43 protein-coding genes, 1 tRNA gene and 1 pseudogene (1 of these 45 cut by a window edge) are annotated in these 57,671 nt (G+C 69.1%); 20 read left to right on the top strand and 25 right to left on the bottom strand.

The features are described 5' to 3' along the window. The first annotated feature begins 109 nt into the window (after positions 1-109). Entirely contained in the window at positions 110-1,015 is a 906-nt protein-coding gene (locus ABNX08_RS27975) for a hypothetical protein (protein WP_022538954.1), read from the top strand. 108 nt (positions 1,016-1,123) lie between these two features. Here the strand turns inward: ABNX08_RS27975 and ABNX08_RS27970 are convergent. Further along, positions 1,124-1,200 (bottom strand) — tRNA-Arg (locus tag ABNX08_RS27970). 91 nt (positions 1,201-1,291) lie between these two features. After that, positions 1,292-2,989 (bottom strand): MBL fold metallo-hydrolase, encoded by a 1,698-nt coding sequence (locus tag ABNX08_RS27965; protein ID WP_022538953.1) that lies wholly within the window; start codon positions 2,987-2,989, stop codon positions 1,292-1,294. 215 nt (positions 2,990-3,204) lie between these two features. On the opposite strand from ABNX08_RS27965, the gene ABNX08_RS27960 reads away from it, so the two are divergent. The 3 genes from ABNX08_RS27960 (at position 3,205) to ABNX08_RS27950 (ending at position 5,612) form a co-directional block, all read left to right on the top strand. After that, positions 3,205-3,582, top strand: coding sequence for a hypothetical protein (locus tag ABNX08_RS27960; protein WP_022538952.1), 378 nt, complete (start codon positions 3,205-3,207; stop codon positions 3,580-3,582). Between the two features lie 15 nt (positions 3,583-3,597). Further along, a complete protein-coding gene (locus tag ABNX08_RS27955; protein ID WP_022538951.1) occupies positions 3,598-3,894 on the top strand; it encodes a YciI family protein in 297 nt (98 codons plus the stop codon). Positions 3,895-4,193: 299 nt separating this feature from the next. After that, positions 4,194-5,612 carry a DUF1254 domain-containing protein gene (locus ABNX08_RS27950; RefSeq protein ID WP_022538950.1) on the top strand — a complete coding sequence of 473 codons (1,419 nt, stop codon included), beginning with the start codon at positions 4,194-4,196 and terminating at the stop codon, positions 5,610-5,612. A gap of 86 nt (positions 5,613-5,698) precedes the next feature. On the opposite strand, the gene ABNX08_RS27945 is transcribed toward ABNX08_RS27950, so the two are convergent. Beyond that, entirely contained in the window at positions 5,699-7,792 is a 2,094-nt protein-coding gene (locus ABNX08_RS27945) for a TonB-dependent receptor (RefSeq protein ID WP_022538949.1), read from the bottom strand. 175 nt (positions 7,793-7,967) lie between these two features. Next, positions 7,968-10,340, bottom strand: a complete 2,373-nt coding sequence (gene metE / locus ABNX08_RS27940; RefSeq protein ID WP_022538948.1) for a 5-methyltetrahydropteroyltriglutamate--homocysteine S-methyltransferase — start codon at positions 10,338-10,340, stop codon at positions 7,968-7,970. A 131-nt stretch (positions 10,341-10,471) separates the two neighbouring features. Here metE and ABNX08_RS27935 point away from each other — a divergent pair, with 131 nt between their 5' ends. Then, positions 10,472-11,395, top strand: coding sequence for a LysR family transcriptional regulator (locus ABNX08_RS27935; protein WP_022538947.1), 924 nt, complete (start codon positions 10,472-10,474; stop codon positions 11,393-11,395). A gap of 7 nt (positions 11,396-11,402) precedes the next feature. Here ABNX08_RS27935 and ABNX08_RS27930 read toward each other — a convergent pair whose 3' ends face one another. Continuing rightward, positions 11,403-11,744 carry a hypothetical protein gene (locus ABNX08_RS27930; RefSeq protein WP_022538946.1) on the bottom strand — a complete coding sequence of 114 codons (342 nt, stop codon included), beginning with the start codon at positions 11,742-11,744 and terminating at the stop codon, positions 11,403-11,405. A 152-nt stretch (positions 11,745-11,896) separates the two neighbouring features. On the opposite strand from ABNX08_RS27930, the gene ABNX08_RS27925 reads away from it, so the two are divergent. After that, on the top strand, positions 11,897-12,367 hold the full coding sequence (locus ABNX08_RS27925) for an Lrp/AsnC family transcriptional regulator (RefSeq protein WP_022538945.1): 471 nt from the start codon (positions 11,897-11,899) through the stop codon (positions 12,365-12,367). A gap of 21 nt (positions 12,368-12,388) precedes the next feature. On the opposite strand, the gene ABNX08_RS27920 is transcribed toward ABNX08_RS27925, so the two are convergent. Next, complete coding sequence (locus tag ABNX08_RS27920; protein WP_022538944.1) at positions 12,389-12,922, bottom strand: hypothetical protein; 534 nt, start codon at positions 12,920-12,922, stop codon at positions 12,389-12,391. A gap of 267 nt (positions 12,923-13,189) precedes the next feature. Here ABNX08_RS27920 and ribA point away from each other — a divergent pair, with 267 nt between their 5' ends. Further along, the gene (gene ribA / locus ABNX08_RS27915; protein WP_022538943.1) at positions 13,190-13,786 is read left to right on the top strand and encodes a GTP cyclohydrolase II; all 597 of its coding nucleotides are present in this window, start codon (positions 13,190-13,192) and stop codon (positions 13,784-13,786) included. Positions 13,787-13,937: 151 nt separating this feature from the next. After that, a pseudogene (locus tag ABNX08_RS27910) lies at positions 13,938-14,072 on the top strand (6-aminohexanoate hydrolase); the annotation flags it as partial. Between the two features lie 50 nt (positions 14,073-14,122). On the opposite strand, the gene ABNX08_RS27905 reads toward ABNX08_RS27910, so the two are convergent. Further along, entirely contained in the window at positions 14,123-14,461 is a 339-nt protein-coding gene (locus ABNX08_RS27905) for a HigA family addiction module antitoxin (RefSeq protein WP_022538942.1), read from the bottom strand. Between the two features lie 10 nt (positions 14,462-14,471). Beyond that, positions 14,472-14,741 (bottom strand): type II toxin-antitoxin system RelE/ParE family toxin, encoded by a 270-nt coding sequence (locus ABNX08_RS27900; RefSeq protein ID WP_041681812.1) that lies wholly within the window; start codon positions 14,739-14,741, stop codon positions 14,472-14,474. A 323-nt stretch (positions 14,742-15,064) separates the two neighbouring features. Here ABNX08_RS27900 and uvrA point away from each other — a divergent pair, with 323 nt between their 5' ends. The 4 genes from uvrA (at position 15,065) to ABNX08_RS27880 (ending at position 23,190) form a co-directional block, all read left to right on the top strand. Continuing rightward, a complete protein-coding gene (gene uvrA / locus ABNX08_RS27895) occupies positions 15,065-20,944 on the top strand; it encodes an excinuclease ABC subunit UvrA (protein ID WP_022538940.1) in 5,880 nt (1,959 codons plus the stop codon). Between the two features lie 87 nt (positions 20,945-21,031). Then, the gene (locus ABNX08_RS27890; protein ID WP_022538939.1) at positions 21,032-21,385 is read left to right on the top strand and encodes a hypothetical protein; all 354 of its coding nucleotides are present in this window, start codon (positions 21,032-21,034) and stop codon (positions 21,383-21,385) included. A gap of 144 nt (positions 21,386-21,529) precedes the next feature. Then, the gene (locus ABNX08_RS27885) at positions 21,530-22,435 is read left to right on the top strand and encodes an endonuclease/exonuclease/phosphatase family protein (RefSeq protein WP_374063689.1); all 906 of its coding nucleotides are present in this window, start codon (positions 21,530-21,532) and stop codon (positions 22,433-22,435) included. Then, on the top strand, positions 22,432-23,190 hold the full coding sequence (locus ABNX08_RS27880) for a BON domain-containing protein (RefSeq protein ID WP_022538937.1): 759 nt from the start codon (positions 22,432-22,434) through the stop codon (positions 23,188-23,190). Before ABNX08_RS27885 ends, ABNX08_RS27880 begins: the two co-directional genes overlap by 4 nt. A gap of 89 nt (positions 23,191-23,279) precedes the next feature. Here ABNX08_RS27880 and ABNX08_RS27875 read toward each other — a convergent pair whose 3' ends face one another. From ABNX08_RS27875 to ABNX08_RS27865, 3 genes are read right to left on the bottom strand one after another with little or no spacing between them, the layout of a single operon-like run. Further along, complete coding sequence (locus tag ABNX08_RS27875) at positions 23,280-23,681, bottom strand: hypothetical protein (RefSeq protein WP_022538936.1); 402 nt, start codon at positions 23,679-23,681, stop codon at positions 23,280-23,282. 30 nt (positions 23,682-23,711) lie between these two features. Further along, positions 23,712-23,942: a hypothetical protein gene (locus ABNX08_RS27870; RefSeq protein WP_022538935.1), complete on the bottom strand. Its 231-nt coding sequence runs from the start codon at positions 23,940-23,942 to the stop codon at positions 23,712-23,714. 48 nt (positions 23,943-23,990) lie between these two features. Continuing rightward, positions 23,991-24,362, bottom strand: coding sequence for a BON domain-containing protein (locus tag ABNX08_RS27865; protein ID WP_022538934.1), 372 nt, complete (start codon positions 24,360-24,362; stop codon positions 23,991-23,993). Between the two features lie 575 nt (positions 24,363-24,937). Between ABNX08_RS27865 and ABNX08_RS27860 the strand changes: the two genes are divergently transcribed. Continuing rightward, entirely contained in the window at positions 24,938-25,606 is a 669-nt protein-coding gene (locus ABNX08_RS27860; RefSeq protein ID WP_022538933.1) for a hypothetical protein, read from the top strand. A gap of 15 nt (positions 25,607-25,621) precedes the next feature. Here the strand turns inward: ABNX08_RS27860 and treY are convergent, their stop codons facing one another. From treY to ABNX08_RS27820, 8 genes are all read right to left on the bottom strand, one after another. Continuing rightward, positions 25,622-28,315, bottom strand: a complete 2,694-nt coding sequence (treY, locus tag ABNX08_RS27855) for a malto-oligosyltrehalose synthase (RefSeq protein ID WP_041682127.1) — start codon at positions 28,313-28,315, stop codon at positions 25,622-25,624. Further along, the gene (gene treZ, locus ABNX08_RS27850) at positions 28,315-30,291 is read right to left on the bottom strand and encodes a malto-oligosyltrehalose trehalohydrolase (RefSeq protein WP_022538931.1); all 1,977 of its coding nucleotides are present in this window, start codon (positions 30,289-30,291) and stop codon (positions 28,315-28,317) included. Before treZ ends, treY begins: the two co-directional genes overlap by 1 nt. A 306-nt stretch (positions 30,292-30,597) precedes the next feature. Then, positions 30,598-33,132 carry a glycogen/starch/alpha-glucan phosphorylase gene (locus tag ABNX08_RS27845; protein ID WP_022538930.1) on the bottom strand — a complete coding sequence of 845 codons (2,535 nt, stop codon included), beginning with the start codon at positions 33,130-33,132 and terminating at the stop codon, positions 30,598-30,600. Positions 33,133-33,268: 136 nt separating this feature from the next. Further along, on the bottom strand, positions 33,269-35,539 hold the full coding sequence (malQ, locus tag ABNX08_RS27840) for a 4-alpha-glucanotransferase (protein ID WP_022538929.1): 2,271 nt from the start codon (positions 35,537-35,539) through the stop codon (positions 33,269-33,271). Then, entirely contained in the window at positions 35,536-37,776 is a 2,241-nt protein-coding gene (gene glgX, locus ABNX08_RS27835) for a glycogen debranching protein GlgX (RefSeq protein WP_022538928.1), read from the bottom strand. The genes malQ and glgX overlap by 4 nt, the downstream gene beginning before the upstream one ends. Continuing rightward, the gene (gene glgB, locus ABNX08_RS27830; RefSeq protein WP_022538927.1) at positions 37,773-40,055 is read right to left on the bottom strand and encodes a 1,4-alpha-glucan branching protein GlgB; all 2,283 of its coding nucleotides are present in this window, start codon (positions 40,053-40,055) and stop codon (positions 37,773-37,775) included. The genes glgX and glgB overlap by 4 nt, the downstream gene beginning before the upstream one ends. Beyond that, the gene (gene treS / locus ABNX08_RS27825; RefSeq protein WP_022538926.1) at positions 40,052-43,408 is read right to left on the bottom strand and encodes a maltose alpha-D-glucosyltransferase; all 3,357 of its coding nucleotides are present in this window, start codon (positions 43,406-43,408) and stop codon (positions 40,052-40,054) included. Before treS ends, glgB begins: the two co-directional genes overlap by 4 nt. A gap of 21 nt (positions 43,409-43,429) precedes the next feature. Continuing rightward, entirely contained in the window at positions 43,430-46,837 is a 3,408-nt protein-coding gene (locus ABNX08_RS27820) for an alpha-1,4-glucan--maltose-1-phosphate maltosyltransferase (RefSeq protein ID WP_022538925.1), read from the bottom strand. Between the two features lie 362 nt (positions 46,838-47,199). Here ABNX08_RS27820 and ABNX08_RS27815 point away from each other — a divergent pair, with 362 nt between their 5' ends. From ABNX08_RS27815 to ABNX08_RS27800, 4 genes are all read left to right on the top strand, one after another. Continuing rightward, a complete protein-coding gene (locus ABNX08_RS27815) occupies positions 47,200-47,514 on the top strand; it encodes a hypothetical protein (protein WP_022538924.1) in 315 nt (104 codons plus the stop codon). Positions 47,515-47,632: 118 nt separating this feature from the next. Beyond that, positions 47,633-48,079: a PA2169 family four-helix-bundle protein gene (locus ABNX08_RS27810; RefSeq protein WP_022538923.1), complete on the top strand. Its 447-nt coding sequence runs from the start codon at positions 47,633-47,635 to the stop codon at positions 48,077-48,079. A gap of 679 nt (positions 48,080-48,758) precedes the next feature. Continuing rightward, positions 48,759-49,307 (top strand): BON domain-containing protein, encoded by a 549-nt coding sequence (locus tag ABNX08_RS27805; RefSeq protein ID WP_022538921.1) that lies wholly within the window; start codon positions 48,759-48,761, stop codon positions 49,305-49,307. A gap of 12 nt (positions 49,308-49,319) precedes the next feature. Next, positions 49,320-49,598, top strand: coding sequence for a BON domain-containing protein (locus ABNX08_RS27800; RefSeq protein ID WP_022538920.1), 279 nt, complete (start codon positions 49,320-49,322; stop codon positions 49,596-49,598). A gap of 82 nt (positions 49,599-49,680) precedes the next feature. Here the strand turns inward: ABNX08_RS27800 and ABNX08_RS27795 are convergent, their stop codons facing one another. Next, positions 49,681-49,902, bottom strand: coding sequence for a DUF2188 domain-containing protein (locus ABNX08_RS27795; RefSeq protein ID WP_022538919.1), 222 nt, complete (start codon positions 49,900-49,902; stop codon positions 49,681-49,683). A gap of 186 nt (positions 49,903-50,088) precedes the next feature. Here ABNX08_RS27795 and ABNX08_RS27790 point away from each other — a divergent pair, with 186 nt between their 5' ends. Then, positions 50,089-50,397 carry a hypothetical protein gene (locus ABNX08_RS27790; protein WP_022538918.1) on the top strand — a complete coding sequence of 103 codons (309 nt, stop codon included), beginning with the start codon at positions 50,089-50,091 and terminating at the stop codon, positions 50,395-50,397. Between the two features lie 57 nt (positions 50,398-50,454). Here the strand turns inward: ABNX08_RS27790 and ABNX08_RS27785 are convergent, their stop codons facing one another. The 4 genes from ABNX08_RS27785 to ABNX08_RS27770 form a co-directional block, all read right to left on the bottom strand. Continuing rightward, complete coding sequence (locus tag ABNX08_RS27785; RefSeq protein WP_022538917.1) at positions 50,455-51,801, bottom strand: MFS transporter; 1,347 nt, start codon at positions 51,799-51,801, stop codon at positions 50,455-50,457. Between the two features lie 141 nt (positions 51,802-51,942). Beyond that, positions 51,943-52,167, bottom strand: a complete 225-nt coding sequence (locus tag ABNX08_RS27780) for a DUF2783 domain-containing protein (protein WP_022538916.1) — start codon at positions 52,165-52,167, stop codon at positions 51,943-51,945. A gap of 33 nt (positions 52,168-52,200) precedes the next feature. Further along, complete coding sequence (locus ABNX08_RS27775; protein ID WP_041681810.1) at positions 52,201-53,928, bottom strand: FAD-dependent oxidoreductase; 1,728 nt, start codon at positions 53,926-53,928, stop codon at positions 52,201-52,203. 47 nt (positions 53,929-53,975) lie between these two features. After that, a complete protein-coding gene (locus ABNX08_RS27770) occupies positions 53,976-54,935 on the bottom strand; it encodes an MBL fold metallo-hydrolase (RefSeq protein ID WP_022538914.1) in 960 nt (319 codons plus the stop codon). A 303-nt stretch (positions 54,936-55,238) separates the two neighbouring features. Between ABNX08_RS27770 and ABNX08_RS27765 the strand changes: the two genes are divergently transcribed. Together ABNX08_RS27765 and ABNX08_RS27760 are read left to right on the top strand one after the other, a co-directional pair. Continuing rightward, positions 55,239-56,048, top strand: a complete 810-nt coding sequence (locus tag ABNX08_RS27765; RefSeq protein WP_041682125.1) for a helix-turn-helix domain-containing protein — start codon at positions 55,239-55,241, stop codon at positions 56,046-56,048. Continuing rightward, complete coding sequence (locus ABNX08_RS27760; protein WP_022538912.1) at positions 56,045-56,899, top strand: IclR family transcriptional regulator; 855 nt, start codon at positions 56,045-56,047, stop codon at positions 56,897-56,899. Before ABNX08_RS27765 ends, ABNX08_RS27760 begins: the two co-directional genes overlap by 4 nt. A 7-nt stretch (positions 56,900-56,906) precedes the next feature. Here ABNX08_RS27760 and ABNX08_RS27755 read toward each other — a convergent pair whose 3' ends face one another. After that, positions 56,907-57,671 carry the 3' portion of a tripartite tricarboxylate transporter substrate binding protein gene (locus tag ABNX08_RS27755; protein WP_022538911.1) on the bottom strand. Its footprint extends 225 nt past the window's final position, so only the last 765 of its 990 coding nucleotides appear in the window; the start codon falls outside the window, past its right edge; its stop codon occupies positions 56,907-56,909.

The following is a 57,671-nucleotide window of genomic DNA, read 5'->3' as shown; positions in this document are numbered from 1 at the left end:
GCCGCCGCGGCGCGCGCGTCCGCACATTCGACGCTAACGCTCGCAGGGCATTTGACCTATGCTCAAGCTCATCGGGCAGGCTGCATATAACGTCCCGAAGGTGGTTGCCATGATGCGCTTGTCATCGTCGAGTGAGAGGGAGGCGGGGACTTGCCCCGGTTGGCACCCATGTGCCGCGCACCCGGGACACGGCCTGCATCACCTGCAGTGCTGCTGCATCCTTGCCATGCTGATGTGTGCGCTGGCCCGTGCGGATGACGCGGTGCCCGAGAGCCACGGCCAGGGAGTATCGGGCTGGGGCTGGGATCTTCCCCCGCCGGTGCAACAGGCACCGGCCGATGTGCCTGACCTGCTGGTGGCCGGCACCAATTCGCCGGACGCGCCGGCCCGGCTTGCCGAACCCGTCACCGTCGAGTATGCGGCGCTACCGCCGCCTTCCCCATCATCGTCATTGCCGCTTGCCGTCGGCCCCGGGCCGGACGACGATGCCCCGGGTCTTGCCGCCTTCGATCGCGAAACCGTCGCGATGTCAGAGCGCCCGCGCCGCATATTGCTGCACCTCGACGACACCACCACCGCTGGCGGGTTTGCCGATAGCCGCGTGCGTACCATGGCGCTGGCCATGGATGCGGTCGTGCCGCGCGCGGGCGGCCTGACGATCCAGCCGCGCGTGCAACTGGCCTACCAGCCCGGCATGCCCGCGGTCAGTGGCGGCACGCCGCCGCAGGCCATGCCCGGCGATTCCAGCGCCACCGGCGTCGGCGTGCGTCTGTACGGCGCCCAGCCCACGCGGCTCGCCGGCATCTATCCGTTCGTCGAAGCAGACTGGTGGCAGGAGAGCCGCAAGCAGACCATCAACATCAACGGCACCAAGATCGATACCGACCTGCTGCGCGGATTGTTCTCGTTCAATATCGGCGCGCACGGCAATACCTCGACCGGCGTGAAGCTGTGGTTCAAGGTGAGGGCGGGGCGCAATCCGGGCGGGACGGTCGGGGCGCGGTATCGCTGGTAGCGGTGCAGGCGGAGCGCCTGAAGGAGAAGGCGCGAACCGAGGCTGCAAAGTGAGCGGGCAAAGAAAAAGGGCTTCCGTTTCCGGAAGCCCTTTCCCGTTCTGCATAGGTGGCGCGGCTGGCAGGATTCGAACCCACGACCCCTTGGTTCGTAGCCAAGTACTCTATCCAACTGAGCTACAGCCGCACACGAGAGGCGCTATTGTAGCGCGGTTTTCAGTTTGCGCAAGCGTTTGGCGAAAAAACTTTTGCCGGCCTTTGCCCGTGCGCCGGCATCGCTATGCCGCCACCTCCGACCAGACCCCGTCAGCCTCGCATGCCTTGCCGTCGTCGCGCAGCTTGATCAGATGCGCCAGCAGCGAGCGCTGCGCAACGGGGTGCATGCGTGGCGGCACGTCGTCATAGACGCGCACGACCAGCTCGCCGATCGATGCGGGCCCCAGTTCGCGCAGCGCGCCGGCCACCTTGGCTTCGCGCTGCAGCCGGTGCCGGATCAGGATGCGGATGGCGTCCTGCGGGCGCCCGATCAGGAAGCCGTGTCCCGGAGCCAGCCATTCCAGGTCCTCATCCTGCAATGCGGCCAGGGAATCGAGGTAGGCGCGCATATCGCCATCTGGCGGGCCGATGACCACGGTCGAGCCCTGCATCACGTGGTCGCCGGTGAAGAGGGTCTTCTCTTGCTCGAGCAGGTAGCACAGGTGGTTCGACGCATGGCCCGGCGTATGGCACACGCGCAAGATGCAGTCGTCGGCGATCGCAATGCGCTCGCCATGCGCAAGCTCGCGCTGCGGCGTGAAGTTCGCGTCCTGCCACTGGCCCGCGGGCGCGGCGCGGCCCAGCACGGTGGCGCCGGTGGCGGCCTGAAGCGCGGCGGCGGCGGGCGAATGGTCCAGGTGCGTGTGCGTGGCCAGGATCCAGCGGATCGGGCCGGGCGCGGCTTCCAGGATGGCGCGCACGTGCTCGCGATCGTCGGGGCCGGGATCGATCACTGCCCACTCGTTGCTTGCGCCGCCGCCGACCAGGTAGGTGTTGGTGCCGGGCCCGGTCATCACGCTGCCGTTGTTGGCGGTCACGCGCCAGACGCGCCCGGAGAGCCGCACCGGCACGCCGGGCGCCAGCTCGTAGCGGCCGTGCACCTTGCCGTCCGGATCGATGCGGCCGATCTCGGCATAGCACGGCTCGTTGGGCATCACCGGTCGGACGCCGGCCGCACCGGTGGCCAGCCGCGGCATGATGCAGGCGATGCCGCGCAGCTGCGAGAAGTAGGCAAAGCAGGCTTCGGCGCTGTCGAACTGCGCGATCGCGCTCAGCGTGCGGCGCGTGACGTGCATCAGCGGCAGGCCGCTGGCCGGGTCGGCGGCCTCGGCAGGCCGGACCCAGCGGTGCTCCACGATCTCGCTGCCATCGGGCACGACTTCCTGCCCTTCCGGCGCGATGGCGACGAAGAAGCGGGTATCGAAGCGCTTGGGCAAGCCGGGCGGCGTCAGCCAGTAGCTGTGATAGGCGAGCCGGTCAGCCGCGAGCCGCAGCCCCAGTTGCTCGCATGCATGCACGAGGCCGGGGCCGCCGCGCTGCACCGCCTCGCGCAGCAGCGCCTGCGCGGCCGCGCCGAGTTCATGCGGCGACTGCAGCCGGCCGTCGCTGCCATAGGCGAACAGCAGGCCGGCTTCCTCAAAACATTCGCGCACGGCGGCCACGTAGAAGTCCAGGCCGCCGGCGGGCAGGCCCAGCCGCTCGCTGGCGCTCGCGTCGTCCAGGCCATGGGCATGCGCGTGCAGCCCCTTGTCCTGCACGTCGAGCGTGCCGCCGGGGAATACGTAGGCGCCGCTGCTGCGGTCGTTGGCACGCTCGACGCGGCGTACGATCAGCACTTCCATGCCGCCCGGCGCGTCGCGCACGACGAGCAGGCTGGCGGCATTGCGCAGCAGCGGAGTGGGGGTGGCAGGGCGGTTGTCGTTTGTCTCTGTGGTTGTCATTGTGTCGGCATCTTGGGTGTGCTTTGCGGCGCGCCGGGAGCCCATAGTGTAGCCGCGTTGAAAGATTCGCCATCCCCGGGGATTTCCGGGCGTTCGGGGTGGGAGGCGGCGAGCACCGGCTTTGGCTTTTCCCGCCAGACGCAGTAATCTGATAGCTCCGCTTCACTTTTTGGGGCCGCGAATTGCCTTGGCGCAGCCCCCGCAGGAGGTCCCGCGTGATCCGAGCATTGACCCTGTGCCTGCCGCTGGCGTGCCTGCTGGCCGCCTGCGAAACGCCGCCGCAAATGGCGCCGCGCCCGGTGCCGCCCCCGGCCACCCGCATCACGGTCGCGCCGCAGGCCGACAACCGGGCCGCTTCGGCCGCCTGCGAGCCCGCGGTGGCCGAAGCGCTCAAGCGCCGCTACCCGCAGCCCGGCAGCGTCATGCTGATGGCCGACCGCGAGCAGTACTACCATCGGCCCAATTCGCAGACCTCGGTCAACGGCGAGGGCGTGTTCGAGCCGGATGACAGTTCGTCGTCGATCGGATTCCACTATGCGTGTTTGTACAACGCGCGCACCGGGAAGGTCGATGATGTGCAGATGCGCTATTGAGAGAGGGGATAACACATGCCGTACCTGATCGAAACCGTCGACAAGCCCGCCCACCAGCATGTGCGCCAGGCCACCCGCGCCAGCCACCTGGAATACCTTGAAGCCAACAAGGCGCTGCTTCTGGCCTGCGGCGCCAAGCTCAACGACGATGGCTCGGACGCCGGCGGCGGCATCTATATCGTCGATGTCGAGACCCGCGAGGCGGCACAGCAGTTCATCGATGCCGATCCGTTCGCCGAGGCCGGCCTGTTTGCCGAGGTTCGTATCGTGCGCTGGCGCAAGGCCTATCTCGGCGGCGTCCGGTTTATCTGACCGGCGTCGCGCGTACCCGACGCCATGCCGCAGGCGAGGTAGCGGCCGCCGACTTTTATCGGATGTCGGATGTGCTTTATCATGCGCGTTTTCGTTGCGTCCTTTGTATCGATACCACGCCCCGCCGCGCCCATATAGCGCTCGGTGCGCTTGCCCGCGCTGCCCGACCTCGGAGGAATTGACAGACGCCAGCCTGCGGGACAAGATGCGGACGGAACTAGATGCGCCTCCGGAGCGACATGTCGGCAGTCATAGCCGCACCGCCCGGACAAGCCGCAAGAACATAGGGAAACGGGGTCATGAAGCCTTCCTTTCGTCAAATGGCGAGCGCGGTCGCGCTCGCCATCATGCTGTCCGGCTGCGCTTCCGCGCCTGACAATGTCGCCAGCCCGGCCGTCGCCGCCGAGCAGCCGCCGTCCGACCAGGCCATGAAGGCCTTGTCCGCCGAGGTCTTCACCTACGCCTATCCGATGGTGCTGATGGACGTGACGCGCGAGCTGATGACCGCGCGCACGCCGGTCAACACCTTCAGCCACAAGCGCACCTTCCCGGACGCGAGCTTCACCGACGTGGTCAGCCCCAATGCCGACACGCTGTACTCGTCGGCATGGCTCGACCTGTCGAAGGAGCCGGTGATCCTGTCCGTGCCCGACACCAATGGCCGCTATTACCTGATGCCGCTGATGGATGCGTGGACCAATGTGTTCGCGTCGCCGGGCAAGCGCACCACGGGTACCCGCCGCGGCAATTTCGCCATTACCGGGCCTGACTGGCGCGGCACGCTGCCCAAGGGCATGCAGGAGATCCGCTCGCCCACGTCGATGGTCTGGCTGATCGGCCGCACGCAGGCCAATGGCAAGCAGGACTTCCCGGCGGTGCACCGGCTGCAGGACCAGTACCGGCTGACGCCGCTGTCGGCCTGGGGCGGCGGTCGGCGCGTGCCGGACAAGACCGCGCCGCGCGCGACCACGGTCGACACGCAAAGCTCGCCGGTCGAACAGGTGGCGGCGATGGACGCGCAGGCGTTCTTCACGCGCTTTGCCTCGCTGCTTCCGGCCAACCCGCCGGCACCGGCCGACAGCGCCATGGTCGACAAGATCCACCGCATGGGCATCATCCCCGGCGTGCCGTTCAAGACCACGGTGATGGAGCCGTCCACCGCGCGCGCGGTGCAGGAAGGCGCCACTGCGGCGCTGGCTGTGATCGTCCAGGGCGCGCGCAAGGGCAATGCCGATGCCGGCAACGGCTGGGTCATGCATCGCGACCTGGGCTCGTACGGCACCAACTACGGCCGCCGCGCGGTGATCGCGTGGGTGGGGCTGGGCGCCAACCTGCCCGAGGATGCGATCTACGCCTCTGCCCGCACCGATGCCAACGGCAAGCCGCTGCAGGGCGGGGCGCGCTACGTGCTGCATTTCGACAAGGGGCAACTGCCACCGGCGCGTGCGTTCTGGTCGCTGACGCTGTACAACGACGGCCAGGCCTTCATTCCCAACCCGATCAACCGCTTCGCCATCGGCAGCCGCGACCGCCTGCGCTACAACCGCGACGGCTCGCTCGATATCTACATCCAGCACGAGCGCCCGAGCGCATCCAAGGTATCTAACTGGCTGCCGGCACCGCCCGACGGCCTCAACATGATGCTGCGCGCGTACTGGCCGGAGCAGGCGCTGCTCGACGGCAACTGGATGCCGCCGGCCGTGATGCGCGTGAACTGACGCCCGTCGCGGCGCCACCGGCAAGAAGGGCCGCATGCCTGCGAGGACATGCGGCCTTTTTGCTTTCATGGCAGCCGGCGCAGCGCTCAGAAGTTGTAGCGCACGCCCGCGTAGAAAGCGCGTCCCGTGCCCGGATAAAACACCGCGGTATTGGCGGTGCGCGCATCCGCCACGGTGCTGAAGTCGCTGACGTAGCGCTTGTTGGCGAGGTTGCGCACATCGAGGAACAGCGTGACGCCGCGCGCGAAGGCATAGCTGGCCTGCACGCCGAACAGCACGTAGGCCGGTACCCTCAGGGTATTGGCGTAGTCGACGTAGGCGCCGGTCGGCACCCAGTCGATGGTGCCTGCCACGCGCAGCCCGGAGGCGCGGCTGTAGGCGATGGTGGTGCGCAGCACGTGCTCCGGCACGCCGGCGATGCGGTTGTTGCCGTACTGCGGATCGTTGTCGAAGCGGAAATCGCTGTAGTTCCATAGCTGCGACAGCGTCAGCCTGTCGCCCGGGCCGGCCAGGTTCTGCAGCAGGTCGGCCGTGATGCCCAGCTCGACGCCTTGCAGCGTGGTGCGGTTGGCATTGAAGGTGGCGGCCGGCACGTTGGGATCGACGGTGAACTGCAGCAGCTGGTCGCGCACCAGGGAGCGGTACAGCGTCACGTCCCAGCCCAGCCGTTCGGTGCGCCCGCGCGTGCCCAGCTCCAGCGTCCAGCCGTGCTGCGCCGCCAGCGGCACGAAGCGGGTGGTGGTGCCGATGGTCTGGTTCAGGTCGGTGAAGTCAGGCACGTCGGCGCTGCGGGTGATGTCGGCAAAGGCCTGGATATCCTGCGCCGGTTCCCACAGCACGCCGAACTTCGGATTGACGCCGCTGTAGTGGGTATCGTCCGACTTCGGCGTCGGGTTGACGGCGAGCCCGCCGTAGTCCTGGTAGCGGCGCTGGCTGTAGTATGCCTTGGCCCCGGCCATCAGCGCGACCGTGGGCGTGATCCATAGGCGGTCTTCCAGGTAGGCCTCGTAGTTGTAGGCGTCCTGGCGCGAGTTCAGCGTCTGCGCGCCGCGCGCACCGGACACGTTGACATACTGGCGCGCGTCATTGTTGCCGCCGAAAAAGCGCGCCCCGGCGATCAGCTGGTTGCGCAGGCCCGCGACCGTCTGCGTGCCGGTATAGCGCGGCGCGATGCCATAGGTCCAGCTGTCCTGGTCGATCACCTGGAAGATCGGGTGGTACAGGTCCTTGTGGATGGCCCAGCTGGCGATATCGAGCTGGCCGCTGGCGAGCTTCATCGTGGTGACGTTGGCCAGGCGCACGGTGCGTGTATTGCGCGCCTGGTCGCCGGCGAGCGCGCTGGCCGATGCCTTGGTCGGGTCGTTCAGCGCATCCTGCAGCGACAGCGCTCCCGGCAGCAGCTGGTCGACCACGTAGGCGCCGAGGTAGAAGCGCGTCTCCAGCTGGGGCGTGAGGCGGTAGCCGAAGTTTGCATTGAGCTGCTCGTACTGGCCGCGCGAGTGGTCGCGCCAGCCCTCGGAATGATTGACACTCAGGTTGGCCAGGAAGTCGAACTGGCCGATCTGGCGCGACACCTGCCCGCTGGCGCGCACGGTGCCGAAGCTGCCACCGTCGAGCCGCAGCAGGTTGGGCGAGTCGGCGGTGAAGGCGGTCGGCGTGGTGAAGTTGATGGCGCCGCCCAGCGTGGTGCTGCCGTAGGCCAGGCCGTTGCCGCCCTTGTAGACCTCGGCCGCCGACAGCCCGAGGGGATCGATCTGGTAGAAGTCGCCGCTGCCGTCGGCAAAATTGGTCGGCACGCCGTCCTGCAGGATTTCCAGGCCGCGCGTATGGAAGCCGCGTGCCACGCCGGAGCCGCGCACGGACAGGCGCAATTCCTGCCCATAGCGTTCCTCGACATAGACACCTGGCGAGTCCTTGAGCACGTCGCGCAGGTTGCTGGCGTAAGTGTTGGCGTAGCTGGCAGCATCGACAAAGCCCACGGAGCCCGCCGATTCGAACAAGGCCGAGCGCTGCGCGGCGATGCCGGGCGCGGTCAGCGATCCGGGCGCCGGGGCGGTGGCGGTAACGGTGGGGAGGGTGGGTGGCTCTGCGGTGTCAGGCGCGGCCTGCGCCAGCGCGACGCCGGTGAATGCAGCGGCCGGCAGCACGGCTGCGCGGCCCCAGTGGCAGGCTCGTTTCATCGATATCCCTATGCCGGCACATCGGCGCCCCTTGCTGGATGCTCGCCTCTCCCAAGGCGGGGCGCCGGTGCTCTGAGTGTAAGGCAGAGAGCCGGCAAGGATACGTAGACAATGGCAGCGCTACGCTGCGACACAGCGCTGCATGCGGCGCATGCCGCACCGGCGCTGCACCGGGTCAGTGCGCGTGCGTGGCGCAGCCCACGCAGGCGCCGCTGGCGTGTTGCGCCACGGCTGTGGGAGCGGTCGTCTTGCTGACCCGCTTCCATGCGGTCGCCGGCGCCGACCACTGCTCGCGCAGTGCGCGGGCCGCGCTCACCATATTGGCCAGGGCCGCTTCGGTTTCATCCCAGCCGCGCGTCTTCAGGCCGCAGTCCGGGTTGACCCACAGGCGCTGCGGCGGTACCACCTCGCAGGCGCGGGTGAGCAGCCGCTCCATCGCCTGCACCGACGGCACGCGCGGCGAATGGATGTCGTAGACGCCCGGCCCGATCTCGTTCGGGTAGTCGAAGTCGCCGAAGCCTTCCAGCAGTTCCATCGCCGAGCGCGAGGTCTCGATGGTGATCACGTCCGCGTCCATCGCGGCAATCGACGGCAGGATGTCGTTGAACTCCGCATAGCACATATGGGTGTGGATCTGGGTCTGGTCCTGCACGCCGCTGGCCGAGAGGCGGAAGGCGGTGACGGCCCAGTCCAGGTAGGCGTCCCAGTCGGCGCGGCGCAGCGGCAGGCCTTCGCGCAGCGCCGGTTCGTCGATCTGGATCACGCGGATGCCGGCCTGTTCCAGGTCGCACACCTCGTCGCGGATCGCCAGTGCCAGCTGGCGCGCGGTGGTGGCGCGTGGCTGGTCGTCGCGCACGAAGGACCATTGCAGCATGGTGACGGGGCCGGTCAGCATGCCCTTCATCGGCCGCTCGGTCAGCGACTGGGCATAGCGCGCGGTCTCGACCGTCATCGGCTCGGGACGGTACACGTCGCCATAGATCACCGGCGGCTTGACGCAGCGCGAGCCGTAGCTCTGCACCCAGCCGTTCTCGGTAAAGCCGTAGCCGCACAGCTGCTCGCCGAAGTACTCGACCATGTCGTTGCGCTCGGCCTCGCCATGCACCAGCACGTCCAGCCCGAGTTCTTCCTGCTTGCGCACGGCCAGCGAGATCTCGGCGCGGATCCGCTCCAGGTATTCCAGGGCGCCGATCTCGCCGCGCTTGTAGGCCGCGCGAGTCTGGCGGATGGCGGCGGTCTGCGGGAACGAGCCGATGGTGGTCGTCGGCAGCAGCGGGAGTTGCAGCGCCTGGCGCTGGCGTTCGATGCGCTCCGCAAAGGGGCTGGCGCGTCGGGCCATGTCGGCGGTCACGTCTGCCAGGCGCTGCTGCACGCGCGGGTTGACCACGCGGCGCGACTGGCGGCGCGAGGCCTGTGCGGCGTCGGAAGCGGTCAGCGCCTCGGCGACCGCTGCGTCACCCTGGTTCAGCGCGCGTGCCAGCACCGACAGTTCGTCGAGCTTTTCCGTGGCAAAGGCCAGCCATGACTTGAGCTCGGCATCGAGGCGCGCTTCATGTGCAAGCGATACCGGCACATGCAGCAGCGAGCACGACGGTGCCAGCCACAGGCGCTCGCCCAGCGCGGCTTGCAGCGGGCGCAGCGTGTCCAGCACGCGGCGCAGGTCAGTGCGCCAGATATTGCGGCCGTCGATCACGCCGGCCGACAGCACGGCATGCGCGGGCAGCGCGGCCTGCCATGCGGCCAGTTGCGCCGGTGCGCGCACCAGGTCGATATGGAAACCGTCGACGGGCAGGGCGGCGGCGCGTTGTGCGTGGTCGGCGGCGCTGTCGAAATACGTGGCCAGCAGCAGCTTGGGGCCCGCATCGCGCAGGCCTACATAGGCCGTGTCGAATGCGTCGATCCAGGCCGGTTCCAGGTCCAGGCACAGCGCCGGCTCGTCGATCTGCACCCACTCGATGCCGCGTGCCTTGAGCTGGCCGAGGATGCGGCGATAGGCCTGCACCAGCTTCGGCAGCAGCGTCAGGCGGTCAAAGCCGGCCACATGGCTCTTGGACAGCCACAGGTAGGTCACCGGCCCGATCAGCGTCGGGCGGGCGCGCAGGCCTTGCGCCAGCGCTTCATCGGTTTCCTCGAAGAACCACGCCGGGCCGCCGTCGAACGTCGTGTCGGCGTCCAGTTCCGGGACCAGGTAGTGGTAGTTGGTGTCGAACCACTTGGTCATCTCCATCGCCGGCTGTTCGCGGTTGCCGCGCGCCAGTTCGAAGTACTGCGTCAGCGTGAGCTGCGCCGCGTCGAAGCCGAAGCGGCGCGGCAGCGCGCCCAGCAGCGCGGTCAGGCTCAGCATCTGGTCGTAGTAGGCAAAGTCGCCGGTGGCGACGGTGTCCAGGCCGCGCTCGGCCTGCAGTTGCCAGTGGCGGCGGCGCAGTTGCGCGGCCGTGTCGCGCAGCGCGGCTTCGGTGCTGTCGCCGCGCCAGAAGGCCTCCTGTGCGAATTTCAGTTCGCGGCGCTCGCCGATGCGGGGAAAGCCGAGGATATGGGTGCGTGCCATTTGTTCTTGCTCCGGAAGATGTCTGGCGCACAGTGTCGAATTGCCCGTAAAATGAATCAAGCGACAAGTTTTAAACAACATATGAATAGATTTCATACGAGGGTGCGTCCGCCGGGCGACGAGGACGGCGCATGATCGAAGTCCGACATTTCCGATCGCTGGTGGCCATCGCCGAGTCCGGCAAGCTCGCCACCGCCGCCGAGCGCGTGCATGTCAGCCAGTCGGCGCTCTCCCACCAGATCAAGGCGATCGAGGCGCATTACGGCCTGCCGCTGTTCGACCGCACCCGGCAGGGGCTGCGCTTCACGCCCGCGGGCGAGCGTCTGCTGGCGCTGGCGCGCGAGGTGCTGGCGTCGGTCAGCGCGGCCGACCGCGATATCGAACGGCTCAAGGGCGATACCCGTGGCGAGCTGCGCGTGGTGCTGGAATGCCATACCTGCTTTGACTGGCTGATGCCGGTGATGGACGAGTTCCGCCGCCGCTGGCCCGAGGTGGAGGTGGACCTGGTGGCCGGCTTCCACGCCGACCCGATCGCGTTGCTCGGCGAGGACCGCGCCGACATGGTGATCGGCTCGCAGCCGGCGGTGCGGCGGGGGCTGGAGGTGGCGCCGCTGTTCCGCTTCGAGATCCTGGCGGTCATCGCCAATGAGCACCGGCTGCGCAACAAGCGCCGCCTCGAAGCCGCCGACCTGGCCGGCGAAACGCTGATCACCTATCCGGTGCCGGAGCAGCGCATTGACCTGATCCGCGAAGTGCTGGAGCCCGCCGGCATCCGGCTCGAGCGGCGCACCGCCGAACTTACCGTGGCCGTGCTGCAGCTTGTGGCCAGCCGCCGCGGCGTGGCGGCGCTGCCGAACTGGGGCGTGAAGAACTACGTCGACCACGACTATGTGTTGGCCAAGCGCATCGGGGTCCGGGGCCTGTGGAGCGAGCTCTATGCCACTGTGCCGGTGGCGATGGCCGGGCGGCCGTATGTGGCGGACTTCGTCTCGATCGTGCGCGATACCTGCGCGGCGCAGCTCGACGGTATCGAGCTGCTGCCGCAGGCGGCATAAGGCGAGTTCAGGCGGGCAGGGCGAGCGCCGCCTCGCTGGCGGCGCGGCGCGTGACGGCAAGCGGGGCCGGATCTGCCGGGGCATCGCCGTCCGGATCATCCACGTCCGCGAACAGCAATTCCACATCAAAGCCGTTGTCCAGCCGGCGCAGGAACAGCCACAACAGGTTGGCATCGCCAGCGGTCAGCGTGGCGTGCAGCACGGGCTGGTGGTTGGCGTCGAAGCTGAACTGCGCGGGCGCCAGCCCGGTGCGGCGGGCATTGGCAAGCACCCATTCCATGGCGCCAAACAGGTCGGCGGTGTCGAGTCGCAGCGAAAGGCGCAGGGTAGGGAGGGTAGTGGCGGGCATGTGGCGTTTCCGGCAGGTATGTCGATGAAGTAAATTTACCAGCCGGTCCGCAAAATTGGCTTCTTAAATTTCTGCTGCGCTGTGATAAATCGAGAATAAACATCCATGTATGACAGAATACGTGGATATTTCTTCTTTTCGAGATCGCCGCCATGGCCCCGCCGCCCAAACTCGACGAAACGGACCGCCGCATCCTGCGCGAACTGCGGCGCGACGGTCGCCTGTCCAATGCCCGCCTGGCCGAGCAGGTCGGCCTGTCCGCCACACCATGCTGGAACCGCGTGCGGGCGCTGGAGGAAAGCGGGGTGATCGAAGGGTACGCCGCGCTGCTGAACCAGAAGGCGCTGGGGTTGCCGGATACCGTGCTGATCGAGGTCACGCTGGAACGTCACGACGACGATATGCTGTACCGCTTCGGCAAGGCGCTGGCCGAACTTCCGGAAGTGATGGAGGCCTACCTGCTGACCGGCGACTATGACTACCTGATCAAGGTCGCCGTGGCAGGCACGCAAGGCTATGAGGAATTCCTGCGTCACAAGCTGTACAAGCTGCCCGGCCTGCGCCACAGCCGCTCGACCTTCGTGCTGCGCACGCTCAAGCGCGAGCCGTCGGTCGAGCCCTGAGCCGCCGGCGCACGGCTGTCGCTAGGCCGTCCTCAGCACCTCGGCGGAAGCGTTTCGCAACGCCCGCAGTGCCTCGTTGCATTGCTGTGGCGTGGTCGGGTGGACCAGCAGGGCCCAGCGGCCGTGCTGCACGGCTTCTCGCACCGGTGTGATCACCAGTTGATGATCCGGCCGTGCCGTGACCAGCCCGGCCAGAAGCATGCCGAACACCAGGCCCAGGAAGATGGCCGCGCCGGCGGCGGAGCCGGGATTCTGGATGACGGCCTCGATGCCTTGGCGGTGCAGGATCCCGACGATGGCAAGCCCGATCACCGTGCCCAGCGCTCCCATCATCAGGTGCGAGCGGATCGCGGTGCGCACGATAATGCTATCGTTTTCGGGCTCCAGCTTGCGGCCGACGTGTGCCTCGTACGGGTGCACCAGCCGCACCTGCCCGCGTTTGAGGTGGGCCTCGTAGCAGACACGCTCGGCGGCGCTGCTGGCGGCGGATTTGGTGTCGAACAAGGCCGCGATCTTGGTACTGGCTGCTTCCGCGCTCAAGGGATTGGCGCTCATGGTGAACTCCTGCAAGGGCTCGCAGCAGTTGCCAGGTGATGCGCCATGCGCACCGGCCCCCTGGCTTCCCCCGAGCCGTATCCTTTAACTTGAGTCTATAGACCCCTTTGAAGCGGCTGCATAAGTGGGGTGCGCGTGCTGCTGTAGGAATTGGCCGACGCCCCCGGTGACTCCCGCGCTGTGGGGAATCCGAGCGCGAACCCGCAATTCCGCTCATAATGTCGCCGGTGCCGGGCAGCCCCGGCACGATTGACCACGAATTCCGGTATGAACGACACAGAAATTGAGCTGATCGATTCGGCGCGCCTGCCGACCCGGTTTGGCGACTTCACGGCGCACGCATTCAAGGGCGCCCATTCAGGCATCGAGCATCTCGCGCTTAGCGTGGGAGACGTGTCGGGCGAGAACGTCCTGATCCGCCTGCATTCCGAATGCCTGACCGGAGACGTCTTCGGCTCCTGCCGCTGCGACTGCGGTCCGCAGCTCGAGCTTGCCATGGAGAAGATTGCCGCCGAAGGCCGCGGCATCCTGCTGTACCTGCGCGGCCATGAGGGCCGCGGCATCGGCCTGGCCGAGAAGATCCGCGCCTATCGGCTGCAGGACGGCGGGCTGGACACGGTCGACGCCAACCTGGCCCTCGGGCAGGCGATCGACGCACGCAACTACGCCTTTGCCGCCGACCTGCTGCACCAGTGGGGCGTCACCTCCGTGCGGCTGATGAGCAACAATCCGCTCAAGGCCGCCGCGCTGGAGAAGGCCGGCATCAAGGTGGTCGAGCAGATGCGCCACATCGTGCCGTCCAATGCCGAGAACGAAAAATACCTGGCGACCAAACGTACCCGCATGGGGCATTTGCTCGACTGATGGCTTAAGCAGCCAGGGCCGCCCGTCCTGGCTGACCGAGCCCTGTCACCGTCTCTTCCGGCCGGCTTCCCTCCGGTTCTGTCCCTAGCCGTTTCCCCTGCCTGCGTGTGACTGCGGTCGCGCGCTGCTTCTCCTTGCGTCCATCTGCTGCCAGCGCCTCTACGTCGACCCGAAGGCCGAGCTGACCATCGTCCGGTACGCTTCGCACCCCGTTGCAGGGAACGCTGCCAACAATCCGATTACCTTCCGTGCGTTCCGGGCATTGGCGGAAACGTTGATGCGATGACGCGTTTGCCAGGGCGCAGCGGATGACGCGCGCCCGGCAGCACAGGTTCTTTACCTGTCCGTGGTCGATTGGCCAGGATGGGTCGCCCCGTCCCGTGGCACTACCTGCGCCGCAATCCGCTCTCCGTGGTCGCGCTGTGCCACCTTCAGGTCATAGTTCAGCTGCATATTCATCCACGAGCGCGCATCGCCGCCAAAATAGCGCGCGAGGCGCAGCGCGGTATCGGGTGTGATGCCGCGCTGCTCACGCACGATGTCGTTGATGCGTGCCGCGGTCACATGCAACGCCAGGGCCAGTGCATTGGCGCTCATGCCCAGCGGCACAAGGAATTCCTCGCGCAGGATTTCGCCCGGATGGATCGGGGGCATGCCGTCTTCGAAGCGAGCCATGTTTCCGTCCTCAGTGGTAGTCGACAATCTCGACGGCCGCGGGGCCGTCATGTGTCCAGATAAAGCAGATGCTGTTGATGCGGATGCTGTAGCGGCCTTTGCGATCGCCGCCGAGCAGTTCGAGCCGGTTGGCCGGTGGTGAACACAGCAATTCCAGCGTCAGTGCCTCGTGGAGCATAAGCAGTTTGCGGAAAGCTACGGCGCGGATATTGGCAAAGCGAGGTACACAGCGGCCTGCGAAAAGTTCAGCGGTATCCGAACACCTGAATGACTGAATCATATCGTATATCGGTAATCGATAAATAGTAAAAAGCCAAAATTGCGCGACGAATCTGCACCTTTGCCGGATGAAATCGCCTTGCCGATGCCGCCACACCGTCACGCTTCTGATTTCCGAGTGATGGGGTCGATACCAAATCTTTTCCGAACTGTTACACTGTATGGATGTACAGTGTTCGCGCGGGCACTCCGGTAGCGTGAACCGCTGGCCGGAGCGGCCCCGGGCGCTGTGCTATGGTGGTTCTCTTGCCGGACCACGGCCTCAGCACGCCGCCGCCGGCCCCTCCTGTCTCTCCCTTAACGCCCTGATTCGAAAGAGAAATCGTGTCGAGCAAGCAGCTAATCCGCATTCGCGGCGCCCGCCAGCACAACCTCAAGGATGTCGATCTCGACCTGCGCCCCGGCGAGATGACCGTGGTCACCGGGCCGTCCGGCTCGGGCAAATCCAGCCTGGTGTTCGACACGCTCTATGCCGAAGGTCAGCGCCGCTACGTCGAGACCTTCAGCGCCTACGCCCGCCAGTTCCTGGACCGCATGGACCGGCCCCAGGTGGAGCGCGTCGACGGCGTGCCGCCGGCCATCGCAATCGACCAGACCAACCCGGTGCGCAGCTCGCGCTCGACCGTGGGCACGATGACGGAGCTGAACGACCACCTGAAGCTGCTCTATGCCCGCGCGGCGGAACTGTTCGACAAGCAGACCGCGCAGCCGGTGCGCCATGACTCGCCGGAAACCATCTACGCCGAGCTACTGGCGCGCACGGCTGAAGGCCAGCCGCACCACGACGCGCGCCTGATCGTGACCTTCCCGGTCGAGCTGCCGGAATCGGCCACCGACGAGGAAGTCCAGCAGTGGCTCTCCGTCAGCGGCTATACCCGCGTGCAGGCGCAGCGCGTAGTGCAGTCGCCGACCGGCGCGCGCAAGATGCTCGACGTGGTGGCCGACCGCTTCCGCATCGGCAACGCCGAGAAGGTGCGCGTGGTGGAGGCCATCGAGGCCTCGCTCAAGCGCGGCGGCGGGCGCGTCAATATCTACGTGCTGACGGATGGCGATGACGGCCCCGTGTGGCGCTTCTCCACCGGCCTGCACAGCCCCGACAGCGACCTGCGCTATGCCGATCCACAGCCGGCGCTGTTCTCCTTCAACTCCGCCTACGGCGCCTGCGAGACCTGCCGCGGCTTCGGCCGCGTGATCGGCGTCGACCTCGGGCTGGTGATTCCCGATGTGCGCAAGACGCTGCGCGGCGGCGCGATCAAGCCGATGCAGACCCCGGCCTGGAAGGAGTGCCAGGACGACCTGATGCGCTACGCCGGCAAGGCCGGCATCCCGCGCGACACGCCGTGGGCCGAGATGACCGAGGCCGAGCGCCACTGGGTCATCCACGGCTCGCCGGACTGGAACGGCCAGTGGAACAAGCACTGGTACGGCGTGATGCGGTTCTTCAACTACCTGGAGTCGAAGGCCTACAAGATGCACATCCGTGTGCTGCTGTCCAAGTACCGCAGCTACACACCGTGCGAAACCTGCGGCGGCGCACGCCTGAAGACCGAATCGCTGCTGTGGCGCCTGGGATCGAAGGACAACGCCGACGCCGTGCTGGCGCCGGAACGCCGCTTCCTGCCGCGCGGCGTGGACTGGGACCGCACCCAACTGCAGGCGCTGCGGGGTTTGACCGTCCACGACCTGATGCTGCTGCCGATCGAACGCATCCGCCGTTTCTTCGACGACCTGACGCTGCCCAGCGCGATGCTGGACGATGCGCTCAAGCTGCTGCTGGCCGAAGTGCGCACGCGCCTGAAGTACCTGTGCGACGTGGGCCTGGGCTACCTGACGCTGGACCGCCAGAGCCGCACGCTGTCGGGCGGCGAGGTGCAGCGCATCAACTTGACCACGGCGCTCGGCACCTCGCTGGTCAATACGCTGTTCGTGCTGGACGAGCCCAGCATCGGCCTGCACCCGCGCGACCTGAACCGCATCGTCGAGGCCATGCACCGGCTGCGCGATGCCGGCAACACGCTGGTGGTGGTCGAGCACGACCCCTCGGTGATGCTGGCCGCCGACCGCCTGATCGACATGGGCCCGGGCCCGGGCGAGCGCGGCGGCAACATCATCTTCGACGGCACGCCGTCGGCTATCCGCGGCGCCGGCACGCTCACCGGCGACTACCTGGGCGGGCGCCGCCGCGTGGCCGATGCCTCGCACTGGCAGCGCCGCCCGGTGGACGACAAGCTGCCGCGCATCGTGCTGGAAGGCGCGACCCAGCACAACCTGCAGGACGTGACCGTAGCGATCCCGCTGCAGCGGCTGGTATGCGTGACCGGTGTCTCCGGCTCGGGCAAGTCCACGCTGCTGCAGGACGTGCTCCATCCCGCGATGGCGCGCCACTTCGGCAAGGCGACCGAATCGCCGGGCGCGTACCGCAAGCTGAGCGGTGTGGAACTGGTCGATGACGTGGTCTTTGTCGACCAGTCGCCGATTGGCAAGACCGCGCGTTCCAACCCCGCCAGCTACGTCGGCGCGTTCGATGAAATTCGCAAGATTTTTGCCAAGGCGCCGCAGGCGCTGCAGCGCAGCTATACCGCGGGCACCTTCAGCTTCAACTCCGGCGACGGGCGCTGCCCGACCTGTGGCGGCTCGGGCTTCGAACACGTCGAGATGCAGTTCCTCAGCGACGTCTACCTGCGCTGCCCGGACTGCGACGGCAGCCGCTACCGCCCCGAAGTGCTGGAGGTGAAGATCGAGCGCGCCGCGCCCGGCCAGCCGCCGCGCTTGCTCAGCATCGCCGACGTGCTGGAGCTGACCGTCAGCGAGGCCGCGGCCTGCTTTGCCGGCGATACGGCCGTGCTGCGCGTGCTGCAGCCCATCGTCGACGTCGGCCTGGAATACGTGAAGCTGGGCCAGCCGGTGCCGACGCTGTCGGGCGGCGAGGCGCAGCGCCTGAAGCTCGCCGGCTTCCTCGCCGAAGCCGCGCAAGCAACGCCATCCAGGACCCGCCCCAGCACCATGCCGCGCCGGCTCTTCATGTTCGACGAGCCCACCACGGGCCTGCACTTCGACGATATCGCCAAGCTGATGCGCGCCTTCGGCAAGCTGCTGGACGGCGGGCATTCGCTGATCGTGATCGAGCACAACCTCGACGTGATCCGCGCGGCCGACTGGCTGGTCGACCTCGGCCCGGAAGGCGGCGATGCCGGCGGGCGCGTGGTCTGCACCGGCACGCCGGAAGACGTGAAGGGTTGCGCCGAATCGCATACCGGCCAGGCGCTGATCCACTATGACGCCGCGCTGGGTGAAGCCGGCACGCTGGCCGCGGAGCGCGCCGAGATCGAAGGCGTGCCGCTGCAGGCCGCCTTGCAGGCACGCCGCGCGCGCCGCGAGATCGAGGGCGAGGACGTGGTGCGCATCGTCAATGCGCACGAGCACAACCTGAAGTCGCTCAGCGTCGATATCCCGCACGGCAAGTTCAACGTGGTCACCGGCGTGTCCGGCTCGGGCAAGTCGACGCTGGCGTTCGACATCCTGTTCCACGAGGGCCAGCGCCGCTACCTGGAATCGCTCAACGCGTATGCGCGCTCGATCGTGCAGCCGGCGGGCCGGCCCGAGGTCGACGCGGTCTACGGCATCCCGCCCACGGTGGCGATCGAGCAGCGCCTGTCGCGCGGCGGCCGCAAGAGTACGGTGGCGACGACGTCCGAAGTCTGGCACTTCCTGCGCCTGCTGTACGTCAAGCTGGGCATCCAGCACTGCGTGCATGACGGTGCGCCGGTGACCTCGCAAAGCCCGGAATCGATCGCCGCGCAGTTGCTGCGCGACCATCGCGGCCAGCATGTGGGACTGCTGGCCCCGCTGGTGGTGAATCGCAAGGGCGTTTATACGGATCTCGCCAAGTGGGCCAAGGCGCGTGGCAACACGCACCTGCGCGTCGATGGCGAATTCCTGCCGGTCGACCCGTGGCCGCGCCTCGATCGTTTCCGTGAGCACACCATCGAGCTGCCTGTCGGCGACCTGGTGGTCACGCCGGAGAATGAAGGTGAGCTGCGCGCGCTGCTGGCGCAGACGCTGGAAGCCGGCAAGGGCGTGATGCACCTGCTGGCGCCGCTCGACGGCCTGGACCATGCCATGACCAACGGCGGCACCGCGCACGTGGGCGAGGTCAAGGTGTTCTCGACCAAGCGCGCCTGCCCGGTATGCGGCACCAGCTACCCCGAGCTGGATCCGCGCATGTTCTCGTACAACAGCAAGCACGGCTGGTGTGGCACCTGCGTCGGCACCGGGCTGGCGCTCACGCGCGAGCAGCGCGCGGCCTACGACGACACCGTGCTGGTCGAAGACAACCGCGGCCGCGAGCAGAGCCTGCCGTCCGAGGAGCAGGAACCCGAAGGCGTGGGCGACACGCCGTGCCCGGACTGCCACGGCACGCGCCTGAACCCGGTCGCACGCGCGGTGACGTTCGACGAGAACGCCATCGTCGAGGTGGCGCAGTGGACCGTGTCCGAGACGCGCCGCTGGGTCGATGGCCTGCGCCTGACCGGGCGCGATGCCGAGATCGCCCGCGACGTGGTCAGCGAGATCGGCAGCCGCCTGCAGTTCCTGGAAGAAGTGGGGCTGGGTTACCTCAGCCTGGACCGCGCCGCCCCCAGCCTGTCGGGCGGCGAGGCCCAGCGCATCCGCCTGGCCGCGCAGCTCGGCAGCAACCTGCAAGGCGTCTGCTACGTGCTGGACGAGCCCACCATCGGCCTGCATCCGCGCGACAACCAGATCCTGCTGGACGCGCTGCGCAAGCTCGGCGACAAGGGCAATACGCTGGTGGTGGTCGAGCATGACGAAGACACCATCCGTCGCGCCGACCATATCATCGACATCGGCCCCGGCGCCGGCAAGCGCGGCGGCACGCTGGTGGCACAGGGCGGCGTGGCCGACCTGGCCGCGGCGCCCACGTCCACCACCGGCCAGTTCCTGGCGCATCCGATCATCCACCCGCTGCAGGCCAGGCGCACGGTCAGGCCGGGCGCCGCCGGCAAGCCGGCCGATCCGCCGGAATGGCTGACCGTGCATGGCGCGTCGCTGCACAACCTGCGCAACGTCAACGCGCGTATTCCGCTGTCGCGGCTGGTGGCGATCACCGGCGTGTCGGGCTCCGGCAAGTCCACGCTGGCGCGCGACGTGCTGATGACCAACCTGCTCGATGCGGTGGGCCGGTCGGTGCTGTCGTCGCCGGCCACGCGCCGCGCGCGCAATGCCGCGAAGGAAGAGGCCAAGGCGGCGAAACCATCGGCGAGGAAGCAGCTCAACATCGAACACAACTGGCATGGCTGCGACGCCATCACCGGCTGGGAGTCGATCGACCGCGTGCTCGAAGTCGACCAGACCCCGATCGGCAAGACCCCGCGCTCGTGCCCTGCGACGTACATCGGCGTGTGGGACACCATCCGCCGGCTCTTTGCCGATACGCTGGAAGCGCGCGCCCGCGGCTACACCGCCTCGCGCTTCTCGTTCAACACCGGCGACGGCCGCTGCCCGGCGTGCGAAGGGCAGGGCGTGCGCACCATCGGCATGAGCTTCCTGCCGGACGTGAAGGTGCCGTGCGACGTCTGCCACGGCCAGCGCTTCAACCCGGAGACGCTGGCCGTCTCCTGGCGCGGCAAGAATATCGGCGACGTGCTGACGATGGAGATCGACGAGGCAGTGGCGTTCTTCTCCGCGATGTCGAACATCGCCCATCCTCTGCAGTTGATGAAGGACGTGGGCCTGGGCTACCTGACGCTGGGCCAGCCCTCGCCGACGCTGTCCGGCGGCGAGGCGCAGCGCATCAAGCTGGTGACCGAGCTGAGCAAGGTGCGCGACGACATCACCCGCCGCGGCCAGAAGGCGCCACACACGCTGTACGTGCTGGACGAGCCCACCGTGGGCCTGCACATGGCCGACGTGGCGCGCCTGATCCGCGTGCTGCACCGGCTCACCGATGGCGGCCACAGCGTGGTGGTGATTGAGCATGACCTCGACGTGATTGCCGAGGCCGACTGGATCATCGACCTGGGACCGGAAGGCGGGGCGGGTGGCGGCACCATCGTCGGTGCGGCCGATCCGGAGCGGCTGTCGCGCATTGCGGCCAGCCATACCGGGGCCGCGCTGGTGCCGGTGCTGGTGCGCGGCAAGTCGGCGGCGGGCACGCCGGCGGAGGCGGGCGCAGTGGGCATCGCGTAGCGCATTGCAAGCGGAAGGCGCACGGGCACGCCTTTCGCTTGCCCATGGTTACTGGCGTGCACATCGCGCCCCTGAACGGAGGTAACCATGAAGCATATCCGACCCAGCCGCATCCTCGCCGCCGCGGCCCTTATGGCCGCAGCGATTCCCGCCATGGCGCAGACGCCGGGTACGCCGCGCGGGGCCTATGATCCGTATTCGCAAGGCGCACGCAGCACCGAGAAGTTCGACCCGTACACGCAAGGCGCCAACGCACCCACGCGGCAGGACCTTGCACCGGCGCCGGAGGCCCAGCCTTCGACCGTGCCGGCGCAGCCTGGCATGCCTGGCGCGACGATGCAGCGCAGCCCCGACCCGTCTATGGACAGCACGCGCTGGGGCAGCCCCGACCTTGGCCGCCCGCTCGGCCGGCGTAACCAGTTCCTGGACGGCGGCGGCTGATCGACGCAACCGTCCCCGGCCATCGATCCCAGCCATACCGGTCCCGCGCGACCAGCGCGCAGGACCGGGGTCCCCTTTCCTTGACGGACCGGCCTGACGCAGACGTCTCGCAGACTGCACGCAGGGAGGGCACGGCCAATGCGAATGCACCCGGACTTACCGCCTCTTGTAAATCCTGCCCAGCAGCGTGACTGGGACGGCGCGCCCGCGGCCACCAGCGCCGCGGCCACCGCTGCACAGTGCGGGCCGTTGCGCGCTGGGGATCTCACGCGCATGACGGTAGTCAGCTACAACATCCACCGTGCCGTGGGCACGGACCGCCGCTACCGCCCGGACCGCATCGCCACGGTGCTGGAAGAAATCGGCGCCGATATCGTCGCGCTGCAGGAAGTCGAATCCGGCAGCAGCAACGACCACACGCTGGAATACCTGGCTGGCCATACCGGCATGCATGTGGTGTCAGGTTTTACACGCGTGCGCGGCAATGCGGATTACGGCAATGCGCTGCTGACCCGTTTCGCGCCCCAGGCGGTCAACCAGATCGACCTCACGGTAAAGGGCTGCGAGCCGCGCGGCGCCATCGACGTAACGCTGGCCTGCACCGCGTTGGGCCACGCCAGCGAACTGCGCGTGATCGCCACCCACCTGGGCCTGCGCCCGGGCGAGCGCCGCCATCAGGTGCAGCAACTCCTGAACTACATCGCCACCGCGCCGCCATTGCCCACCATCCTGCTGGGCGATGTCAACGAGTGGTTCTTGTGGGGCCGCCCGCTGCGATGGCTCCACGCGTATTTCGAGCATACGCCGCACACCGCGACATTCCCGTCGCGCATGCCGGTGTTCGCGCTGGACCGAATCTGGGTGTCGCCGCGCGCCCACCTGGTATCGGTGGCCAGCCACCGCAGCCCGCTGGCACGCGTGGCGTCGGACCACCTGCCGCTGCTGGCGAGCTTCGAGGTGCCGCTCGCGGCGCAGCCGCAACCGACTGCGCAGGACACTGCATTGCATCCTTCCCGGACAACCGAAGCCAACCGAGGAGCAACCCCATGAGACACAGCGACGACGACCATCCGCGCAGGCGCGGCGACGAAGACTACCTCCGCCGGCGTCCCGACCACCAGTACGGTGGCAACGACCAGGGCTACAGCGGCATCCCGGCACAGCCACGCAACCGCCGCCAGCGCGATCTCACTGCGGGCCGCTATGGCAATACCGCGGAGCGCCTGCCGCGCGACGAGACCCGCGAGGCCGGGCCCGGCGAGGAGGGCCGGTATGGGTACTATGTCGAGGAGGAATGGTCCTGGCCGAACGAGCCGCGTCATGCCGCGGGCGGCCCGCGCGATGAACAATTCGAGGACGAATGGTCAAGGCGGCGCGGCGGGATGGCACCGCGTGGCGCGGGCTACGGCCGCTATGCGGGTGCGCAGGACCAGCGCGGCTCGCGCGAGGGGCCGCCCCGCGGCGAGTACGGTGGATACCGCGAATACGACGAATACGGCGGCTACGTGGCGGGCGACTGGGACACGCCGCAGCCGCGCTGGCAGCGTGGCGCCGGCCCGAAGAACTACCGCCGCGACGATGAGCGGGTCCACGACGAAGTCTGCAACCGGCTGGCGCGACACGACGAACTGGATGTCAGCGAAGTCTCGGTGCGGGTGCAGGACGGCGTGGTGACGCTGGAAGGCCACGTCCTCGACCGCTGCTCCAAGTACGAGATCGAGGAGCTCGCCGAGCGCGTGTTCGGCGTGAAGGACGTCATCAACCATATCCGGGTGCGGCCCTACGGCATGCTCGCCTCCGAATGACAGCAGCGGCGGCCCCGCCAGCGCGGGATTGCCGCCTGTCGCATTTCCAGGGACCTTCCGACCGGCCTCCAAACCGGCCTTCCACCCGCTCAGGACCTGCCCTTGCCTTCGCCGATGCGCGGCGGGTGCGGCGGCTGCTCGTCGCGGTCGTCGGTGCGGTCGGCCTTGTCGACCGGCATGTCGGCGGGCAGCCCTTCTGCGGCGCGCACGACTTCATCCGCGATCTCTTCCTCCGGGGACTCGTCTTCCGTCGGGGTGTGCGCCTCCTCGTCGCGCTGGACGATTTCGTCCTCGATATCGTCGGTCTCCTGGTCGAGGTCCGGATCCAGCGTACTCGGAATATTGCCGGCCTCGGCACGCGCGGCGCGCGACGCGGTCTGGTCGCGCGATCGCTTGCCCGCGCCCGCGGCTTGCGGCGCACTGTGACGCATGGCTGGGCTGCCGCCCACGCGGTCACCGTGGCGTGCGCCGGTACGGATGGTCTTGCTCATGGTCTCTCCTGTGCATTGGCGCCGGCGGCGTCAAGTGTTCTCCACCGGCAGTTCGCTTTCCTCGGGATCGCCGCCGCGGCGCTTGACTGAGGGCGGCTCGCCATTCTCGTCGGGGATGTCATGCTCGCGCTCGACATCGTGGCGGCGGTCGCGCCCGGGCTTGCCGCGTTCATGCTCGGTGTCCGGTCCGCCCTTGTGCGGATCGCGGGGTTCGGTGCGGCGCCGGGTGGCGTCGTGGTCGGGCTGGCGGTGGGTGCTCATGGTGTCTCCCTCGGTGTGTGAAAGCAATCGCAGATACGTATCGGTGCGCTAGTCGGTGCCGGCACGCAGTTCGTCCGACACGGCGGTCACGCCGCGCACCGAGCGCGCCAGATCCATGGCCATGATGCGCTGCTTGTCGTCGCGCACGGTGCCTTCCAGCCTTACCACGCCATCGGTGGTCGAGACGCGGATCTTGGCCGGATCCAGCGTGCGCGCATTGGCCAGGCGCGCGCGCACTTCGGTGGTGATGGCGCGGTCGCTGGCGGCTTCGGTGTCGCGCGGCGCGGCCGTGCGGCCAGTGGATGACGGCGCGGGCGGGGCATCGGTCGGGGCGGCCGGGATGGCCTGGGAGGCGGCCATCGCCAGTACCGCGAGCGGCAGCGCCAGGTGGGCGCCGTGCAAGCGTGGACGGGTTGTCATGACGATCCTCCTGTTTTCGGCGGCAGGCAAGGCGGTTCCTGTCCGCATCTGGCTTTGACCTGCAAGCTCCGTTCCCGCCGCAATGGGGCGCTGGCGAGCCTTGCCTGCCGTGGCCACAGGCGGGGGGAAGCCGGCGTGCTGGAAGTCACTGCGTCTCCGCCTGCGCGAGGACGACGCGCCGGGGCCCGATGCGGCACTACGCTGCACGCCTCTGGTGGCGCCGTGATGCCTGCTTTCAGCTTAGGCCTGCCGCGCCGTAGTGGCTGGAAAGACCGCTAGCGCCGTAGTTTTTACAGCCGCTGCAGAAACTGCATGTGCCGCCGCGCGTACGCCTGCCTGCGCTGGCGCCCGCGTCGAAGGCATCGCTGGCGCGACGCTTGCGTGCCGTCGTGTGCTTGCGTGCCGTCCTGTCTATAGTGAAGGAAATGCTGGCCAAAACTGGCGTGCGTCATGTGCCGGCGAGCACAGCCCGCAACGCCGGCCCCCATGCCGCGGCGGCACCCCGTTTGCCGCGTGCAGCCGGGCCCATCAGCGCAGCCGGCCGGGGGGAGCGGCTCATCTGTTGCGAGGTAGCCATGAATTTCGCCAGCATCCTGTCGACTATCGTCCTGGCCTCATCGGTCTCGGTATCTTCGGCGCCCGTCGAGCGCCAGTTGCTTGCCATCACCCCCTCTGACTTTGCCCAGCGCTTCAATACCGTCGCGCAGGACACCGGTTCTGGCCTGAGCCTGCCCAGCTTCAAGGTCAAGCCCGGCTGGCACAAGGCCGCGCCCAGCGCGGGCGTATCGGTGCTGGTACGCGCCAGCCGCTCGGGCTATGCCATCGATGAAGTGGTGGTGGTGTGCCGCGAGGTCGAGCGCTGCTTCCTCACCATCTGCACGGCCGCGCTTGCCATCGACGACAGTGTCAATCCGCTGCTGCTGCAGCGCTTCATCGTGGCGCGCATCGCGACCGAGCTGGGCGAAGTCGGCCTGGTGATGTCGGGCCTTGCGTACATCGTGGTCACGCCGAAGGAAGACGACTACGTCGCGGTGGTGATCCGCCCCTACCTGCCGCAGGAGCGCAGCGCCTCGCCAAGCCAGGCGGCACGCGAGCCGTCCGCGCCGCCGGATCCGTATGCCGCCCCGCATGGGCCGGGCATGCCGGACAGCCACCACGCGGCGCCCCATCTGCCGCCCCATCGCCCGCTTACGCCGATCGTCTGGCACCAGGCTGGCCACACGGTGGTGCCGGGGCAATCCTGAGCGTTCGGTTCCCGCTCAGGGCTCGCGCAGCAGCAACGCCACCGGCAGGCCGCCGAGCACGTCGCGCAGCCGCAGCCGGCCCGCGGGCGCGTCCACCACATGCCCGGTCAGCGCATCGGTCCAGCGGCTCGCCTGCGGCGCGCCCACGTTGAGCGTGGTGTCGCCCCAGCAGGCCGGCGGGATGCGCGGCACGGCCGGATCGACGCGCGCGGCCGCCAGCCGCGTCACCACCGTGATCGCCTGGCGCGAGCCCGCGGTGCGGGCAAAGGCGAGCACTTGCGGCACCAGCGCGCCATGCGCCGCCAGCATGCTGTACTGCCCGTCGCCAAAGAGGTCCGGATGCGCACGCCGCACCGCCAGTACCTGGTGCACCAGTTGCTGCTTGATGCGCCCGTCGCGCCAGTGCGCCAGCCAGTGCGCCCAGCCCGCGGCGCAGCCCAGCCGCGACTGCAGGCGCGCAAAGTCTGGCTGGTGCCGGTTGTCGGGGTCGACCAGGCTCAGGTCCCAGCCTTCGCAGCCCTGGTAGCGGTCAGGTATGCCCGGCGCCGTCAGCTGCAGCAGCACCTGCGCCAGGCTGTTGAGCGCGCCGGCCGTGGCGATGCGCGCCACGAACTGCCCGATATGCGCCAGCACGCCCTGCGGCCAGCTGGCCGCGATGCCGCGCAGGAAGGTTTCGCAGGCCGCTTCGTATTCCGCATCGGGACAGGTCCAGTTGCCATGGCGCTTGGCTTCGCGGATGGCCTTCACCTGCCACGCGGAGATGCGCGCGAGAAGTGCGTCGGGGGGTGCGTCGGGGGCGCTGTCGGCGCTGGGGCGGGTGTCTTCCATCGGCCAGGCGCCGACCAGCGCCTGGTACAGCATCAGCCGGTCGCCGGGGTCCGGCGCCAGCGGCAGCGTGGCCAGCAGCGGCGCGCATTGGTGTTCCCAGGCGGCGACGGCGTCGGCCCAGGCGCCGGGCAGCTCGCTCAGCACCGCCAGGCGCATGCGCGCGTCTTCGCCGCGCTTGTGGTCGTGGGTGGCGGTGGCCAGCATCGCATGCGGGCATGCCAGCCGCCGCGCCGCCATGCGCGCGTGGAACTGCGTCGGCGGCATCGCCAGCTGGCCCGGGTCGCTGCCCACTTCATTGCGCGACAGCAGCCTGCCATAGCGATAGAACGCGGTGTCCTCGCCGGCCTTGGCCGCAAGCGCCGGCATCAGCTGCTGCAGGCGCCGGCGCAGCGCCCCGGTATCGCTGTCGGGGGCGGCCACGGTGCGCAGGCAGCCGGCGATAAAGGCCAGCGCCACCACTTCGTCGGGGGCGAGGCCGGCGCGCGCGGTCAGCAGTGCGTCTTCCAGCATCGCTTCATCGGCCTGCGCCGCGGTGGCGTCGCGGTCCGAGGGCTGCGCGTCGAAGTAGCTGCGGTAGACCGGCACCGCCGCCATCAGCGCCGCCAGCGCGCGCCGCAGCGCCGCGCGCGTCAGGTCGCGCGTGCCGGGATCCTGCCTGGCGCATTCGTGCAGGCGCGCCGCAGCGCCCTCGTACTCGGTCACCAGGTGCCGGTCCAGCACCAGGCGCCGCGCCTGCGCGGCGTGCGCGGCATAGGGGCGTGCGTCGCCGCTGAACAGCGCCCATAGTGCCCCCAGCGGCGCCTCGCCTTCGCCGTCGTGCAGCACTGCGCCGACATCGTCCATGAAGTCATAGCCGGTGGTGCCGTCGACCTGCCAGTCCGGCGCCAGCCGTTCGCGCGGGCCGAGGATTTTCTCGACCACCAGCCAGGGGCGCTCGAGCCGCAGCAGCGGCGGGCGCGCGGCGGCGTGGCGGTCGAGTTCTTCGCGCAGCCGGCGGCAGTAGCCGGCCGGATCGGCCAGGCCGTCGACATGGTCCACGCGAACGCCGTCGATCCAGCCTTCGCGCAGCAGCCGGAAGACCAGCGCGTGGACCATGTCGAAGACCTGCGGGTCTTCTTCGCGCACGCCGACAAGGTCGCTGATCTCGAAGAAGCGGCGCCAGTTCAGCGCCGCGGCGGCGCTGCGCCACCAGGCGAGCCGGTAGTGCTGGCGTTCCAGCAGCGCGTGCAGCCGGGTGCGGCCCTCTGCGTGCGTGGCGTCGTACCAGCCGGGCTCGCCGGCTTCGACATCGGCACTGTCCGGCGCGAGCGGCAGCGCGTGATCGAAATAGCGCAGGTGCGCGGAGGCGTCGCCGCTGGCCGGCACCCATTGCAGTTCGCCGGCCACCAGCGTGTCCCAGTATGACTGGCCCAGCAGCGGCAGCAGCACCTTGCCGTGCAGCGCGGGGTCGCGCGGGGTCCAGTCGATATCGAAGCAGCCGGCATAGCGGCTGTCGCGCCCGTGGGCCAGCACGTCGCGCCACCAGCCGTTGTGGGTGACGTCGGCGGCCATGTGGTTGGGGACGATGTCGAGGATCAGTCCCAGCCCCGCCGCACGCGCGCGGCCCGCCAGCATCTTCAGGCCGGGCTCGCCGCCCAGTTCGGGGCGCACGCTGGTGAAGTCGGTGACGTCATAGCCGTGGGTGGACCCGGGGCGTGCGCTGCACACCGGCGACAGATATAGGTGGCTCACGCCCAGCGCGGTGTGGTAGTCGACCACGCCGGCGGCATCGGCAAAGGTGAAGCCCGGGTGCAGCTGCAGCCGGGCGGTGGCGCGCGGCAGGGCGCGGGTGCCGTTGTGCGCGGCGGCCCGGTCTGCGGGGTCCGGCGCCGTGGCCGGCATCATCGCGCTCGCGCCGGGGCGGGCTCGCACAGAGTGGCGACGCAGGCCAGCGGCGGCAGCATGCCGGCGGACAGTTCCGCGGCGGCGCCGGGTGCGCTCTCATGCAGCGCGGTGCTCTGGTCGCGACACGGGCGCGTGCACGGCACCGCCTCCCTGCCCAGGTTCAGCCACAGGCTCAGCTCCATGCCGTCCGTCAGCCGCCAGCGCGCGCACAGCGCGGCCGGGCCCAGGATCTCGACGCCGGCGCTCTGGCAGCCGGCCAGCCGGTGCAGCAGCTCGCGCCGGCGGATCGACAGCAGCTCACGATAGTACGGGGTCCAGTCGCCATCGTCCTCCAGTTCCGGACGCGACGCTTCGAAGGTGGCCGGATCGTTGGGATCGGGGATGTTGGCGGCGCTCGCCTCGTCGTGGAACGCCGTGCTGGCGGCGAACTCGCGCCGCCGCCCGTCACGCACGGCGCGCGCCAGTTCGGGCGGATGGCTGGTGAAGTAGAGGAAGGGCCGTTGCGAGCCGGTCTCTTCGCCCATGAACACCAACGGCACCTGCGGGCACAGCAGCTGCAGCGCCACCGCCGCGCGCAGCGCCTGGCGCTCCGCCAGCCCGGCCAGCCGTTCGCCGAAGGCGCGGTTGCCGGTCTGGTCGTGGTTCTGCAGGAAGCTGACAAAGGCGGTCGGCGGCAGGTGCGCGCTGGGCTGGCCGCGGCATACCTGCGCGCTGTCGGCGGAGCGGTGCAGCGAGGGCTCGCCCTGGTAGGCAAAGCCTTCGGCCAGCACGCGCGCAAGGTGGCGCAGCGCGGGCTGGCCGCGCTCGGCGCCGTCGCCGTCGCCGTCGCCGGCGGCGCCGCTGTAGTCGCGATAGTAGCCGTCGTCCTCGTCGGTCAGCAGCACGTGCAGCGCATGGTGGGCATCGTCGTTCCACTGCGCGTCGAAGCCCGTGGCCAGCAGCCCGGCGTCGTTGTTGTCGTTTTCCAGGACCAGGTGGAGGTGCCGGTTGGCGCCGTCGCCCTGGGCCAGCACGGTGCGCAGCTCACCGGGCAGCGCCGCCAGCCAGCCTTCGTCCTCGATGGCGTGGACGGCGTCCAGGCGCAGGCCGTCGAAGCGGAACTGCTCCAGCCAGTAGCGCGCATTTTCGGTGAAGAAGCGCCGCACCTGCGGCCGGCGGAAGTCGATGGCCGGTCCCCACGGGGTCTGCCGGTCCGCGCGGAAAAACGCGCTGGCATAGCGGTGCAGGTAGTTGCCCTCCGGGCCGAAGTGGTTGTAGACCACGTCCAGCAGCACCATCATGCCGAGCTGGTGCGCGTGGTCCACCAGCGCGCGCAGCTCGTCGGGTGTGCCATAGCTGGACTCGGGCGCGAACGGCAGCACGCCGTCATAGCCCCAGTTGCGCGCGCCGGGGAATTCCGCCAGCGGCATCAGCTCGACCGCAGTGAAGCCCAGCGCCGCCAGGCGCGGCAGTTGGCGCGCGGCGCCGGCGTAGCCGCCGCACAGGCCGACGTGCAGCTCGTAGACGATGGCTTCATGCCAGGGGCGCCCGCGCCAGTCGGGGCAGGCCCATGCGAAGGCGCCGGCGGCGTCGCGGGCGGGCACGATGCTGGGGCCGTGCACGTCGTCGGCCTGCCAGCGCGAGGCCGGGTCGGGCACGGTGGTGCCGTCATCGAGCCGGAACCAGTAGCGCGCCCCTTCGCAGCACGGCACGATCGCCTCATACCAGCCGTTGGGCCCGCTCGCCATATGCACCGGTCCCAGGCCAGCGATCTCCAGCCGCACCGCCTGGCCTTGCTCGGCGGCATCCGGCGCCCACAGGCGAAAGCGCACGCGGCCGTCGTGCAGCCATGCGGGTCCGAACAGGTAGTCTTGCGCGTGATCGTCGTTGGAGGAAAAGGCTTGCGCCGAAGGCGCCGCAAAGCACTCGAGCGGCGTCAGGCTGGGCAGGGCGGACCGGGCGCCGGGGGCTAGAAGAAACGGGTTCGCGTTCAAATTCGGCTCCTGCCTTCAGAGGCCCACCGTGGCGTGGCGCTTCGTGGCGTTGGGGGTGGCGCAGCTTCTATGCGGGGATGCGGCGGATCCTGCCGCGCAAGACGTGCCGGAACACGGCCGCGGGTTGCGCCGTCGGATCGGCCGGCCCTTGCGCAATGCGAACTCCATGCCAGCAGAACGCGCATCTGGGCGCGGCTTGCGGGCAGGGGCGCGGGTGCGACGCAGGCTTTGTTACATGGGCAATTGTAGAAACTACGCGAGCCGCCGGCACATGCGCCAGCGCACGTTCGCTGCGCCGCCGCATGGTCATGCCGCTCGCGCGCCCGCTTCCACGTCCCCGGGCGTGCCGCTGGCGCTGTGCAGCAGCCGCACCGGCACCGATTCGACCTTCCAGATGCGCTCGCAATACTCGCGGATCGCCCGGTCCGAGGAAAACCTGCCCGAGCGTGCGCACGACAGCACTGACATGCGCTGCCAGCGCTGCGGATCGGCAAACACATCCGATACCAGTTGCTGGCATTCGATATACGAGGCGAAGTCGGCTAGCAGCAGGTAGGGATCGTGCTGCATCTGCGGATCGAACAGCGGGCGGAACAGCGTCGGGTCGCCGCGCGAGAAGAAGCCCTGCTGGATCAGGTCGATCACCGCGCGCAGTTGTGGATTGCTGTGGTAGTAGGCCGCGGGCTCATAGCCGCTGGCGCGCAGCGAATAGACCTCGGGCGCGGTCAGGCCGAACGGGAAGAAGTTGTCGTGGCCGACGGCCTCGCGCAGCTCGATATTGGCGCCGTCCATGGTGCCGATATTGAGCACGCCGTTCATCGCGAACTTCATGTTGCCGGTGCCCGAGGCTTCCTTGCCCGCCAGCGAGATCTGCTCGGACAGGTCCGCCGCCGGATAGGTTTGCTGCCCGTAGGTGACGTTGAAGTTGGGCAGGAACACCACCCTGAGTCGGTCGCGCACCTGCGGGTCGCGGTTGATCACGTCCGCTACCGAGGTGATAAAGCGGATCATCAGCTTGGCGTACACGTAGCCCGGCGCCGCCTTGCCGCCGAACAGGAAGGTGCGCGGCTGGATTTCGGCGTTGGGGTCGGACTTGATGCGGTGGTACAAGGCGATCACGTGCAGCACCGCCAGGTGCTGGCGCTTGTATTCGTGAATGCGCTTGACCATCACGTCGAACATCGAGGAAGGGTCCACCACCACGCCGGTGGTGTCGCGGATCAGCTGCGCCAGGTCGACCTTGTTGGCGTGCCGCGCGGCCTGCCACTGCTCGCGGAAGCCGGCATCGTCTGCATAGGGTTCAAGCGCGCGGATCTGGTCCAGGTCTGAAATCCAGCCATCGCCGATCGCATCCGAGACCAGCCGCGTCATCCGCGGGTTGGACAGCGCCAGCCAGCGCCGTGGCGTGACGCCGTTGGTGATGCTGGTGAACTTCTCCGGCCACATCGCGTAGAAATCCTTGAGCACGTCCTCGCGCATCAGCCGCGAGTGCAGCTCGGCCACGCCGTTGATGGCGTGGCTGCCCACGCACGCCAGGTTGGCCATGCGCACATGGCGCTCGCCGTGCTCATTGATCAGCGACAGCCGCGCCAGGCGCGATTCGTCGCCGTAGAAGCGGATCCGCACCTCGTCGAGAAAGCGCGCGTTGATCTCGAGGATGATCTCAAGGTGGCGCGGCAGCACACGGCCGAACAGCGGCAGCGGCCACTGCTCCAGTGCCTCGGGCAGCAGCGTGTGGTTGGTGTAGGCAAAGGCATTTTGCGTGATCTGCCAGGCGTCGTTCCAGGGCAGGTCGTGGTCGTCGACCAGCAGCCGCATCAGCTCGACAATGCCCACGGCGGGGTGGGTGTCATTCAGCTGCACCGCGAACTTCTCGTGGAAGCGCGTCACCGGGATGCCGTCGACGGCCAGCAGCCGCAGCATGTCCTGCAGCGAACAGGCGACGAAGAAGTACTGTTGCTCCAGCCGCAGCTCCTTGCCCTGGCTGGTCTCGTCGTTGGGGTAGAGGACCTTGGTCAGGTTCTCGGAGGTGACCTTCTTGCTGACCGCGCCCAGGTAGTCGCCGCGGTTGAAGGTGTGGAAGTCGAACGCCTCGGTGGCGTCGGCGCGCCACAGCCGCAGCGTGTTCACGGTGTTGACTCGGTAGCCCAGGATCGGCGAGTCGAACGGCACGCCCACCACCGTCTTGGCCGGCACCCAGCGCACGCGGTAGTGGCCGCGGTCGTCGGTGTAGTGCTCGGTGTGCCCGCCCAGGCGCACCTGCACCGCCCATTCGGAGCGCTGGATCTCCCACGGATTGCCGTTGCGCAGCCAGGTATCGGTCTTCTCCACCTGCATGCCGTCTATGATGGTCTGCTGGAAGATGCCGTATTCGTAGCGGATGCCGTAGCCGAGCGCGGGGATTTCCAGCGTCGCCAGCGAATCCATGAAGCACGCCGCCAGGCGGCCGAGGCCGCCGTTGCCGAGCCCCGGCTCGACCTCCTGCGCCAGGATACTGTCGAGGTCAAGCCCGGCCGCGGCCATGGCCTCGCGCACCTCGTCGTAGATGCCCAGGTTGATCAGGTTATTGCCCAGGTGCGGGCCCATCAGGAATTCGGCCGACAGGTAGGCGACGGTGCGCGAGGGCTGGCCCAGATAGGCTTCGGCGGTGCTGATCCAGCGCTGCACCAGGCGGTCGCGCACGGTATGCGCCGCGGCCTGGTAGAGGTCGTTCTCGCTGGCGTGGCCGGGCAGCTTGCCCTGGGTATGGAACACGTGGTCCAGGAAAGCGCGGCGCAGGCTGGCGCCGGACAGGGCGGTACGGGTGTCGTCGGCATGCTCGGGCCGGAGGGCGTCCTTCATGGCGGGGCTCCTGCGCATGTTGGTGCGTCAAGCTTAGCGGATCAGGCAATGCGCGCAACGCGGGAAATGGCTACGGCATTGCCGCAAGGTCTGGCAGCCGCCACATGCGCGGCTGGGGGCGCGCTGAGCGGTGCGGCTAGCGGCGCGGCGGGGGATGCCGCGCGCCGTGGCGGCCACTGCGCACGGCTTCGGCGCGGGCGCGTACCTCGGGCGTGTCGGCCAGCGCACGCACGTCGGCATCCAGGCGCCGTTGCCAGTTGGGATGGACACTGGTGGTGCCGGGCAGGTTGGGCTGCTCGGCCTCGCCCAGCAGGTCTTCCAGCGGCACCACGCGCAGTGCGGTCCGCGCCGTGCCCAGCCACGCCAGCACGGCGTTGAGCGGCGCATGGGCCGGGCCCGGCTCAGGGCCGCTGCACAGGCCGGCGTCGCACAGCGCCTGCCACAGCGCGCTGCGTTCGCGCGCGCGGCCGGCGTGGGCCTGTTCGATGGTTTCGCCGGGCGCCAGCAGTTGCAGCCGCTCGCGCCAGTCCAGGTCGCGGCCGGCCCACCAGCCGGCTACAGTGGGCAGGTCGTGCGTGGAGGTGGTGGCGATGGCATCTGCCGGCCACTGGGCGGGTGGCAGGAAGGCCGGGACGGTGTCGTCCGGTTTCCGGACTTCGTCGCCGGTATCGGCCGGTGCACTGTCCTCACTGTCCCCACTGTCCTCCTTGCGCTGGAACCACAGCACGTCGATCCCCAGCACGCCGCGCGCCGACAGCGCCGCATTCAGCTCCGGCGGCACCGTGCCGAGGTTCTCGCCGATGATGATGGCGCGGTGCCGCCACGACTCCAGCGCCACCAGCCGCAGCAGGTCTTCCAGCGGATAGCGCAGGTAGGCGCCATCGCTGGCCGGGGCGCCGGCCGGGACCAGCCACATGCGCGCCAGCCCCAGCACATGGTCGATGCGCAACCCGCCGGCATGGGCCAGGTTGGCGCGCAGCATTTCCAGGAAGGCGGCAAAGCCATGCTGGCGCAACCCGCGCGGCGAGAACACCGCGACGCCCCAGTCCTGCCCCAGCGGGTTGTACACGTCCGGCGGCGCGCCCGCATGCACGCCCGCCAGGATCTCCTGCTGGCGTGTCCAGGCCTGGCTGCCGCCGGGGTCGGCGCCCACCGCCAGGTCAGACACGATGCCGATGGCCATGCCGGCCTCGCGCGCGGCGCGCTGCGCACGCGCCATCCCGTCGGCGGCGATCCACTGCAGGAAGGCGTGGTAGGCCACCTCGTCGGCATGGGCCTGCGCAAAGCCGGCCACCGCGGCATCGGCCGGGGAGCGCAGCGTCACCGGCCAGCAGCGCCAGTCCGGCGCGGCGTTGTGGTTCAGGCCGTTGGCGCTGTCGGCCAGGCGCTGCGCCTGGATCGCCTCGTAGCAGGCGTGCGCGTGCAGCGCGGTGCCGCCGCGCGCGCGGAAGGCGGCGCAGTCATCCAGCGCCGCGCGCGGCAGCAGCGTCTCGCGGCGCTGCCACAGCCACTGCAGGATCGCGTAGCGCAGCGGCGCCAGCGCGATCCAGTCGATCTCGGTGCGCGCCTCCAGCGCGGCCAGCGCCTCGCCCGCGCCCAGCGCGGCGATGGCGGCGTCCAACGCGGCCTGGCCGAACAACGCGGCCGGGTCGGCATAGAGCGGGTTCAGGAACAGGCGGCTGGACGGCGCATACGGGCTGTAGCGCTCGGGCAGCGCGGCAAAGCCCGCGTGCAGCGGGTTGATCGCCACGGCATCGGCATGCGCGCCGGCCGCGCTCACGCAGCACTGCGCCAGCGCGCTCAGGTCGCCCATGCCGCAGGGCGCGCCGCGGCGCAGGCTGTAAAGCTGCACCGCCAGGCCCCAGGGCCGCGCGCGCGGATCGGTGCCGGTGCGCCCGGCATGGCGCAGGGCATCGGCCACGCCATAGCAGCGCGGCGGCGCCACCGCCAGCACGGTGTGCGCATCGCCCAGTTCCAGCCGGTGGTAGCCGCATACGTCGATGGCGGGCAGCAGCATGGTGCCGTCGTTGCCGCGTGCGCTGTCATCGTTGCCGCGCACCGCGGTGCCGGCGATGATGGCGCCGTCTTCCAGCGTCAGCCGGTATGCGCGTTGCGGCAGCGTGTGGGGCCATGGCACGGCTACCGGCTTGCCGCGTTCGGCGGTGATGAGCGGCGGCAGCGCATGGATGGCATCGTCGGCGGCCAGCCACGCGCGCGAGGCCTCGCACTGGCCGCCGGTGGCGCAGGGCAGGCCGAGGCCGTTGAGCACGCGCCGCAGCGCGTCGTCGGAGACGGCCTGTGGCTGGTTCCAGGCATCCGTCCAGTGCGGCAGCAGGCCAGCGCGCAGCGCCAGCTTCTGCAGTGGCGCGGGGGGCGGCGCGGCGCTGCGGTGCGTACGTCGGGTCATTCCTGTGTCTCCTGCGGCGCGCCCAGCGGCGGACTCTCCTGGTGCGGGCTCTCGCGGCTGCGGGCTGGGGCGGCCAGCAGCACCAGCGAATGGCCCGGCACCGTCTGGCTCTCGCCCACCGCTTCGCCGGCTAGCTCGGACTCGGTGGCTTCGGGCCGGCTGCTGTCGAAGAGCAGGGTCCAGGCCAGCTTGGGCTCGGGCAGCCGGAACGACGCGTCGGCCTCGCCGGCGTTGAGCAGCAGCAGCGTCACCTGCACGGTGCGCGCATCGTCCTCGTCCCCCTCCTCTTCCGGCAGCGAGCCCAGCTGCGGGCGCTCAGGTTGCGGCGGCGGGGCAGCGCGGCGCAGCGCCAGCGTGCGGATTTCCGGGTCGGCCCATTCCTCGGGGGTGGGCGGTTTGCCGTCGGTATCGAACCAGGCAATGTCGGCAATGCCGCGCGCCGGTTCCTGGCGCCCGTGCGCGAAGCGGTCGCCGGTGAGGGCGTGCAGCCGCCGGCGCAGCGCGAGCAGGCGGCGCACCATGTGCTGCAGCGGCTGTGCGCCGGGCGTCTGGGCCTGCTTCCAGTCCAGCCACGATATCTCGTTGTCCTGGCAGTAGGCGTTGTTGTTGCCGTGCTGGGTGCGGCCCCATTCGTCGCCGGCGGTCAGCATCGGCGTGCCCTGCGCGAGCAGCAGCGTGGCCATCAGCGCCTGTGCCACGCGGCTGCGGCGCTCCAGGATCTCGGGGTCGTCGGTGGGGCCTTCGATGCTGCCGTCCGGGCTCCAGTTGGCGCTGGCGTTGTCGTCAGTGCCGTCGCGGTTGTCCTCGCCGTTGGCCTCATTGTGCTTGGTGCTGTAGCAGACCAGGTCGGCCAGTGTGAAGCCGTCGTGCGCGGTGATGAAGTTGACGCTGGCCCACGGGCGCCGGTGGCGCCGGTCGAACAGGTCGGCCGAGGCCGCCAGCCGCGCGGCCAGCTCGCCGCGCTTGCCGGCATCGCCGCGCCAGAAGCGGCGCACCACGTCGCGGAACTTGTCGTTCCATTCGGCAAAGCCGGGCGGGTGGTTGCCGAGCTGGTAGCCCCCGGGGCCCAGGTCCCACGGTTCCGAGATCAGCTTGACGTGGCTCAGCACCGGGTCCTGCATCAGCGCATCAAAGAAGCCCGAGCCCTGGTCGAAGCCGTTGCCCTCGCGCCCGAGCGTGCTGCCCAGGTCGAAGCGGAAGCCGTCGACGTGGTAGCCCTGCACCCAGTAGCGCAGCGAGTCCATCACCATCTGCAGCACACGCGGGTGCGACAGGTTGAGCGTGTTGCCGCAGCCGGTGTCGTTGATGTAGTGACGCTCGTCGCCCGGCATCAGGCGGTAGTAGCTGGCGTTGTCCAGGCCGCGCCACGATACCGTCGGCCCCATTTCGTTGCCCTCGCAGGTGTGGTTGTAGACCACGTCCAGGATCACTTCGATGCCGGCGGCATGCAGGCGCCGCATCGCCACCTTGCATTCCTGCAGCTGCCCGGTGCCCAGGTAGGCCGGTTCCGGCGCGAAGTACGCCATGGTGTTGTAGCCCCAATAGTTGCGCAGCCCGCGCTCCAGCAGGAAGCGGTCCTGCAGGATGGCGTGCACCGGCAGCAGCTCGACGGTGGTGATGCCCATCTGCACCAGGTGGTCGATAAAGCGCGGGTCGCACAGCGAGGCGAAGGAGCCGCGCAGGTTGGGCAACAGGTCGTCGCGCAGCATCGACAGGCCGCGCAGGTGGGCTTCATAGATGACGGTGGCGGACCACGGCACCGCGGGCGGGCGGTCGTCGCCCCAGTGGAAGCTCTCGTCGATCACCACCGCCTTGGGCATGCTCTGGGCGCTGTCGCGCCGGTCCGGCGTCAGGTCGCCGCGCGCGCTCTGCAGGCGGTAGCCGAACAGCACATCCGCCCAGCGCACCGGGCCGCTCAACTGGCGCGCGTACGGGTCCAGCAGCAGCTTGTGCGGGTTGAAGCGGTGCCCGTGCGCGGGATCGTAGGGGCCGTGCGCGCGGTAGCCGTACAGCGTGCCGAGCGCCGCGTTGGGCAGGTAGCCGTGCCAGATCTCGTCGGTGCATTCCGGCAGCGGCAGGCGCGCCAGTTCCTTGCGGCCATTCTCTGAGAACAGGCACAGGTCGATGCGCGAGGCATGCGCCGAGAACACCGCGAAGTTGACCCCCAGCCCGTCCCAGTGGGCGCCCAGGGGATACGGCTTGCCCGGCAGCAGCCGGTCCGCGAAGGGTCGGTTCATGTCGCCGCGCCTTGTGCACCACCATCAACCCGGTCGAGCCGCAGCACCAGCGTGGCCAGCGGCGGCAGCGTCAGCGCCAGCGAGGCCGGCTGGCCGTGCGAGGGCACGTCCACCGCCGTCACCGCGCCGCCGTTGCCGACATTGCTGCCGCCATAGCACTCGGCGTCGGTGTTCAGGCATTCCTGCCAGGGGCCGGCAAAGGGTACGCCGAGGCGGTAGCCGTAGCGCGGCACGGGCGTCATGTTGGCCACCACCAGGACCACCTCGCGGCTGCCCGCCGCGGCGCGCCGCAGCCAGGCAAAGACGCTGTTGTGGTTGTCGTCGCCCACCACCCACTGGAAGCCTTCCGGGCTGTGGTCCAGCGCATGCAGCGCGGGCAGCTCGCGGTAGAGCCGGTTCAGGTCGCGCACCAGCGTGTGCATGCCGCGGTGCATGGGGTGGTCCAGCAGCGCCCAGTCCAGCTCGGCGTCGTGGTTCCACTCCTGCCACTGGGCCAGCTCGCCGCCCATGAACAGCAGCTTCTTGCCGGGGTGGGTCCACATGAAGCCGTAGTAGGCGCGCAGGCCGGCAAAGCGCTGCCACTCGTCGCCGGGCACCTTGCCGATCATCGAGCCCTTGCCGTGCACCACCTCGTCATGCGACAGCGGCAGCACGAAGGCTTCGGACCAGGCGTAGACCAGGCCGAAGGTCATGTCCTGGTGGTGCCAGGCACGGTGGACGGGCTCGTGTCCCAGGTAGCGCAGCGTGTCGTGCATCCAGCCCATGTTCCACTTGAAGTCGAAGCCCAGCCCGCCGCTGGCGACGCTGGCGGTGACGCCGGGCCAGGCGGTCGATTCCTCGGCGATGGTCAGCGCGCCCGGGCAGCGTTCGTGGACCACGGTGTTCAGTTCGCGCACGAAGTCGACGGCTTCCAGGTTTTCGCGGCCGCCGAAGCGGTTGGGAACCCACTGGCCGGGCTCGCGGCTGTAGTCGCGGTAGAGCATGGACGCCACCGCATCCACGCGCAGGCCGTCGGCGTGGAAGTGCTCCAGCCAGTGCAGCGCACCGGCCAGCAGGAAGCCGCGCACCTCGTTGCGGCCGAGGTTGTAGATCAGCGTGTTCCAGTCCTGGTGGAAGCCTTCGCGCGGGTCCATGTGCTCGTACAGCGCGGTGCCGTCGAAGCGCGCCAGCCCGTGCGGATCGGTGGGGAAGTGCGCCGGCACCCAGTCCAGGATCACGCCGATGCCGGCCTGGTGGCAGCGGTCGACAAAGGCGGCGAAGGCCTGCGGCGGGCCCAGGCGCGCGGTGGGCGCATACAGCGACAGCGGCTGGTAGCCCCACGAGCCGCCAAACGGATGCTCGGTGATCGGCAGCAGTTCGATATGGGTGAAGCCCAGTTCCTGCACGTATGGCACCAGCCGCTCGGCCAGGATCTCCCAGCCGCGTTGCGTGTCGTTGGCCGCGCGCAGCCACGACAGGACGTGGACCTCGTAGACCGACATCGGCGATGCGTAGGGGTTGGCGGCGTCGCGGCGCGCCATCCAGTCGGCGTCGTGCCAGTCGAAGGGCGGCGCGCTCTTGCCGGGCGCGGTCACCACGGAAGCGGTCTCAGGCGGCGGCTCGGTGGCGAGCGCGAGCGGATCGGCCTTGTCGGGCAGCTCGGTGCCGTGCGGGTCGAGCAGGTCGTACTTGTAGCGGCAGCCCGGCCCGGCGCCCAGCGCCGCCGGCACGAACAGCTCCCAGATGCCGCTGGGATGGCGCAGCCGCATCGGGTGCCGCGCCGGATGCCAGCCGTTGAAATCCCCGATCACCGACACACGCCGCGCATTCGGCGCCCACACCGCGAAGCGCACCCCGTCGATACCGTCCACGCACTCCCATTGCGCGCCCAGGCACTCGCCGAGCTTGAAGTGCCGGCCCTCGGCGATCAGGTGCAGGTCCAGCTCGCCCAGCAGCAGGCCGAAGGCATAGGGGTCGGCGGCGCACTGTTCGGAGCCGTCGGGCCATTCCACACGCAGCCGGTAGTCGGTGGCGTGGGCCTGGCGCTCGCGCGCGGGCAGGCGCCCGGCAAAGACGCCGCCGCCGTGCAGCGGCTCCATCGGCGCCAGCGGCGTGCCGCTGGCATCGGCCAGCTGCACCGAGACCGCGCCCGGCAGGCAGGCGCGCACCAGCGCGCCGTCGCCATCGGGATGCGGACCCAGCACGGCAAAGGGGTCGTGGTGGCGCGCGCCGAGCAGGGCATCCAGTTCGTGCCCCGGCAGCATGCCCGCGCTGCGGGTACTTGTCGTGGGCGGGCTCATGGCTGGCCTCCCGGCACCAGCTTGCGCACCAGGCGGGCCAGGCCGCTGACCGGCAGGTCGATCCAGGCGACGCGGTTGGCGGCTTCGTAGTCGACCTCATAGGCCGCGCGCTCGAGCAGGAACAGGTCCAGCAGCGGCTGCAGCTGGTCAGGCGCCACCCACGGCGCCGGCGACGCTTCCATATGCTGCTGGTAGCTGCTCAGGAAGGCGTCGCTGGCGGTGCTGCGGAAGCCCTCCAGCAGCACGGCGCGGCGCTCGGCAAGCTGCGGCGGCAGCTCGGTATGCGTGCGCTCCTGGCGATCGGTGCCCACCGTGGCCGCGGCGTAGTCGAGCGAGCGCAGCAGTCCGGCCACGTCGCGCAGCGGCGAGGTCTTGCGGCGCCGCCAGTCCAGCGGCAGGCCGGGCTCGCCCTCGAAGTCGACCAGATAGGTGTCGTTCTGCGCGATCAGCACCTGGCCCAGGTGGAAGTCGCCGTGGATGCGCGTCTGCAGGCTGCCCGGCGCGGCGGCGGCGAGTTGCTTGACCAGCGCCGGCAGGGCGTCGCGCGCGGCCGCAAGCGTCTGCACGTCGGCCTCATATGATTGCTGTACCGAACCCTGCATGTTGGCGGCGCGCTTTTGCAGCAACGCCAGCGCGCGCTGCAGCGCCTTCATGGCCTGCTCGGCCCAGGCGTGCGCATCTTCGTTGCTGGCGGGCTGCGGCGTGAAGGCGTCGTCGTCGGTGGGCCGCGCCAGCACCGCATGCAGCTCGGCCAGGCGGCGCCCCAGCGTGCCGGCCAGCGCCGCGTAGCCGTTCATGGCCTCGGCGAACTCGTCCTCGCTTTCCTGGGCTGGCAGCGCATCGTCGATGGTGCGGCCAAGGTAGTCCAGGGTCCAGTCCCAGCCGTTGCCCTGGTTGAGGATATAGGCCTGCAGCAGCATCAGCGTATGCGGCACGCCGTCGGCTCCGGTGCGCACCACCTCGCCCAGCAAAGACGCGGCGTGGGCATAGCCCTGCGCGGTCAGGTAGCGCGTCATCTCGGCTTCGGGATGGATGCCGCCAGAGAGCCGGCGTACCAGCTTGAGCACGGCAGCGTTGTTGTACGACAGCGAGCTGTTGGACTGCTCGGCCGACATCCATTCGATCGGGTCGCGCTCCAGTTCCAGCGCGGCCAGGCCCGGTTCGGCCAGGAAGCGGATGGTGTCCTGCCCGGTGCGCATTTCCGCGCCGTTGCGCAGCGCGCGCACCACCTCGCGCGCAAAGGGCTCGACCACGAAGCCGTCGGTGGCCAGCCCGACGCGGCTGCCCTGGCGCACGCGCGCCATCGACAGCCCGTGCGCCAGCTGCGACACGCTGTCCGCGCTTTCGCGGTCCCACAGGATGCCCACCGGCAGCTGGTAGCGTTCGGTGCGTCCGGACAGCACCACCTCGACCTCGCCCAGGTAGACGTCTTCGCCGCTGGCGCCGCGCGTGAACGGCAGCACGTAGGCCATGCCCACGCGCTCGATGCGCTCATGCTTGGACCCGAACCAGCGGCGCCGGCTGATGTAGTGCGGCAGCACTTCTGTGGCCATGATGCGGCGCGAGGCATCGGTCAGCTCCGGGCGGGCCGAGTTCTGCATCACCAGGGTGATCTGGTCTGGCATCTGTTCGGGTGCCTCGACGTGCCACGACGGCGGCTGCGCCTCGTCGCTGAGCACGAACCAGTAGAAGCCATAGGGCGGCAGCGTCAGCAGGTAAGTGAGCGTGCCGATGGCGGGAAAGGGGGTGGCGCCCATCATCTCCACCGGCACGCGGCCGTTGAAGGCGGACAGGTCCAGCTCGACGGCCTGCGGCGCGCGCGACAGGTTGGCCACGCACAGGATGTGCTCGCCCTCGTACTCGCGCAGGTACGCCAGGATCTTGCGGTTGCCGGGGAACAGGAAGCGCAGCGTGCCGCGGCCGAAGGCGCGGTGCTTGCGCCGCAGCGCCAGCATGCGCCGCATCCAGTTCAGCAGCGAATGCGGGTCGCGCGCCTGCGCCTCGACGTTGACCGCCTCGTAGCCGTACAGCGGCCCCTGCAGCGGCGGCAGCACCAGTCGCTCGGGATCGGCATGCGAGAAGCCGCCGTTGCGGTCGGGCGACCACTGCATCGGGGTGCGCACGCCGTCGCGGTCGCCCAGGTGGATGTTGTCGCCCATGCCGATCTCGTCGCCGTAGTAGATCACCGGCGTGCCCGGCATCGAGAACAGCAGGCTGTTCATCAGCTCGATGCGGCGGCGGTCGCGCTCCATCAGCGGCGCCAGCCGGCGGCGGATGCCCAGGTTGATGCGCGCGCGCCGGTCGGTCGCGTAGACCTCCCACAGGTAGTCGCGCTCGCTGCTGGTCACCATCTCCAGCGTCAGTTCGTCATGGTTGCGCAGGAAGATGGCCCACTGGCAGTTGGGCGGCACCTCCGGGGTCTGGCGCATGATGTCGGTGATCGGGAAGCGGTCTTCGCGCGCGATCGCCATGTACATGCGCGGCATCAGCGGGAAGTGGAAGGCCATGTGGCATTCGTCGCCTTCCGGGTCGGGGCCGGTCAGGCCGAAGTACTGCTGCGCGTCCTCCGGCCACATATTGGCTTCTGCCAGCAGCATGCGGCCGGGGAAGCGCGCGTCCAGGTGGGCGCGGATATGGCGGATGACGGCATGGGTCTCGGGCAGGTTCTCGTTGCTGGTGCCTTCGCGCTCGACCAGGTAGGGCACCGCGTCCAGGCGCAGCCCGTCGACGCCCATGTCGAGCCAGTAGCGCATCACCGACAGCACCTCGTTGAGCACCTGCGGGTTGTCGAAGTTCAGGTCCGGCTGGTGCGAGTAGAAGCGGTGCCAGAAGTAGGCGCCCGCCACCGGGTCCCAGCTCCAGTTGGACTTCTCGGTATCGCAGAAGATGATGCGGGTGCCGGCGTAGGCCTGGTCATGGTCCGACCACACATAGTAGCGCCGCGCCGCCGAGCCGGGCTTGGCGTTGCGCGCGCGCTGGAACCACGGATGCTGGTCGGAGGTGTGGTTGATCACCAGCTCGGTGATCACGCGCAGCCCGCGCGCGTGGGCCGCGGCGATAAAGCGGCGCGCGTCGGACAGCGTGCCGTAGTCGGGGTGGACGTTGCGGTAGTCGGCGATATCGTAGCCGTCGTCGCGGCGCGGCGACGGGTAGAACGGCAGCAGCCAGACGGTGTCCACGCCCAGGTTGACCAGGTAGTCGAGCTTGGCCAGCAGGCCGGCAAAGTCGCCCACGCCGTCGCCGTTGGCGTCGTAGAAGGACTTGATGTGGAGCTGGTAGATGACGGCATCCTTGTACCAGAGCGGATCGGCGTTGAGCAGGGCGGCACTGCCGGTTTCGGTGAGGCGTTTCATCCGTGTCTCCACGTATGCCTGTCAGGCGCCGTGCGGGTCGGTGGATGCCGGTGCTGCCGCGGGGCGGGGCGCGGGCCGCTCCAGCGGGCGCACATGCCAGACCGCGAAGGGCAGCTGCGCCGGGTCCAGCCGGATGCGCTGGTGCTTGCCGCGCAGCTCGAAGTGCGCGCCGCGCATCAGCTCCTGCACCGCCACCCGGGCATGGTCGGGCAGGCCCCATTCCCACAGCGGCAGTTCGATATCGGCCTCGTGCGCGTGGCGCGGGTCCAGGTTGATTGCCACCAGCAGCACGTCGTCGCCGAACAGGTAGTCCGTGCCCGGCACGAAACGCGCGAACCACAGCACCGCATCACTGCCGGCGTGGTAGAAGCGCAGGCCGTTGTTCTGCAGCGCCGGGTGGCTGTTGCGGATCTCATTGAGGCGCGAGATCTCGGCGACGATATTGCCGGGCTGGTGCCAGTCGCGCGCGCGCAGCTGGTATTTCTCGGAATCGAGGTATTCCTCGCGCACCTTGCCGTCCAGCACGAAGGGTGCGCTCTCGCACAGCTCGAAGCCGCTGTACATGCCCCACAGCCCCGACAGCATGGTGGCCAGCGCCGCGCGGATCAGGAACGCGGGGCGGCCGCCGTGGTGCAGGAAGTAAGGGTTGATGTCGGGCGTGTTGACGAAGAAGTGCGGGTGGAAGAAGTCGCGCAGCGGGCCCTGGGTCAGTTCGTTCAGGTACTCGGTCAGCTCCCACTTGGTGTTGCGCCAGGTGAAGTAGGTGTACGACTGGCTGAAGCCGAGCTTGGCCAGGCGCGCCATCATCTTGGGCCGGGTGAAGGCCTCGGCCAGGAAGATGGTGTCGGGGTGGTGCGCGCGGATGTCGGCGATCATCCATTCCCAGAAAGGCAGCGGCTTGGTGTGCGGGTTGTCCACGCGGAAGATGCGCACGCCATGGTCGGCCCAGAACATCACCACGTCGCGCAGCGCCTGCCACAGCGCGGCGCCGGCGGGCGGCGCGGCGTAGAAGTCGACATTGACGATGTCCTCGTACTTCTTGGGCGGGTTCTCGGCGTAGCGCAGCGAGCCGTCGGGGCGGTGCGCGAACCATTCCGGGTGGTCGCGCAGCCACGGATGGTCGGGCGAACACTGGATCGCGAAGTCCAGCGCCAGCTCCAGGCCATTGGCTGCCGCTGCATCGAGCAGGCGGCGGAAGTCGTCCAATGTGCCCAGCTCGGGATGCAGCGCGTCGTGGCCGCCTTCCTCGCCGCCGATGGCGTAGGGGCTGCCAGGATCCCCCGGTTGCGCACGCAGGCTGTTGTTGCGGCCCTTGCGGTGGGTGCGGCCGATCGGGTGGATCGGCGTGAAGTAGAGCACGTCGAAACCCATCGCGCGGATCGCGGGGAGTCGCCCGATCACGTCGTCGAAGGTGCCGTGGCGCTGCTCGTCGTTGCTTTGCGAGCGCGGGAACAGCTCATACCAGCTGGCGTAGCGTGCGGCAAGGCGGTCGGCCTCAACCGGCATGGCCACCGGGTGGCGCGAGACGAACTGGCGCCCGGCGGGCGTGGCCATCACCGCGTGCACGGCGGCGGCGGTGCGCCGCGACAGCAGTATCTCCAGGCGGCGTTCGTCGTCGCCGGCGGCTTCGGTCAGTTCATCGACGATGGCGGATAGTTCGCTGTCCGCGGGGGACTTCCCGGCGTTCTTCCTGCCATTGCCTTTCTTGCCATTCTTGCCGGCGGGCCGCAGCAGCATATCGGCCACCAGCCGCGCGCCTTCTTCGATCTCCAGCGCCACGTTGAGGCCGGCCGCGCGCTTCTTGCTGATTTCGTCGAGCCAGCTGGCGTAGGCGTCGCGCCAGGCTTCGACGGTGAATTCATGCCGGCCCAGCGCCACCAGCGGGAAGCTGCCTTCCCACCGGTCGTTGATCACGGGGTGCAGCGGCGCCTCGTGCCAATCGGACTCGCCGGGCGCACGCCACAGCACCGCCGCGGCGAGTTTGTCGTGGCCATCCATCCAGATATCGGCGCTGACCGTGACGCGCTCGCCGACGACGCGCCGCACCGCGAAGCGGCCGTCGTCGCAGGCGGGTTCGACGCGTTCGATGGCGATGCGCGGCGCTTCCATCGCCGCCACCACGCTGCCCAGGCCGGTGGCCGTCAGCGTTTCATGCCCGTGCGGCTCGCGCGCATCGCGGCGCGGCACGCCGGGGCGCGTCAGCGGCACCGGTGGCACTTCATAGAGGCGGATATCGGCTGGCGCGAGCGTGATGCTGGCGAGCGCATCGAGCCGGCTGGTGGCGTCGAGCGTGCCGCCCGGGCCGCCCGGCGAGGCTTCAAGGTGCGCGCTGGGATGCGGCAGCGCGCTCAGCACGCGGTCGGCGCCGAGCGTGCCGGGTGCCATCGGGTCCGGGTTGAGCACCACGGCCAGTGCCGCGGCGCCATTGGGCAAGCCCGGTGCGGTCTTGCCGTTGCCGGCACCCGGCATGCCGCAGGCGCCATTGGGTGCCGGCAGCCGGGCGAGTACCGTCAGCGGCGCGTCGGGGCCGCTCAGCAGCCGCACCGACAAGGCTGGCGCGGGGTTGCGGGCGGCCAGCCAGGTATTGGCTTCCAGCAGTTCGTGCGTGATGTCGTAGGGGGCGCCATCGTGCGCAGCCCCGTCGGGCGCCAGCGGATCGCGCGCGAGCGCACCGCCGGTTTCGAATCCCGCCGGCACCAGGATGCCGTCGCCGATGGCGGCGGCGGTCCATAGCGCACGCCGCGCGCTGAGCGCATCCTGGCGGGACGGCGTCAGCGCCGGCGCGGCCAGTACCCGGCCAAAGCGGCGCAGGCGCGCGATTTCCTCGGTCAACCACGTGCTGCGGAAATCCCACCACGGCAGCGAGCAGAAGGCGGCGTCGAAGCCGGCCGGTGCCAACTCATCCAGCTGGGCGGGGTTGAGCCCGGGCGTCCAGGCCAGGAAGCGCGGCGTACCGCGCGCCTGTTCCGGCCCGGCGTCGTCGCGCAGCGTCGCGGTCAGCGCGGCCCACCATCTGCCAGGCACGCGCGCCGGTGCGCGGCAGCAGAATCCCGCCGCACCCGCCGCCCACGCCATGCGCAGTTGCGCCGCCCACCACTGCACCAGCGCCTCGGCCACTTGCGGGTCGTGCCAGCGCAGACGCGCGCCGGGGATGTGGTTGTCGGTTTCGTGGGGGGCGAAGGCGGGCGCGCTGGTGTCGATCCAGCGCGGGTCGGCGGCACTGTCCGCGCCGTCGGAGGTGAAGCGATCCAGTGAGAGATCGAGCAACGGCGCCAGCCCATGCCGGGTGCACGCCGCGAGAGCGTCTTCGCCGGGTAGGCGCGGCCAGCCGCCGATCAGGACGTGGTCGAAGCCCAGCGCCGCCACGCGTTGCAGCGCGTGTTCATCGGCGTCGGGCGTTCCGGTCAGGTCGATCTGGCAGATCCGCACAAAGTCCTCCCGGGGTTTCGCTCCGCTGGAGCAACAATGCCCCGCCCGGCGCCTTGTGGCCAGCCGGCGGGATGGCACAGCCATGCGAAGTGCGTGCCAGCACGCCCGGGTTTGCCTCAGTCAGTGTCGACGCAAGACGGTTCAAGGGCAAGCCCTGGATCGAGTCATGTGCGCGATGCGCAACCGCTTGTAAAAAATGCCCGCGCCATTCTTGCCGATGGAAAGAACGCGCAAGCAGATTGACGCGCGGCGGCAGGGGGCGCACTGTCCGGTACGCTTCTTGCCCTTGTTCGTCGGAAGGTGCCAACGCAACCCACGGGCGCCGGCGTCAAGGCGGGTCGAAGCGAACCGATCAACACGGCATGGAGCGCATGCGCATGGACTGGTGGCTGGAGGCAACACAATGGCCGGCGATGGTGGTGACGGTGATCGCCACATGGCTGGTCGGATCGCGCTCGATCGCGCGGCGGCGCGCTGGTTTCTGGGTGTTCCTGGCGAGCAATGTGCTGTGGATTGCCTGGGGCTGGCATGGCAATGCGTACGCGCTGATCGTGCTGCAGCTGGCGCTGATCGCCATGAACCTGCGCGGCATGCGCGAGGCGCGCAAGGCGTGGGTGGCGGCCTCGCACCGCGCGTTTTCCGCAACTGGTGCCAGGCGGGACGGGCACCTATCCTAGTCTGACCCTGGCGTGCGGGGCGCGCGGCAAGGACCGGTAACAAGGGACAACCGCCGGCGGGCAGCCGGCCCTGATCGATGACTTCACGGGTCCGGCCACGGACCAGGGCAGGTGTGCCATGGCGAAGAAAAAGGTCCTGTTGCTCAATGCGCTGATCGCGGCCTCGCGCGAGGGCGAGCACGGTTGCCGCCGCGCGGCCATGGCCGCCGCCAATCCGCACCTGAAATCGCTCTTTACCAGCCGCGCCAATGCGTTTGCGCTGGCCGCGCAGGAGCTCCAGGCCTGCCTGCTGGACCTGGGGCAACAGCCGGAGGCTGTGGCCGTGCCGGCCGCTTCCGCAGCGTCGGCGGGGATCGGCAAGCGCAACTCGGATCGCGCCCTGCTGCAGGCCATCAGCAAGGGCGAGCACGCGGTGCAGCGCCGCTATGCGCGTGCGCTGCGCGCGCATGTGCTGGGCGCGCGCCTGCGCGCGGTGGTGCGGCGCCAGTACCGGGGCATGCAGGTCAGCCATGAGCTGTTCCGGGTGCTGCACGAACGATACCGCTCGCCGCGCACCACGCCTTGACGCGGGGCGCCCGCATTTCTTACAAAGATTCGAACGAATTGCACGCGCAGCGGGGTGGGATCCCAGCAGGGCATTGAACTTGCGGGATGGCCTCATCGCTTCCATGCCTTGCGCACCGACACCCGCGCGTGGGCGCGCGCCTGCGCCGGTGCCGCTACAGCAGCGCCCCGCGCCCCGCGCCGCGATGGCGTCCATCTTGCATGCCAACGGGCTACCAGCGTGTATGGAGACACAGTCATGCCCGAGCAGCCGCCCAAGCCGCAGCGCCACCCTGGCGACGCCACCGACGTCCGCAAGGGCCAGGTGACCATCCCGCTGCCGCGCGAGACCTTCCGCCAGCGCTTCCTCGCGCGCTTTACGGACCCGGCCTACCGGCAGGAGGATGCGACGCTGGACCGGCTCGAGCGCATCGGGGGACGCGTACGAGCAGGGCCGCAAGGCGCCGCGCAAGCACAGGGCCGGGCTATGCCGATCCCGCCTATGTATCGGCTATTACCAGCCTTACGCCCACCAGCCATGCCGAGCTGGACCGGGACAGCGGCGTACAGGGCGAAGTGGACAACGTGGCGCGGGCGCTGGCGTGCGCGGTGCGGCAGTTGCGCGCGGACGAACTGCGCAAGCCCGACCGCGGCCTGGTTCCGCCACGGTAGAAGTAATGCCAACTGCAGGGGAGACAGCAATGGACCGCAGGGACGAGCGACGAGACCACTGGCGCGACGAACCGTGGCATGAGAGTGCGGTGCCGGAAACCGACATGCGCAGCCACTACGTGGGGCCTTATGGGGTGTATGACTACGACAAGCCGGTGGATCCGGGCGAGTTCGACGCGGCCCGCGGCGCGCGGCGGCGGTGGCCGCGCGAGATGCCGCCGGAGCACCGCCGCGCGCCGCAGGGCGGGGCCGACCCATACCGGCAGTTCACCGGCTACAACGAGCGCATGGGCCTGTACCACGGCGGCCCGCAGCGCGCGCGGCCGGTCGGCCCGCGCAACTACCAGCGCCCGGACGAACGCATCCTGGAAGACCTGTGCGAGCAACTGACATGCAGCGCGCGGCTTGACCTGAACGACGTGGAGGTGAAGGTCGAGCAGGGCGTGGTGACGCTGCAGGGCAGCGTGCCGGATCGTCAGCAGAAGTACCGGATCGAGGATATCGCCGATGAAGTGTTCGGCGTGAAGGAAGTGGCCAACCACCTGCGCGTGCCACGGACCGGCACGCCGGTGTACTGAGCGAACGCACCCATGCAAGATCCATCGACCGGACCGGGCGACGCCGGCGGGGTGCAAGGCACGACGCAGGCCGATGCCGCGTTGCAGGCCACGTTGTGCGAGCGCTTGTGGGACGCAGGCCTGGACGTGAGCGAGGTATCTCTGCGCGTGGCGCAGGGCCGCGTGACGCTTGCAGGCGCCATCGGCACTGCGGCCGACCGCGCTGCGGTCGAAGCCTGCGTGCGCGGGTGCGCCGGGGTGGGCGAGATCGTCAACCACATCCACATCGCGCCGGACCGCACCGGCGGTTGATTGGCCAATGCGGGACGGCTGCAGGCGGCGCAGCGATATGACTATCCGGCTTCTGAGGGCAGGCGTTAGCCCGGTACGGCGGTTAGCCCGGTATGGCGCGCGGATCGCGCCCGAAGCTGTTGCGCGAACGGATCTGGCCGTCGCGGCCGTGGACCAGCAGTTCGACGTGTTCGCGCCGTGCTGCGGTCGTGCCGGCCGCGATCGCCTCTTCCTGGGTGGCATGGTGCGATTCCGCATAGCGGGCGCCTTCATGGATCACATCCCAGCCATCCTGGTGCGGCACGACGTGTAGGTTGGAGCCCATTTGCCGTCTCCTCGACTGTTAGTGCCTTTATTGTGGCCTATGTACCGGCGCTGTCTATCCGGCGGCGTCTGACAAGCTGGCAAGGGCAGCAAGCCCCACTTTATGACGGAAATTACTGGTTATTTGCCGGGCCTTTTGTAAGCTCCTCTTGTAAGCTGACTCGGACCGTAATAAGAGGAGCGGACCATGCGAGCGAGATTTGCCAGGGGACTGACCCAGTCGCCGGTGACCGTAGTGGCCCGGGCGTTCGACGGAGAAGCGGTGCAAGCCCCCCAGATTGGCGACCTGGTGACCGTTTATAGCCAGGACCAGGACACCGAATTCAATATCCGCCTGTGCGAGGCGGTCGAGCCTGGCCGCTGGCGCGGCGTGGTCTACGCCATCGGCCGCGGCCAGGATGTGCTGGTCACGGCCGAAGGGCTGGAGATCGACGATGTGGTCGAGGTGATGCGCGAGGAAATCGCCTCCGTCATCCCCTGCGGCCGTTCCCACTGAAAGTCGCGCCCCACGGGGGCGCGGACATCCCGCTTCTGAAGGCACCCGCGGCGCGGCTCAGGCCCGCGGCGCGGGGAGCCTTGGCACGCCCAGCCACATCGCCAGTCCGCTGGCCAGCAGCAGTGCGGCCAGCAGGTACAGCGCGTTGTCGAGACTGCCGGTCTGGGTCTTGATCTGGCCGATCACCCACGGACTGACGATGCCGCTGGTGATGCCGATGCTGCTGATAAAGGCGATGCCAGCAGCTGCGCCCGCGCCCGGCAGGTAGCTGGGCGGCAGCGACCAGAACACCGGCAGCGCGGCAAAGATCAGCACCGCGGCCACCGACAGGATCGCCAGCATCGCAGCCAGGCTGGACGGGTGCAGCGTCAGCGCGGCCAGCGCCAGCGCGCCGCCGGCCGTGCACAGCAGGAAGTGTCGATGGCGCTCGCCGGTGCGGTCCGAGTGGCGCGCGATCAGAATCAGGCCGACCGCGCCCACGGCATTGGGCACCACCGAATACAGGCTCACCGACATCACGTCGGTAATGCCGAAGTCCCGGATCATCAGCGGCATCCAGAAGCTCAGCGCGAGCGAGCCGCAGGTCAGCGAGAAATAGATAAAGGCGAACAGGTACACGCGCGGGTTGCGCAGCACCTGGCGCAACGCGTGCAGCGAATGGCCGCCGGCATGCGACTCGCTGGCGGTGGCGCGCGCCAGGTGCGCGCGTTCGCTGTCGCTGAGCCAGCTCGCTTGCTGCGGGCCATCTACCAGGCAGCGCGCCGCCACCAGCCCGAGCAGCACCGCGGGCGCGCCTTCGATCGCGAACATCCACTTCCAGCCCTGCAGGCCGAGCACGCCGGCCATGTCGCGCATGATCCAGCCCGACACCAGCCCGCCCAGCACGCCCGCCACCGCCACGCCGGCAAAGAAGATCGCCATCACCGCGGCACGGCGCCGCGCCGGGAACCAGTAGGTCAGGTAGAGCACGATGCCGGGGAAGAAGCCGGCCTCGAACACGCCCAGCAGGAAGCGCAGCGTGTAGAACTGCGTGGGCGTGGACACCGCCATCATCGCCACCGAGGCAATGCCCCACAGCACCATGATGCGGGTGAAGGTGCGCCGCGCGCCGAAGCGCGCCAGCAGCATGTTGCTGGGCACTTCGCACAGCACGTAGCCAACATAGAACACGGCGGCGCCCAGCCCGTACATGGCGTCGCTGAAGCCAAGATCCTGCTTCATCTGCAGCTGGGCGAAGCCGATGTTGATCCGGTCCAGGAACGACACTACGTAGCAGACGAACAGGAATGGGATGATGCGCAGCCAGACCTTGCGGTAGAGCGCGTCTTCATCGTGCGCGGCCAGTGTGGCGGGGGGCGATAGGGTGGATAGGGACGAAAGATCCCCTGAGACCGGATGGCTCATGAACGTTGTCTCCGTACGGTGATGGCTGCGGCGGCGGGCAGCCGTGGGGTTCCGCCAGCGGGCGGCGTCTGGCGCGCGTTGGCCCGGGTTGGTGCGAGGAAAAGAGCGGGGCGTGCGCGGCATGGCCGCGCCCGCGGCAGGTCAGGCGGGGGCGGTGGCCGGCATGTCGGCCACGCCTTCGCGCGCGGCCTGCAGCGCGGCCATCAGCACGTCGTGGTCGCCGATATGGTTGGCCAGCAGCAGGATCAATTGAGCGTTGGCGGCCTGGCTCTGTGCTTCGTCGAGGTCGCGGTGCATCTCGATCAGTGCTTCGTAGAAGTCGTCAGGACGCGCGAGGTTGGGCTGGGTGTTGAGGATGTTGGGCATGGTTGTCTCCGCTGTACTTCTGTCCGACGCGTCTCAGGCGGCCATCTGGCCCGGCGCCGCCCGCAGCCCGGCGCCGGTGGCGCGTGCCAGCGCGGCGCGGAGCGCGGCAGGGTCGGCGCGGCGCCAGCGTGCGCACACGTGCTGGTCCGGACGGACCAGGTAGCAGGTGCCCGGCGTGGCGCCGTAGCGGGCGGCGGCCAGGCCCTGGTCGTCGCGTAGCACGGTGGCGTTGGAGCAGGTCATCACTGGCTGCGCGGCATCGGTGATGTAGACCAGCCGCAGCGGCACGCCGGATTGCTTCAGCGCGGCCAGGTCGGCGAGGATGCCGGCATCGATCGCTTCGGGGTTGCCGAACAGCAGCACGGTAAAGTCCTCGCCCAGGTGCGACAACAGCCAGCCCTGGCCTTGCATACCGGACACCGGGGCATCACAACAGACAGCGCCGGGCACCATGTTGCCGCTGTAGCCTTCGGCATCGTCACCCGTATTCAGCGGCGAGCCACGCAGTACTGCGGGCACCGACAGCCGGCCGCTGTTGACCAGCCCGCGCGCAAACGCATGGCGCTTGGACAGCGTCAGCACGGCATCGCGGAACACACGGCTCACTGCGCTCTTGGGCGTGATGAAATCCGTGGCGCGGGTGGAGTTGAGGATGTTCTCGTCGGCGGCGTATTCGCGCTCGTTGGCATAGGTGTCCAGCAAGGTGTCGGCGGCATGGCCCTGCAGCACATAGGCCAGCTTCCACGCCAGGTTTTCGGCATCCTGCACGCCGCTGTTGGCGCCGCGCGCGCCGAACGGCGACACGCCATGCGCCGAATCGCCGGCGAAGAGGATATTGCCGTGGCGGAAGCTGTCCATGCGCAGGCACGAGAAGGTGTACACGCTGACCCACTCCAGTTCGAACTTCACGTCCTTGCCCAGCAGCGCCTGCACGCGCGGGATCACGCGTTCCGGTGTCTTCTCCAGCACGGGGTCGGCATCCCAGCCAAGCTGGAAGTCGATGCGCCAGACGTTGTCGGGCTGGCGGTGCAGCAGCACCGACTGGTTGGGGTGGAAGGGCGGGTCGAACCAGAACCAGCGCTCGGTGGGGAAGTCCGCTTCCATCTTCACGTCGGCGATCAGGAAGCGGTCGCGGAAGGTGCGACCCTTGCTGTCCAGTCCGAGGAGCTTGCGCATCGGGCTGCGCGAGCCGTCGGCGGCGACCACGTAGCGCGCGGCCAGCGGATAGCAGCCTTCGGGCGTTTCGATGGTCAGTACCACATTGGCGTCCGGCGTGCCTGGCTGGCGTTGTTCCAGCCCCACCACCTTGTTGTGCCAGCGGATCTCGATATTGGGCAGCGCCTGCGCGCGCTCCAGCAGGAAGCCTTCGACGTAGTACTGCTGCAGGTTGATAAACGCCGGGCGGCGGTGGCCGCTCTCGGGCAGCAGGTCGAAGCTGTACACCTGCTGGTCGCGCAGGAACACCTTGCCGACGTTCCAGCTCACGCCCTTGTCGACCATGCGATCGCCGCAGCCCAGCCGGTCGAAGATATCCAGCGTGCGCTTGGCAAAGCAGATCGCGCGCGAGCCGGTGGACAGCGTGCAGTCGTCATCGACCAGCACCACGCGCACGCCGCGCTGCGCCAGGTCGATGGCGGTGGCCAGGCCGATCGGCCCGGCGCCCACCACCACCACCGGGTGGATGGCCGGGTCGGCCCCTGCCGATTGTTCCGCGCAGGGCTGGTACTCGAACGACAGCCGCTGGTAGTCGATGCTGCTCATGCTTGTGTCTCCATCCACGTCTTTGTTTCTTTGTGTCCTGCTGTGGCTCAGTCCTGCAGCGCGGCCCACATTTCCTTGTCGCGCTGGGCGGTCCAGATGCGCGGGTGGCGAATGCCGCTGGCCTCGTCGTAGGCGCGCGAGACGTCAAAGGGCAGGCAGTGCTCGTAGATAAAGACGTGGCCGAACTTGGGATCCATCGCGCGGCGGGTGTGCGCCATCGCGGCCTTCAGGTCGAGCTTCTCGACCACGGCCTCCTTGCCGGACTGGAACAGCGTGGTGACGAAGTCCTTGGTATAGGCGATGCCCTTCTTCACTTCCTCCGGCGAGGTCAGCGCGGGGCCGCGGCCGGGCACCAGCTTTTCCGGGTTGAGCGCCTGCAGTGCGTCCAGCGTGGCCGGCCAGTCTTCCAACTGAGCGTCGCCGCAATAGCAGGCGGCGTCGTACTCGACCAGGTCGCCGGAGAACAGCACCTTCTGCTGCGGCAGCCAGACCACGGTGTCGCCCTTGGTGTGGCCCGAGCCCAGGTGGGCGATGCGCACTTCCAGCTTGCCCAGGAACAGCGTGATTTCCTTCTCGAATACCAGCGTCGGCCAGGTCAGGCCGGGTACGGTCTCGACGCCGGCGAACAGGCGCGGGAAGCGTTCGATCTCGGACTTCATGTCGGCTTCGCCGCGCTCGACGATCATTTCCCAGGTGCCGCGGCTGGCGATGATCTGCTGCGCGCCTTCGGCGAAGTAGGCCGACGCGCCCAGCACGCGCACCGCGTGGTAGTGCGACAGCACCACGTACTTGATCGGCTTGTCGGTGATGGTGCGGATGCGGGCGATCAGATCCTGCGCCATCGCCGGGGTGGCGGTGGTGTCGACGATCAGCACGCCGTCGTCGCCGATGATCACGCCCGAGTTGGGATCGCCTTCGGCGGTGTAGGCCCAGGCGTTCTCGGACAGCTGGGTAAAGGTGATCTGCTTTTCTTCCAGGTCGGCCTGGGATGCGAATGCCTTGGACATGGCGTCTTTCCTCTGTGTGGGGCGGCGAGACGGCGCACGGGCATGCGGTGATGCGCAGCGGGGCCGCGCGGGCTGTCTCGCCCCGTTTCTATGGATGTGTCACGACTGGTGCGACGGGGTAGTGCAATCTTAGGAAACCTTCGAAAATTAATCAATAGCGAAATGATTAGCCTATGGAAAATATTTGGCATGTGCAGAAACCGGCATGGAAGGGCACGTGACCGGCGCGGGTAAACCCCCCGGGCAAGCGCTCGCCAGAGGCGTTCGATTAATATCCGGGTTTTCCTATCACACAGGATGGCAATGGCCAGGCGCAAGGCGGGGGACGAAGGTACGCAGGCAGCCGACAAGGCGCAGCGAGGCATCCAGAGCGTGGAGGTGGGCGGGCGCCTGCTGGCCGCGCTGGCCGCCGCGCGCACGCCGATGCCGCTGGCCGCGCTGGCCGACGCCGCGCAGCTGGCGCCGGCGCAGGCGCATGCCTACCTGGTCAGCCTGACGCGGCTGGGCCTGATCAAGCGCGACCACCTGTCAGGCCGCTACGAGCCCGGGCCGCTGTCGCTGCAGCTGGGCCTGCTGCACCTGGAGCAGGACCCGGCCTACCGCGCGGCGCTGCCGCGGGTGGATGCGCTGGCGCAGGCGTCCGGCTTCAGCGTGGCGATCAGCATTGCCGGCCCGCAGGGGCCGACCATCGTGCGCTATGTGCCGGCCAGCGCGCCGCTGCATGTGAACCTGCACGTGGGCACGGTGATGGCGCTGGCTGCCACCGCCACCGGGCGCGTGTTCTGCGCCTTCCAGCCGCCGCCGCAATGGCAGCCGCTGTGGCGCGTGCAGCGGCCGGGCGCGACGGAGGCCGAGCTGGCCAGCTTCAGCGCAGTGCTGCAGGCCATCCGCGAGCGCGGCATCGAGCGCAGCATCGATACCCCCAGCCCCGCCGTCAGCAGCCTCAGCGTGCCGGTGCTGGACGCTGCCGGCGCGCTGCGACTGGTGCTGACCCTGGTCGGCTCGACCGGCGCCATCGACGTGGGCTGGCGCGGCGCGGCCGCGCAGGCGCTGCAGGCGGCGGCCGCGGACATCGGCGCCGCGCTGCGGCAGGAACAGGGACGTCCGGCATGACGCGTGCGAAAGATCCGATTGCAGTAGCCCCGCAAACATCCGACGCGGAGACCGAAGGCGGCAAGCCCCAACGCGGCATCCAGTCGCTCGACAGCACCGGGCAACTGCTGTCCGCGCTGGTCGCGGCGGGCCGTCCGCTGGCACTGCGCGACCTGGCGCTGGCGGCAGGCATGCCCGCGGCCAAGGCCTTCCCACACCTGGTGAGCCTGCAGAAGACCGGCCTGCTGGCGCGCGACAGTGCGGGCAACTACCTGTGCGGCCCGCTAGGTCTGGAACTGGGCCTGATCGCGCTGCAGCGGCTGTCGCCCACGCGCGAGGCCGAGCCGGAAGTGATCGAGCTGGCCGGCGCCACCGGCCTGAGCGTGGCGATGGCGGTGCTGGGGCCTCTGGGGCCGACCGTGGTCCGGCTGGAGGAGTCGGCACGCCCGCAGCATGTGAGCCTGCGCGTGGGCACGGTGCTGTCGCTGGTCCATACCGCGATCGGCCGCACGGTGGCGGCCTGCCTGCCGGAGAACGTGCTGGCGGGCCTGCTGGAATCCGACCACCTGCGCATGGCTGGCGCGGCGGCCACGGAAGGGCTCGCAGCCGGCGGCAAGCTGGCCCGGGACTATGTCGAACGGCTGGCGCGCGTGCGTGCCGCGCAGGTCGACAATGCGCTCAGCCACCCGGTGCCCGGCATCGACACGCTGGCTGCGCCGGTGTTCGACCATACCGGCAGCCTGGCGCTGGTGATCGCCGTGATGGGCTCGAGCGGCAGCTTCGACAGCAGCACCGAAGGCGCCACCGCCGCGCTGGTGCGGCAGGCGGCGCGGCGGCTGTCGTGGCGTTTCGGGGCGCTGAAGGCCCAGTGAAGCCGGCTTAGTTATCGAGCCGGATATTGGCGCCCTTGACGATGGCGTCCCATTTCTCGTACTGCGCGCGGATATAGCTGCCGAACTGCGCCGGCGTGGCCGGGAACGGTACCGTGCCCTGGCTTGCCAGCTTTGCCACCATTTCCGGCTGCTTCAGCGCGGCCACGATCTCGCCATTGAGGCGGTCGATCACCGCCTTGGGGGTGCCGGCCGGCGCGGCTACGCCGAACCAGGCGGTCAGCTCGTAGTTGGGCACGCCGGCCGCGGCCAGTGTGGGCACGCCGGGAAGCTGGTCGGAAGGCTTCTGCGTGGTGACCGCCAGCGCGCGCACGCGGTTGTCGCGGATATACGGCAGCGCGGTCGAGACGCTGTCGAACATCATGGTGATGCGCCCGCCGATCAGGTCGGTCATCGACGCTGCGCTGCCCTTGTAGGGGATGTGCGTGATGTTGACCCCAACCAGGTGCGTGAACAGCTCACCGGCCAGGTGTGACGACGAGCCGTTGCCAAACGAGCCATAGGTCAGCTTGCCCGGCTCCTTGCGCGCCAGCGCCAGCAGCTCCTGTACATTGCGCGCAGGCACGCTCGGGTGCACCACCAGCACGTTCGGCAGGTAGGCGACCGAGGCCACCGGGGCGAAGTCTTTCAGCGGGTCGTAGCCGGGCTTGTCATACAGGCTCTTGTTGACCGCCAGCGAACCGAAGGTGCCGAACAGCAGCGTGTAGCCGTCAGCCGGCGCGCGCGCCACGGCGATGGCCGCCAGGTTGCCGCC

This window comes from Cupriavidus sp. DF5525 (assembly GCF_040149425.2).
Taxonomy (GTDB): domain Bacteria; phylum Pseudomonadota; class Gammaproteobacteria; order Burkholderiales; family Burkholderiaceae; genus Cupriavidus; species Cupriavidus pickettii_A.
The sequence above is the reverse complement of the archived record's forward strand: the minus strand, read 5'-3'. Positions and strand labels throughout refer to the sequence as shown.

What these genes read in the sequence shown, in the direction of transcription:
- ABNX08_RS27975 (WP_022538954.1), top strand. Translation starts at nt 110, where the DNA reads ATGATGCGCTTGTCATCGTCGAGTGAGAGGGAGGCGGGGACTTGCCCC.
- ABNX08_RS27965 (WP_022538953.1), bottom strand. Translation starts at nt 2,989, where the DNA reads ATGACAACCACAGAGACAAACGACAACCGCCCTGCCACCCCCACTCCG.
- ABNX08_RS27955 (WP_022538951.1), top strand. Translation starts at nt 3,598, where the DNA reads ATGCCGTACCTGATCGAAACCGTCGACAAGCCCGCCCACCAGCATGTG.
- ABNX08_RS27950 (WP_022538950.1), top strand. Translation starts at nt 4,194, where the DNA reads ATGAAGCCTTCCTTTCGTCAAATGGCGAGCGCGGTCGCGCTCGCCATC.
- ABNX08_RS27945 (WP_022538949.1), bottom strand. Translation starts at nt 7,792, where the DNA reads ATGAAACGAGCCTGCCACTGGGGCCGCGCAGCCGTGCTGCCGGCCGCT.
- metE (WP_022538948.1), bottom strand. Translation starts at nt 10,340, where the DNA reads ATGGCACGCACCCATATCCTCGGCTTTCCCCGCATCGGCGAGCGCCGC.
- ABNX08_RS27935 (WP_022538947.1), top strand. Translation starts at nt 10,472, where the DNA reads ATGATCGAAGTCCGACATTTCCGATCGCTGGTGGCCATCGCCGAGTCC.
- ABNX08_RS27930 (WP_022538946.1), bottom strand. Translation starts at nt 11,744, where the DNA reads ATGCCCGCCACTACCCTCCCTACCCTGCGCCTTTCGCTGCGACTCGAC.
- ABNX08_RS27925 (WP_022538945.1), top strand. Translation starts at nt 11,897, where the DNA reads ATGGCCCCGCCGCCCAAACTCGACGAAACGGACCGCCGCATCCTGCGC.
- ABNX08_RS27920 (WP_022538944.1), bottom strand. Translation starts at nt 12,922, where the DNA reads ATGAGCGCCAATCCCTTGAGCGCGGAAGCAGCCAGTACCAAGATCGCG.
- ribA (WP_022538943.1), top strand. Translation starts at nt 13,190, where the DNA reads ATGAACGACACAGAAATTGAGCTGATCGATTCGGCGCGCCTGCCGACC.
- ABNX08_RS27905 (WP_022538942.1), bottom strand. Translation starts at nt 14,461, where the DNA reads ATGGCTCGCTTCGAAGACGGCATGCCCCCGATCCATCCGGGCGAAATC.
- ABNX08_RS27900 (WP_041681812.1), bottom strand. Translation starts at nt 14,741, where the DNA reads ATGATTCAGTCATTCAGGTGTTCGGATACCGCTGAACTTTTCGCAGGC.
- ABNX08_RS27890 (WP_022538939.1), top strand. Translation starts at nt 21,032, where the DNA reads ATGAAGCATATCCGACCCAGCCGCATCCTCGCCGCCGCGGCCCTTATG.
- ABNX08_RS27885 (WP_374063689.1), top strand. Translation starts at nt 21,530, where the DNA reads ATGCACCCGGACTTACCGCCTCTTGTAAATCCTGCCCAGCAGCGTGAC.
- ABNX08_RS27880 (WP_022538937.1), top strand. Translation starts at nt 22,432, where the DNA reads ATGAGACACAGCGACGACGACCATCCGCGCAGGCGCGGCGACGAAGAC.
- ABNX08_RS27875 (WP_022538936.1), bottom strand. Translation starts at nt 23,681, where the DNA reads ATGAGCAAGACCATCCGTACCGGCGCACGCCACGGTGACCGCGTGGGC.
- ABNX08_RS27870 (WP_022538935.1), bottom strand. Translation starts at nt 23,942, where the DNA reads ATGAGCACCCACCGCCAGCCCGACCACGACGCCACCCGGCGCCGCACC.
- ABNX08_RS27865 (WP_022538934.1), bottom strand. Translation starts at nt 24,362, where the DNA reads ATGACAACCCGTCCACGCTTGCACGGCGCCCACCTGGCGCTGCCGCTC.
- ABNX08_RS27860 (WP_022538933.1), top strand. Translation starts at nt 24,938, where the DNA reads ATGAATTTCGCCAGCATCCTGTCGACTATCGTCCTGGCCTCATCGGTC.
- treY (WP_041682127.1), bottom strand. Translation starts at nt 28,315, where the DNA reads ATGCCGGCCACGGCGCCGGACCCCGCAGACCGGGCCGCCGCGCACAAC.
- ABNX08_RS27845 (WP_022538930.1), bottom strand. Translation starts at nt 33,132, where the DNA reads ATGAAGGACGCCCTCCGGCCCGAGCATGCCGACGACACCCGTACCGCC.
- malQ (WP_022538929.1), bottom strand. Translation starts at nt 35,539, where the DNA reads ATGACCCGACGTACGCACCGCAGCGCCGCGCCGCCCCCCGCGCCACTG.
- glgX (WP_022538928.1), bottom strand. Translation starts at nt 37,776, where the DNA reads ATGAACCGACCCTTCGCGGACCGGCTGCTGCCGGGCAAGCCGTATCCC.
- glgB (WP_022538927.1), bottom strand. Translation starts at nt 40,055, where the DNA reads ATGAGCCCGCCCACGACAAGTACCCGCAGCGCGGGCATGCTGCCGGGG.
- treS (WP_022538926.1), bottom strand. Translation starts at nt 43,408, where the DNA reads ATGAAACGCCTCACCGAAACCGGCAGTGCCGCCCTGCTCAACGCCGAT.
- ABNX08_RS27815 (WP_022538924.1), top strand. Translation starts at nt 47,200, where the DNA reads ATGGAGCGCATGCGCATGGACTGGTGGCTGGAGGCAACACAATGGCCG.
- ABNX08_RS27810 (WP_022538923.1), top strand. Translation starts at nt 47,633, where the DNA reads ATGGCGAAGAAAAAGGTCCTGTTGCTCAATGCGCTGATCGCGGCCTCG.
- ABNX08_RS27805 (WP_022538921.1), top strand. Translation starts at nt 48,759, where the DNA reads ATGGACCGCAGGGACGAGCGACGAGACCACTGGCGCGACGAACCGTGG.
- ABNX08_RS27800 (WP_022538920.1), top strand. Translation starts at nt 49,320, where the DNA reads ATGCAAGATCCATCGACCGGACCGGGCGACGCCGGCGGGGTGCAAGGC.
- ABNX08_RS27795 (WP_022538919.1), bottom strand. Translation starts at nt 49,902, where the DNA reads ATGGGCTCCAACCTACACGTCGTGCCGCACCAGGATGGCTGGGATGTG.
- ABNX08_RS27790 (WP_022538918.1), top strand. Translation starts at nt 50,089, where the DNA reads ATGCGAGCGAGATTTGCCAGGGGACTGACCCAGTCGCCGGTGACCGTA.
- ABNX08_RS27785 (WP_022538917.1), bottom strand. Translation starts at nt 51,801, where the DNA reads ATGAGCCATCCGGTCTCAGGGGATCTTTCGTCCCTATCCACCCTATCG.
- ABNX08_RS27780 (WP_022538916.1), bottom strand. Translation starts at nt 52,167, where the DNA reads ATGCCCAACATCCTCAACACCCAGCCCAACCTCGCGCGTCCTGACGAC.
- ABNX08_RS27775 (WP_041681810.1), bottom strand. Translation starts at nt 53,928, where the DNA reads ATGAGCAGCATCGACTACCAGCGGCTGTCGTTCGAGTACCAGCCCTGC.
- ABNX08_RS27770 (WP_022538914.1), bottom strand. Translation starts at nt 54,935, where the DNA reads ATGTCCAAGGCATTCGCATCCCAGGCCGACCTGGAAGAAAAGCAGATC.
- ABNX08_RS27765 (WP_041682125.1), top strand. Translation starts at nt 55,239, where the DNA reads ATGGCCAGGCGCAAGGCGGGGGACGAAGGTACGCAGGCAGCCGACAAG.
- ABNX08_RS27760 (WP_022538912.1), top strand. Translation starts at nt 56,045, where the DNA reads ATGACGCGTGCGAAAGATCCGATTGCAGTAGCCCCGCAAACATCCGAC.